Annotated in this window: 47 protein-coding genes and 1 pseudogene (2 of these 48 cut by a window edge); 11 read left to right on the top strand and 37 right to left on the bottom strand. The window is 70.8% G+C overall.

The annotated features are described in order from the left end of the window. The 7 genes from mycP (ABD932_RS30790) to eccB all read right to left on the bottom strand — a co-directional run. Positions 1-369: the start of a type VII secretion-associated serine protease mycosin gene (mycP, locus tag ABD932_RS30790; RefSeq protein WP_345017635.1), read on the bottom strand. 960 nt of this gene lie to the left of the window's left edge; 369 of the gene's 1,329 nt are visible here — the first part of the coding sequence; its start codon is at positions 367-369; its stop codon lies beyond the left edge, outside the window. A gap of 86 nt (positions 370-455) precedes the next feature. Beyond that, positions 456-1,901: a WXG100 family type VII secretion target gene (locus tag ABD932_RS30795; RefSeq protein WP_345017637.1), complete on the bottom strand. Its 1,446-nt coding sequence runs from the start codon at positions 1,899-1,901 to the stop codon at positions 456-458. 38 nt (positions 1,902-1,939) lie between these two features. Next, positions 1,940-2,254, bottom strand: a complete 315-nt coding sequence (locus ABD932_RS30800) for a WXG100 family type VII secretion target (protein WP_345017639.1) — start codon at positions 2,252-2,254, stop codon at positions 1,940-1,942. Between the two features lie 2 nt (positions 2,255-2,256). Then, positions 2,257-3,498: a type VII secretion-associated serine protease mycosin gene (gene mycP, locus ABD932_RS30805; protein ID WP_425587543.1), complete on the bottom strand. Its 1,242-nt coding sequence runs from the start codon at positions 3,496-3,498 to the stop codon at positions 2,257-2,259. Positions 3,499-3,694: 196 nt separating this feature from the next. Continuing rightward, a complete protein-coding gene (locus ABD932_RS30810; RefSeq protein ID WP_345017643.1) occupies positions 3,695-3,988 on the bottom strand; it encodes a WXG100 family type VII secretion target in 294 nt (97 codons plus the stop codon). Between the two features lie 64 nt (positions 3,989-4,052). Next, positions 4,053-4,373 (bottom strand): WXG100 family type VII secretion target, encoded by a 321-nt coding sequence (locus tag ABD932_RS30815; RefSeq protein WP_093911577.1) that lies wholly within the window; start codon positions 4,371-4,373, stop codon positions 4,053-4,055. A 460-nt stretch (positions 4,374-4,833) separates the two neighbouring features. Continuing rightward, positions 4,834-6,426, bottom strand: a complete 1,593-nt coding sequence (gene eccB / locus ABD932_RS30820; RefSeq protein ID WP_345017646.1) for a type VII secretion protein EccB — start codon at positions 6,424-6,426, stop codon at positions 4,834-4,836. Positions 6,427-6,621: 195 nt separating this feature from the next. Between eccB and eccE the strand changes: the two genes are divergently transcribed. From eccE to ABD932_RS30840, 4 genes are all read left to right on the top strand, one after another. Continuing rightward, the gene (gene eccE, locus ABD932_RS30825) at positions 6,622-7,950 is read left to right on the top strand and encodes a type VII secretion protein EccE (RefSeq protein ID WP_345017648.1); all 1,329 of its coding nucleotides are present in this window, start codon (positions 6,622-6,624) and stop codon (positions 7,948-7,950) included. Further along, complete coding sequence (locus ABD932_RS30830; RefSeq protein ID WP_345017650.1) at positions 7,950-8,777, top strand: hypothetical protein; 828 nt, start codon at positions 7,950-7,952, stop codon at positions 8,775-8,777. The genes eccE and ABD932_RS30830 overlap by 1 nt, the downstream gene beginning before the upstream one ends. A gap of 317 nt (positions 8,778-9,094) precedes the next feature. After that, entirely contained in the window at positions 9,095-9,412 is a 318-nt protein-coding gene (locus ABD932_RS30835) for a DUF397 domain-containing protein (RefSeq protein ID WP_126395451.1), read from the top strand. 222 nt (positions 9,413-9,634) lie between these two features. Then, positions 9,635-12,586: an SCO5717 family growth-regulating ATPase gene (locus ABD932_RS30840; protein WP_345017652.1), complete on the top strand. Its 2,952-nt coding sequence runs from the start codon at positions 9,635-9,637 to the stop codon at positions 12,584-12,586. Between the two features lie 76 nt (positions 12,587-12,662). On the opposite strand, the gene ABD932_RS30845 is transcribed toward ABD932_RS30840, so the two are convergent. From ABD932_RS30845 to rimP, 9 genes are all read right to left on the bottom strand, one after another. Beyond that, positions 12,663-13,619: a bifunctional riboflavin kinase/FAD synthetase gene (locus ABD932_RS30845; RefSeq protein ID WP_345017654.1), complete on the bottom strand. Its 957-nt coding sequence runs from the start codon at positions 13,617-13,619 to the stop codon at positions 12,663-12,665. 145 nt (positions 13,620-13,764) lie between these two features. After that, positions 13,765-17,778: a trypsin-like peptidase domain-containing protein gene (locus ABD932_RS30850; RefSeq protein WP_345017655.1), complete on the bottom strand. Its 4,014-nt coding sequence runs from the start codon at positions 17,776-17,778 to the stop codon at positions 13,765-13,767. Between the two features lie 287 nt (positions 17,779-18,065). Further along, the gene (gene truB, locus ABD932_RS30855; RefSeq protein WP_345017656.1) at positions 18,066-18,971 is read right to left on the bottom strand and encodes a tRNA pseudouridine(55) synthase TruB; all 906 of its coding nucleotides are present in this window, start codon (positions 18,969-18,971) and stop codon (positions 18,066-18,068) included. After that, entirely contained in the window at positions 18,968-19,423 is a 456-nt protein-coding gene (gene rbfA / locus ABD932_RS30860; protein WP_345017658.1) for a 30S ribosome-binding factor RbfA, read from the bottom strand. Before rbfA ends, truB begins: the two co-directional genes overlap by 4 nt. A gap of 48 nt (positions 19,424-19,471) precedes the next feature. After that, a complete protein-coding gene (locus ABD932_RS30865; protein WP_345017660.1) occupies positions 19,472-19,768 on the bottom strand; it encodes a DUF503 domain-containing protein in 297 nt (98 codons plus the stop codon). Positions 19,769-19,976: 208 nt separating this feature from the next. Continuing rightward, complete coding sequence (gene infB, locus ABD932_RS30870) at positions 19,977-23,090, bottom strand: translation initiation factor IF-2 (protein ID WP_345017662.1); 3,114 nt, start codon at positions 23,088-23,090, stop codon at positions 19,977-19,979. Between the two features lie 147 nt (positions 23,091-23,237). Beyond that, positions 23,238-23,534 (bottom strand): YlxR family protein, encoded by a 297-nt coding sequence (locus tag ABD932_RS30875; protein ID WP_345017664.1) that lies wholly within the window; start codon positions 23,532-23,534, stop codon positions 23,238-23,240. A gap of 102 nt (positions 23,535-23,636) precedes the next feature. Next, a complete protein-coding gene (gene nusA / locus ABD932_RS30880) occupies positions 23,637-24,623 on the bottom strand; it encodes a transcription termination factor NusA (protein ID WP_030054478.1) in 987 nt (328 codons plus the stop codon). 2 nt (positions 24,624-24,625) lie between these two features. Beyond that, positions 24,626-25,123 (bottom strand): ribosome maturation factor RimP, encoded by a 498-nt coding sequence (gene rimP, locus ABD932_RS30885; RefSeq protein ID WP_126395443.1) that lies wholly within the window; start codon positions 25,121-25,123, stop codon positions 24,626-24,628. 232 nt (positions 25,124-25,355) lie between these two features. Between rimP and ABD932_RS30890 the strand changes: the two genes are divergently transcribed. The 3 genes from ABD932_RS30890 to ABD932_RS30900 are packed head-to-tail and all read left to right on the top strand — an operon-like array spanning position 25,356 to position 27,342. After that, the gene (locus ABD932_RS30890; RefSeq protein ID WP_345017667.1) at positions 25,356-25,928 is read left to right on the top strand and encodes a hypothetical protein; all 573 of its coding nucleotides are present in this window, start codon (positions 25,356-25,358) and stop codon (positions 25,926-25,928) included. Then, positions 25,925-26,392, top strand: coding sequence for a ferritin-like domain-containing protein (locus tag ABD932_RS30895; protein ID WP_345017669.1), 468 nt, complete (start codon positions 25,925-25,927; stop codon positions 26,390-26,392). Before ABD932_RS30890 ends, ABD932_RS30895 begins: the two co-directional genes overlap by 4 nt. Positions 26,393-26,442: 50 nt before the next feature. Continuing rightward, a complete protein-coding gene (locus ABD932_RS30900) occupies positions 26,443-27,342 on the top strand; it encodes an aminoglycoside phosphotransferase family protein (protein ID WP_345017671.1) in 900 nt (299 codons plus the stop codon). Between the two features lie 83 nt (positions 27,343-27,425). Here ABD932_RS30900 and ABD932_RS30905 read toward each other — a convergent pair whose 3' ends face one another. The 14 genes and pseudogenes from ABD932_RS30905 to ABD932_RS30970 form a co-directional block, all read right to left on the bottom strand. Continuing rightward, positions 27,426-27,635, bottom strand: coding sequence for a ferredoxin (locus tag ABD932_RS30905; RefSeq protein WP_345017673.1), 210 nt, complete (start codon positions 27,633-27,635; stop codon positions 27,426-27,428). A gap of 1 nt (position 27,636) precedes the next feature. Further along, on the bottom strand, positions 27,637-28,851 hold the full coding sequence (locus ABD932_RS30910) for an NADH-ubiquinone oxidoreductase-F iron-sulfur binding region domain-containing protein (RefSeq protein WP_345017675.1): 1,215 nt from the start codon (positions 28,849-28,851) through the stop codon (positions 27,637-27,639). Continuing rightward, positions 28,848-29,288, bottom strand: a complete 441-nt coding sequence (locus ABD932_RS30915; protein ID WP_345017677.1) for a ferric reductase — start codon at positions 29,286-29,288, stop codon at positions 28,848-28,850. The genes ABD932_RS30910 and ABD932_RS30915 overlap by 4 nt, the downstream gene beginning before the upstream one ends. After that, positions 29,285-30,253, bottom strand: coding sequence for an FAD:protein FMN transferase (locus tag ABD932_RS30920; RefSeq protein ID WP_345017679.1), 969 nt, complete (start codon positions 30,251-30,253; stop codon positions 29,285-29,287). Before ABD932_RS30920 ends, ABD932_RS30915 begins: the two co-directional genes overlap by 4 nt. After that, a complete protein-coding gene (locus tag ABD932_RS30925) occupies positions 30,253-30,594 on the bottom strand; it encodes a hypothetical protein (RefSeq protein WP_345017681.1) in 342 nt (113 codons plus the stop codon). Before ABD932_RS30925 ends, ABD932_RS30920 begins: the two co-directional genes overlap by 1 nt. Before the next feature lie 66 nt (positions 30,595-30,660). Beyond that, the gene (locus ABD932_RS30930; RefSeq protein ID WP_345017683.1) at positions 30,661-32,364 is read right to left on the bottom strand and encodes a proline--tRNA ligase; all 1,704 of its coding nucleotides are present in this window, start codon (positions 32,362-32,364) and stop codon (positions 30,661-30,663) included. 71 nt (positions 32,365-32,435) lie between these two features. Further along, on the bottom strand, positions 32,436-33,002 hold the full coding sequence (locus ABD932_RS30935; protein ID WP_345017685.1) for a GNAT family N-acetyltransferase: 567 nt from the start codon (positions 33,000-33,002) through the stop codon (positions 32,436-32,438). 113 nt (positions 33,003-33,115) lie between these two features. Then, positions 33,116-33,964: a GNAT family N-acetyltransferase gene (locus ABD932_RS30940; protein ID WP_126395433.1), complete on the bottom strand. Its 849-nt coding sequence runs from the start codon at positions 33,962-33,964 to the stop codon at positions 33,116-33,118. Positions 33,965-34,126: 162 nt separating this feature from the next. Further along, entirely contained in the window at positions 34,127-35,284 is a 1,158-nt protein-coding gene (ispG, locus tag ABD932_RS30945) for a flavodoxin-dependent (E)-4-hydroxy-3-methylbut-2-enyl-diphosphate synthase (RefSeq protein ID WP_062702019.1), read from the bottom strand. 169 nt (positions 35,285-35,453) lie between these two features. Next, entirely contained in the window at positions 35,454-36,746 is a 1,293-nt protein-coding gene (locus ABD932_RS30950; protein WP_345018080.1) for a M50 family metallopeptidase, read from the bottom strand. 8 nt (positions 36,747-36,754) lie between these two features. After that, complete coding sequence (gene dxr / locus ABD932_RS30955) at positions 36,755-38,011, bottom strand: 1-deoxy-D-xylulose-5-phosphate reductoisomerase (protein ID WP_345017688.1); 1,257 nt, start codon at positions 38,009-38,011, stop codon at positions 36,755-36,757. Between the two features lie 169 nt (positions 38,012-38,180). Next, positions 38,181-38,285, bottom strand: a pseudogene (locus tag ABD932_RS30960) (carbonic anhydrase family protein); the annotation flags it as partial. 98 nt (positions 38,286-38,383) lie between these two features. Beyond that, positions 38,384-40,318: an acyl-CoA dehydrogenase family protein gene (locus ABD932_RS30965; RefSeq protein WP_345017690.1), complete on the bottom strand. Its 1,935-nt coding sequence runs from the start codon at positions 40,316-40,318 to the stop codon at positions 38,384-38,386. 110 nt (positions 40,319-40,428) lie between these two features. After that, on the bottom strand, positions 40,429-40,803 hold the full coding sequence (locus ABD932_RS30970; RefSeq protein WP_345017692.1) for a GH12 family glycosyl hydrolase domain-containing protein: 375 nt from the start codon (positions 40,801-40,803) through the stop codon (positions 40,429-40,431). Positions 40,804-41,243: 440 nt separating this feature from the next. Between ABD932_RS30970 and ABD932_RS30975 the strand changes: the two genes are divergently transcribed. The 3 genes from ABD932_RS30975 (at position 41,244) to ABD932_RS30985 (ending at position 45,694) form a co-directional block, all read left to right on the top strand. Then, positions 41,244-42,260, top strand: a complete 1,017-nt coding sequence (locus ABD932_RS30975; protein ID WP_126395428.1) for a LacI family DNA-binding transcriptional regulator — start codon at positions 41,244-41,246, stop codon at positions 42,258-42,260. A 91-nt stretch (positions 42,261-42,351) separates the two neighbouring features. After that, on the top strand, positions 42,352-44,403 hold the full coding sequence (locus ABD932_RS30980) for a glycoside hydrolase family 31 protein (protein WP_345017694.1): 2,052 nt from the start codon (positions 42,352-42,354) through the stop codon (positions 44,401-44,403). A gap of 103 nt (positions 44,404-44,506) precedes the next feature. Next, positions 44,507-45,694, top strand: coding sequence for a sulfotransferase family protein (locus ABD932_RS30985; protein WP_345017696.1), 1,188 nt, complete (start codon positions 44,507-44,509; stop codon positions 45,692-45,694). Between the two features lie 36 nt (positions 45,695-45,730). On the opposite strand, the gene ABD932_RS30990 is transcribed toward ABD932_RS30985, so the two are convergent. The 7 genes from ABD932_RS30990 to ABD932_RS31020 form a co-directional block, all read right to left on the bottom strand. After that, complete coding sequence (locus ABD932_RS30990) at positions 45,731-46,447, bottom strand: glycoside hydrolase family 12 protein (RefSeq protein WP_345017699.1); 717 nt, start codon at positions 46,445-46,447, stop codon at positions 45,731-45,733. A 49-nt stretch (positions 46,448-46,496) separates the two neighbouring features. Continuing rightward, a complete protein-coding gene (locus ABD932_RS30995; RefSeq protein WP_345017701.1) occupies positions 46,497-48,716 on the bottom strand; it encodes a glycosyl hydrolase family 95 catalytic domain-containing protein in 2,220 nt (739 codons plus the stop codon). Continuing rightward, positions 48,713-50,707: a beta-galactosidase gene (locus tag ABD932_RS31000; protein WP_345017703.1), complete on the bottom strand. Its 1,995-nt coding sequence runs from the start codon at positions 50,705-50,707 to the stop codon at positions 48,713-48,715. The genes ABD932_RS30995 and ABD932_RS31000 overlap by 4 nt, the downstream gene beginning before the upstream one ends. Further along, positions 50,707-52,938, bottom strand: a complete 2,232-nt coding sequence (locus ABD932_RS31005; RefSeq protein WP_345017705.1) for a WD40/YVTN/BNR-like repeat-containing protein — start codon at positions 52,936-52,938, stop codon at positions 50,707-50,709. The genes ABD932_RS31000 and ABD932_RS31005 overlap by 1 nt, the downstream gene beginning before the upstream one ends. A 159-nt stretch (positions 52,939-53,097) precedes the next feature. Continuing rightward, positions 53,098-54,033: a carbohydrate ABC transporter permease gene (locus ABD932_RS31010; protein WP_345017707.1), complete on the bottom strand. Its 936-nt coding sequence runs from the start codon at positions 54,031-54,033 to the stop codon at positions 53,098-53,100. Beyond that, entirely contained in the window at positions 54,030-55,064 is a 1,035-nt protein-coding gene (locus tag ABD932_RS31015) for an ABC transporter permease (protein ID WP_345017709.1), read from the bottom strand. Before ABD932_RS31015 ends, ABD932_RS31010 begins: the two co-directional genes overlap by 4 nt. A gap of 27 nt (positions 55,065-55,091) precedes the next feature. Then, a complete protein-coding gene (locus ABD932_RS31020; protein ID WP_345017712.1) occupies positions 55,092-56,783 on the bottom strand; it encodes an extracellular solute-binding protein in 1,692 nt (563 codons plus the stop codon). 372 nt (positions 56,784-57,155) lie between these two features. Between ABD932_RS31020 and ABD932_RS31025 the strand changes: the two genes are divergently transcribed. Then, positions 57,156-57,671, top strand: partial view of a glycoside hydrolase family 3 C-terminal domain-containing protein gene (locus ABD932_RS31025; RefSeq protein ID WP_345017714.1) — the 5' portion only. It continues 2,322 nt past the right edge of the window; the window shows 516 of its 2,838 coding nt (coding positions 1-516); its start codon is at positions 57,156-57,158; its stop codon lies off the right edge, out of view.

The raw sequence follows: 57,671 nt of genomic DNA on the forward strand, positions 1-57,671 counted from the left end.
TGGAGCAAGTCCAATGACGCCGTCGGAGGCTCCCGCTCCGTGCCCGTGCGCGGCAATCAGGGATGCCATGGCTGTGCCATGGTCATCCCCAGATACAGGTGACGGATCGTTGTCGCTATCCCAAAAGTCCTTACCTTTGAGCACGTTTCCACTAAGGTCCTGATGCTCAGCATTGACGCCGTCATCAATGACCGCGACGGTGACGCCCTTACCTTTGGAGAGTTTCCATGCGGACTCGGCCTGCAGTGCTTGAAGCGCCCATTGGTCACGTCTGGTCTGGTCGGCGGAAGCAGCAGGAGCCGCCGCCAGGATCAGCGCACCCGTCAATGTTGTGGCGCCCAGAGCACGCACTGTTCGCGTGAAGGCCATTCCGTCTTCCTCTCCCATACCGAACGTGGGCGTGACCCGGAGGCCACGCCCACGCATCCTGTCACGTGCCGGTGAACGCCAACCGGTTACTCGATGACGCGAGGCGCCGCATTGGTCTGCGGTGCCCAGGTCTCCTCGTCCTCGACCAGGTAGTCGGGACGCTCGCCCTCGCGCTGTTCCTCATCGTTGGGGCGACCAGTCCGTGCACCGGGGGCACCTACCATGCCGCCCCTGCGAACGGCACCTGCTCCCCCTCCTGCAGCACCCCGGCTGCGGAGCAGGCCGGAACCACCTGCAGTACCCCTGCCCGCACCCGCACCGCCCTTGGGCGTGCCACCAACTACGCCACCGCTCTGGCGAGCCATGCCTCCGGTACGGGCGGCGGCACCGCCCTTGGCAGCACCTGCGCCAGCGGCACCACCCATACCACCAGCACCAGCGCGACCCGCCATGCCCGCAGCACCGGCCCGACCGGCCATGCCGCCGCGAGCGGCACCGGCTCCAGCCGCTCCGCCAACGGCACCACCGACGACACCACCGCCGCCGCCGCCATTGACCGTACCGCCGGGGCTGGCAGATCCGCCCCCGACCGGTGAAACGCCACCACCCGCTGGTGCCACGGTACGGCCGCCGGAGACGCCGTCAATCGCGGTGCCGACCTGGGGCTGTGGCGCGACCGGCTTGTGCGCTCCGCCCGTGATGCCCGAGGGCGGCGCCACAGGCTTCGACGGACTGATCGTGCCGACCTGGGCGCCGCGAGCGGTACCCGAAGTCGCGTTCTGCGGGCTTCGAGGAGCGCTCCCCGTCGGCACCACTACAGCAGCAGGCGGAATGCCACCGGGATCACCCGGATAATCTTCCCTATCGTCATACTTGTCGGGTCCGGGTGGCTTCGGCTTCGCCTTCCACGACCCCATCTCCGCAGCCCGGCTGTTATAAGCCGCCCCCAGAATCTCCATCTGCGCAGCCATCTTGAGCTGCCGTTCCTTACCCTCCGACAAGCTACCCGCGTTGTCGTCGAGGGCTTGCTGCGAGCTGGCCCCGCCCCGGATGGCGTTGTCCGCAGCCGGACCGCCATCCCGGTCGCCCAGGTTGCCTACAAAGTCCGCCCCGCTGGCGAGCTTGCCCGGCTTCTCCATCGCCATGATCGTGGGCTTGACATCCTCGAGGACCGCAGCAGCGCCCTTGAGGGACCGAGCCGTGTTGTCGGCGTACTTCGAACTGTCGGTGACCTTCTGGCTGATGACCTGCGCCCGCTGGCGGAACAGGTCCGCGCTCTTCCCCTCCCAGTGGGCGAGGACGTGCTGGACGGCGGTGTCGAGGGACTCCTTGATTCCGCCGGCCCCTACGAGGTCCTTGCTGAGGGCTTCCCAAGCCTCAGCCACCCTCTTCACGGCCACCGGGTCGGCGTCCTGGACCATGGCTTTCATCTGGTCCATGTCGTAATCCACACCGAATGGAGTGGAGTGCTTTTCCGCGAAGCACTGCTGCGGGTCGACGTACTCGTAGTTGTCGGTGTTATTGTCGCCCATGGCTACTGCCCCCTCATCTCCATGTAGCAGAACATCCGTCACTTCCCATTGAAAGCGGCGTAGTTCTGAGCCTCAGCGTCAGCGAAGGCGTCATGGGTTTTCTTCGTCTTCTGCCCGAAGTCGTCCAGCACGTCTTCCAGATGCTGGACGATCTCGTAGAGGCGTTCCTTCATCGACTCGTGAGCGCTGTACAGCGCCTGAGCCTCACCGAAACCAGTCCCAAGCGCGCCCTGCGGCAGGTACGTCTTGCCCATGCAGCTCGACTTGGACGTCGTCATGTCCTTGATGACACGATTGAGCTTCGCAATCGTGCCCTCGATCTCACTCAGATCGACCTTGTACTGCTCAGCCATCCTCAGCTCCCCGTTGACTCCACGTTGTTACCCATGCCCTGCTTGCGTCGCCAGTCGTTCAAGACCCGACCACCCCCGAACAGAAGAAGCACCACGGCGAACCCGGCCGCCAGCACGTACAGCGCGTACCGCTCCGTCCGCTCCTGAGGAGACTCGCCGAGGACCAGGGTCGCGGCCTCGACGTCGGCGGAGTTGCCCCCGGCGCCGATCTGGTCGGGCTTCGGGCCGTCCTCGGAGGGTGCCGTCGTGTCGTCGTTGACCGCGGCGGCCGGGTCGACGACGCCCCAGCCTACGAAGTCGTCGCGGCCCGACTTCGTGCGGTCCGCGGTCTGCTCGATCTGGGTGATGATCTGCTTGTAGGACCACTTGGGGTGCTTGGCGCGGATCAGGGCCGCGACGCCCGAGACGTACGGGGCCGCGAAGCTCGTGCCCTGGTCCACACAGTGGCCACCCACGGGGACCGTCGAGACCATGTCGATGCCGGGTGCCGCGACGCCCACGAACTTGCCGGACTGGGAGAAGGGGGCGCGGGCGTTGTTGCGGTCGGAGGCCGCGACCGCCAAAACGCCTTCGTACGCCGCCGGGTACGTCTCCTTGATCTTGCCGTCCGCGCCGTTGTTGCCGGCCGCGGCGACGATCAGGGCGTTCTTCCCCTGCGCGTATTCGACCGCCGCCCGGAACTCGTTGTCGACGAGCGGGGGCATCTTCGAGGCGGTGTCCTGCGAGATGTTGATGATGTCGGCGCCGGCATCGGCGGCGTACCTGATGGCCTTGATCATCGTGCCGACATTGCCGCTGCCCTGGTCGTCGTTCTGCCGGATCGGGATGATCGTCGCTTCCGGGGCCAGGCCGACAAAGCCGGTGCCGTCGATCGGACGGGCGGCGATGATGCCCGCCACCTTCGTACCGTGGCCCACCTGGTCGGTCTTGCCGGTTCCGCCCTTCGACAAGTAGTCCTTGCCGTTGGCGACGGCGCCACCCTTCAACTGCCCGTTGACGGTGTTGACGCCCGTGTCGATGACCGCGACCTTGACGCCCTTGCCCTTGGTGTCCTGCCACAGCTGGTCGAGGACGATGCGCTGCAGGGACCAGGGGGTTCCCTTGATGGGGTCGGACGGGAACGAGCAGCTGGTGTCGTCGATCTGGAACCGCACGTCGTCGTCGGCCAAGGTGGTTCGCACGTGTTCCGCGGCGGCGGCAGGTGCGGCGCCCGCGAAGGGCAGCCCACAGGCGAGGACCGCCAGAGCGGCGGTGCCTGCAGCGCTCCGACGCGCCACGCGCGATGCCCCGGATCCCACTGTCTTACGTCCTCCCGTTTCGTTCCTGTACAGGCCGCACGGGCCGTGCGGATCGGCTACCGGCCGATGAACCCGCACGTCCCGTCAACCGCCAATGGGGGCGAGCACGCTGTCGCGCACCCGCCCCCATCAAGCGATCACGTCAGGCGCCCCAGATCTGGGCGTTCTTCGACTCGGTGGCCTGGTAGTTCTGCGCGGCGCTGTCGAGGGCCTTGGCGATGGCCTCCAGCGTCTGCTGCATGGAAGCCGCGCGCTGGTCCCACTCGGTCTGCTTGGCGCGGTAGGCCTCCTGCGCCGAACCTTCCCAGCTGACCGCGATCTTCTTCACGCCGGCCTCGAGCTCGTCCAGCTGACGGCGGATGTTGTTCGCCGTCGAGCGGACGTCCTGGGAGGCCTGGGAGATCGTGGCGAAATTGACAAGGATCTGCCCGGACATGTCTATGTCTCCTCAGATGTGTGGATAGTCGGTCACGGACGTGCACCGAGGCGCACGGGGCCGATCATCCGAACGGGGACGAGGCCGCGATGTTCTGGATGGAAGCGCGCTGCTCCTCTTCCGAGGCCGCGTAGCTCTTGGTGCTCTGGTCGATCGCTTCCTTGATGTCGTTCAAGATCTGGTTGATCTTGTTCGCATCCTGGTTCACCTGCGACTGCAGGTTGTTGTACGCGGTGGCCGCCGAGCCCTTCCAGCCGCCCGTGATGGTGTCGATCACGGTCTGCAGCCGGCGAATCTCGCCCTGAATCGAGGAGTTGACCGAGGAGATCTTGCCGCTGAACGCGACCATCTCCTCCTCGGTCATGGTGAACTGCTGTCCAGCCATGTTGTGTCCCCCATGAGACGTAGGAGTTCTAGGTAGATCCACACTCGTACGCCATCGCCTCGCGACGACAGGCGTATCCAGTCTGGTCTGGCTCCACTCTAGTCGCATCCGCCGACAGAACGAACATCAGATGGGTTCTGTAGCAAGATCGCGATGAACTCAACTCACCTTTTTCACAAGTTGTTTGTCGAGTGGAAGTGGCACTGCACCGGCTTCGCACAAGAACCTCGTCCCCTCCGGAGGAGAGGACGAGACGGAGAGGCGTGACCCGTCGCGCCAGCCATCCTGCACACAGGCTCTTCACCAGGAATTGCCACCGCGAACACACACGCACACGCCCGACTCACCGAGCCGAGGCACGGCGTCCGATCTATCCGCCTGCCCGCTCAATGCCGCACGGGCGCCCTCCCGGCAAGAAGCCCTGGAGGGCGCCCACTTGGCGTCGATCGTCCAGCCTCGCCTACGACCCCTGCGCCTGCTCCGCGTTGCCGCTGCTCAGCTCCGGCCCCGCGGCGAGCAGGTCCGCCCAGGCCGCCGGCACCGAGACCGGGCGGATCTTGCCGTACCCGAGCCGGACCTGCGCGGTGTTGGTCTGCTGCTGGCCGTCGGCCTTCTCGCCGCCGGTCACCGCGCTGTCGTTACGCGCGGGGACCGAGTAGCGCAGTCCGGTGTCGGTCACCAGGAAGGTGCTACCGCCACCGCCGCTGGCCCCCGTGAGCTTCGTGAACAGCAGGCCGCTGCCCGGCGAGACGTACGTGCTGGAACCGCTCTGAGCGATGTCCTTCGGGTACTGCGGACCGGTCCAGACCGTCATCTGCTGCAGGCCGGTGTACTGGTCCTTCTTGCCGTGCCAGATGCTGCACGAGACCCTGTTGCCGCCGTTCTCCCACCACTTGGTGTTGGCCGGGTCCACGACCTCCTTGGGCCAGTTCTTCTCCGACATCCACTCGCCGTCCGACGGCCGGATGTCGTTGTACTTGACGTCCACCGGTTCCGGGTTCTGAGCGCCGTACACCCTGCTGATGAATTCACTGCGCAGCCACATCTGCGCCGCGAAGTCGGACACGGGCTGAACCTTGTCCTTCAGCACGATGTACTTGTCCCTGCCACCGCCCGAGTCGGCCTCGAGGATCATGCCGACCTTGGAGTAGCGGGGATCGAGGCCAGGGATGTTCGCCGCCGTGCCCGCGTCCGCAAGCTCGGGGAAGTCGAGGGCTCCCACGACGTTCAGCGTCTTGATGAACTCGACGCTGACCGGCTGCGGCTCCACGCCGTCACCGAGCACCGCGCGCTCCAGGTTGTTCAGCGCCGACTCGGTCAACGTCCTCCACAACTGGCCGCCGATCAGGTAAGCCCGCCCGTCCCCGGTGACCATGAACCGCGGCCCGAACCCGCTGACCGAGCTGGGATCCTTCGGGCCCTCGATGTACAGCACCTGGCGCTGGTTCAGCTCCTTGTTGCCCTTGTGGAGCAGGCTGTTGTAGTCGCCCTGGTCCAGCACGTACGTGGCCCTGACGGGCTTACCGTCCTTGACGGGCTGCCCGTCCTCGTCCTGGCCCGGCGCCTCGCACAGTGCCCACACCTTGGCCTTCTCCGCGTCGTCGGGAGAAGGAAGCCGGTCCGGCGCGAACGGAATCCCGACGGTGGCGCCCATCGGGTACTTGCTCTCGTCGAGCACCGATTCCTTGATCTTGATGACCTGCGGGTTCTCGCCGTTCAGCAGCAGCTTGGCGGACGCGAGGTTGAGGACCGGGTGCAGGCTGAGCTTGTTCTCGCCCTTGGTCTTCACCAGCACGTAACGCGTCGTCGACTCGCTGCCGACGAGGATGTTCTTGCCCTGGTCGTCCCAGCCCTTCGGGGCGGTCGGGCTGAGCATGCCCCATGCCCCGAATACGACGAGCACCAGCACCGCCACGCCCAGACTCGGCAGGACGGTCTTGAGGGGGCGCGGCGCGGCCTCCTCCGAACCGTGCGGGGACGGCTGCAAGAACGCCGCCACCGTGCGCCTGCGCGCGAAGGAGTAGGCGTTCAGCTCATCCCGACGTGTCGCCATCGATGGGTCAACTCCCCGTTTTTTCGCTTTGTTTCCGTATGCGGAATTCCCCAGGGCCGCCCGGTACTCCGTGGCGTTTGCTCCTGCAGGGACCTCTACTATGCCGTGTGACGATCGCACCGTACGGTACGGGGTACGGTGGTGCGCCGCCAGCTCAAGTAGCGGCCAGAGAATGCAAAGGGGTTGTAGCGGGGGATGAGCACTGCGACCAGGTCCCGGCGCCGTAACGGCAGCCGTCGCACGCAGGAGAACCAAGGGCCGGAACCCGCACAGCGGTCCGCACCCCCCGGTCGCCCGAGCCCGGCCGCGCCGGCGCTCGCCAGGCGACCCGGCAGTATCGGCCCCATCCGGGTCCAGCAGTTGGTTGGCTTCGAGCTGGCCGCCGCCGTGCTGTTGATCGGCTGGCTGCTGCGCCCCATCGGTCTCACCGTCGGAATCGTCCTGGCCGTGCCGCTGGTGCTGGCCGGGCTGCTCCGCCGGCGCGGCCGCCCGCTGGCCGAGGGGCTCGCCATCTCTCGTGCGCTGCGGGACCGCCGCAAGCGCAACGCCGAGCCCGTGCCGCCCGGCACCGACCCCGGCTTCGCCCCGGCCGTCGAGTGCGACCCGGCGCTGCGCACCTACGCCTTCCAGGACCGTGAGCAGCGCGAGATCGGCATGGTCGGCGACGGTACGTTCCTCACCGCTCTCGTACAGGTGCAGGCCGCGGACATCCCGCTGCGCCCGACGCAGGGCACCCGGGACATTCCGCTGGATCTGATCCAGGGCCTGCTCGAGGTGGACGACATCCGGCTCGCCTCCGTCCAGGTCGTCCAGCACACCCAGCCCGCGCCGGCGACGCACCTGCCTCCGCAGGCCATGGCGGTCCGCTCCTACGGGCCGCTGCAGGCGCAGAGCATGACTCCGGGTCTGCGGCTCACGTGGGTCGCGCTGAAGCTCGACCCGGAGCTGTGCCCGGAGGCCGTGGAGGCCCGCGGCGGCGGTATGCAGGGTGCCCGGCGGGCACTGCTGCGGGTCGCCGACCAGCTGGCCAGCCGTCTCATGGGCGCCGGCCTGCAGGCCAAGGTGCTGACCGAGTCGGAGATCGTCGCGGCCATCGCCACGTCCAGCTGCGTCAACCCGCTGGCCACCACCGGCGGTGCCGCGCTCGACGGCAGCCGCTCCAACCGCCGTACGGCCGAGAGCACCCGTGCCTGGCGCTGCGACGACCGTTGGCACACCACGTACTGGATCTCCAAGTGGCCGCAGCTCGGCGCCGGTACGCCTCCTCTTTCCCAGCTGGTCGGCGCGGTGACCTCGTCGCCCGCACTCGCCAGCACCTTCTCGCTCACGATCAGCAAGAGGCGGGGCAACTCCCTGGCGCTGTCCGGGCACGTACGGGTCACCGGTCGCGGTGAGAACGAACTGGCGCAGGCGACCCAGCACTTGGAGCGGTCCGCGTCCGCTTTCAAGATCGGTCTGCTGCGGCTCGACCGTGAGCAGCTGCCCGGAGTTCTGGCCACCCTGCCGCTGGGAGGTACTCGCTGATGTCCGCACCCACCGTTCCCGCCTCCGGCCGCCCCGGCTTCGGATCCGCGGCACCGGGCGTGCCCGGGCAGCGTCCCGGCCATCTGCCCCGCAACGCCGAACCCGCCCGGCTCGGCCCTGAGCGACGCCTGCGCTCGGCCTTCGGTCTGCTCGGCCCCCGGCGTGAGCGCCACATCGTGGACGCCGATCTGCTGGCGCAGCTGGCGCTGCCCGTCGGGGACGACGGTCTGATCCTCGGGGTCGACCCCAACAACCAGCCGGCGATCCTGGGACTGTGCCGGCCCACCCGGCTCGACATCCTGCTGGTGGGCGGCACCTGGCTGGCCCAGGTCGTCGCCCTGCGCGCCGCGGCGATCGGCGCTCGCGTGGCCGTGGAGACGGCGCGTCCCCAGCTGTGGTCGCCGATGGCGCAGGCGGCCGGTGGCGGCCAGCAGTGTGTGACCGTGCACCAGGTGGGGCGGATTGCTCCCCAGGGCCCGTCCCCCGCCAGCCCGGTGCTCATCATCCGCGACCTGGGCATCCGCCCGCCGAGGAGCCGCCTCAGCCCGGCGCCCTGGCAGTCGGTGCTGACCCTGCTGCCCTACCTCGGCCCCACCGCGCCGCGACTGCTGGCCAACGCCGACGTCGTCGGTCTGCAGCGGATCTCCCCCCAGGAGGCCGACGTCGTGGGCAAGGTGATGCGGCTGGGCCGTGACGACATAGCGTCGCTGCCCACGCTGGCCGACAGTGTTGCCCTGTGGTCCACGCAGAAGCACCAGCAGTACGTGATGACGCAGCCCACCGACGCGGAGACCGGTCTCCTCGGAGCCGCGCGCCGTATGGACTGAGTTCGCGGCGAGAGAGCCTCGGTCATGAGGCTCTCGTTCCACGACGGGCGGGATTCCGGTTTCGTACGGAACATGCAAGTCATGGCGGGGAGTTCGACGTACGTGACGTCACCATCCGCCCGTAACGGCACATTCGCGAAGGAAAGCGACTGCTGCCGCTGGGCGGGAGGGCGTGCCGTGAACGGAAAGGCTCGCGCAACTCGAACACCTCGACGCCTGGCTGCAATTCGTGACCAGATCGTTGCGCCGTGCGAGCCCGCGGAGTCTGAGTAAGGTGATCCTGCACGTCGTTCGCCCACCAGAAAGGGCCTTTGACCATGGCTGACGCACGCGACAGCGCCGCGGGGACGCAGGACGAGGACGTCAGGGCACGCAAGGAACGGGAGCGGGACGAGCTGTACGCCCTGGACATCTCCGATGTCGAGTGGCACAGCGCACCCGGCACCGAAGAGCACGAGGAGCGCGTCGAGATCGCCTATCTCCCGGCCGGCGCGGTGGCGATGCGCTCCTCCCTGGACCCGGACACCGTGCTGCGCTACACCGAGGCGGAGTGGCAGGCTTTCGTACTCGGCGCGCGTGACGGCGAGTTCGACCTGGAGCCCGCACCGCACAACGGAGGGCTCGCAGCGGAGTAGCCCGGGGAACGCAGCAGGGCTGCGGGCGCAAGCGCACACAGGACGGGCCTGCCCTGCCGACACCTGTGGCGTTTACGCTTGATGCGGGTGCGACGACGGAACCCCCGGGTGGGTTGTTCGCGTCCAGGGGAAACCAGCGGATCGGACAACAGGAACGGTCGCCCCAGCCCGGCACATGAGTGCCCCAGGGCACGAGGGTGCTCGACCACACCAGGAGGAATTGTGCAGAGCGATCGGGACGGGCTGCGGGCGGGCTGGACCACGCCCAGCGATGACCAGTCCGACGCGGAGTCCGCCGTCGAGATGACGGGTGAGTTCACCATCGACTACGCCGCGCCTGCCTGGTACACCCAGGGCGCTGCACCCGCCGAGGAGGCGGCTGCTCCGGCACCCACTCCGCCCGCGCCTCCCGCCGCCCCTGCTCCGCCTGCCGCGCCTGTTCCTCCGGCTGCCCCGGTCCCTCCGGCCGCGCCTGTTCCTCCGGCCGCCCCTGCTCCTCAGGCCCCCGCACCCCATCCCGGTTACGGCGACACGTCGGCGGGTGCGGCCGGTGTGACGCCGCCCGCTCCGTGGGCAGCGAATCCCAACACGGCCCCGAACCAGTACGCGGCTCCCGATCAGAACGTGGCCCCGAACCAGTACGCGGCCCCGAACCAGCCCACGCCGACCGCCCCTCCGCCGGCGGCCCCCGAGGTTCCGGGACCGTCCGCTGCGCACCCCGGCAGCCCCGCCCCTGCCGCGCCCGTCGTCGGCGCCGCGGACTCCGGCAGCACGGAGGCGGAGGACCGTACCGACGCCCCGTCCGCGAGTGACGTCCCGGAGCCCGCCGCCGCGTCGGCCGCCCCGGCGACCAACGAGGCTTCCACAGGGCACGACACCGGCGCCGCGTCAGCGGCCCCCGCCGACGGCGCCCAGGTGGCGACGGGAGCTGCGGGCGACGCCGGCGAGGACGGCACGGCCGGGCAGAGCGCGGCTGACGGTGGCGGGGCGGCAGATGCCCCTCAAGGGCCGGGCGCCGCCCACGACATGACCGCGGAGGGCACGGACGGCGTCGCAGGTACGGCCGGCGATGCCGAAGCAGGCCCCGCCGAGCCGCAGGCCGCCGGGCCCGCGGGAAGTGACCCGACCCCACCGAACGGCGTACAGCAGCAGGCCGCGGCCCCTCCTGCCGCTCCTCAGGCCCCGGCTCCTCCGACCGCTCCTCAGGCCCCGGCTCCTCCCCAGCAGGACGCGGCCCCTCAGGCTGCTCCTCAGCAGGACGCGTCGGCCGGCTGGACTCCGCCGCCGGCTCCGCAAGGGACCGTTCCCCCGCTGCCGCCCGAGTTCCCGTCGGCGGCCACGGGCGGCGCGGCACCGGCCTCCGCGCCGGAGTGGTCGGCGGCGCCCGGGCAGCAGCACCCCGCCGCCCCGCCCGCGTCCGCCCAGCCGCCGGCAGCCCCGGCTCAGCCCCCGGCACCGCAGGCCACGCCGCCCGGCTGGCCGGCCGCCGCGCAGCAGCCCCCGGCCCAGGCCCCGGCTGCCAACGCGGCCCCGCAGGGCGACGGCTTCCCGCAACACGCCGCCGGGCAGAACCCGCAGGGCGCGTACGGCTACCCGCAACAGCCCGCTCCCCAGCCGCCGCAGGGCGCCTACGGCTACCCGCAGCAAGCGGCACCTCAGCCGCCCCAGGGCGCGTACGGCTACCCCCAGCAGCCCGCACCGCAGAACCCGCAGGGCGCGTACGGCTACCCGCAACAGCCCGCACCGCAGCCGCCGCAGGGCGCCTACGGCTACCCCCAGCAGCCTGCCCCCGCACACCCCCAGCAGCACCCGCAGGCGCAGCAGGGTCACCCGGCTCCCGCCCCCCAGGCACCGGCCCAGCCGCAGGGGCAGGGTCAGCCGGGACAGCCGCCGCAGGCCCAGCAGCCCTACGCGCAGGCTCCCGGCCAGCCCGGAGTGGACCCCCGCACCGGTGCCGCCTGGCCGCAGAGCGTGCAGCACGACCAGCGCAGCCAGGTCGGCCCGGGCGCGCCGCTCGGCTACAACGCGGCCGTCGAGCTGACCTCGGACCGGCTGGTCAACAGCCGCAAGCAGAAGGCCAAGAGCAGCCGTCCCGCTCCCGGCGGGTCGAAGTTCAAGCTCGGCGGGAAGAAGGAGGAGCAGGAGAGGCAGCGCAAGCTCGACCTCATCCGTACGCCGGTGCTCTCCTGCTACCGGATCGCGGTGATCAGCCTCAAGGGCGGCGTGGGCAAGACGACCACGACCACCGCCCTCGGCTCCACGCTCGCCACCGAGCGGCAGGACAAGATCCTCGCCATCGACGCCAACCCGGACGCCGGCACGCTCGGCCGCCGGGTGCGCCGGGAGACCGGCGCGACCATCCGTGACCTCGTCCAGGCGATCCCGTACCTCAACTCGTACATGGACATCCGCCGCTTCACGTCGCAGGCGCCGTCCGGCCTCGAGATCATCGCCAACGACGTGGACCCGGCCGTCTCGACGACGTTCAACGACGAGGACTACCGGCGCGCGATCGACATACTGGGCAGGCAGTACCCGATCATCCTCACCGACTCGGGTACCGGTCTCCTCTACAGCGCCATGCGCGGTGTGCTCGACCTCGCCGACCAGCTCATCATCATCTCGACGCCGTCCGTGGACGGTGCGAGCAGCGCCAGTACGACGCTCGACTGGCTGTCGGCGCACGGGTACGCGGCCCTGGTCTCGCGGTCCATCACGGTGATCTCCGGGGTCCGCGAAACCGGCAAGATGATCAAGGTCGAGGACATCGTCAACCACTTCGAGCAGCGCTGCCGGGGTGTGATCGTCGTGCCGTTCGACGAGCACCTGGCGGCCGGTGCCGAGGTCGACCTCGACATGATGCGGCCGAAGGTACGGGAGGCGTACTTCGACCTGGCCACGATGGTGGCCGAGGACTTCGTACGGGCTCAGCAGGAACAGGGTCTGTGGACGGGGGACGGAAACAATCCGCCGCCGACCATGGCGCCCCCGATGCCCGGGCACCAGGCCCCCGGCGGACAGCAGTTCCAGGGCCCTCCCGGCGTCCAGCCCGGCCAGCCCTGGCAGTCCGGCCCGCCTCAACAGCCCGGGTTCACCCAGCAGCCGTACGACCAGACCGGCGGAGGGCAGCCGCATCCGGGGTTCCCTCCGGGACAGATGCCGCCCCAGCAGTAGCGGATCGTCCGAAACGGCGAGAGGGCCGGCACCGTCACGGTGCCGGCCCTCCGGCGTTCAGGTACGACAGTCGGCGTCAGGTACGGCCGTCGGCCGCCGCGATCAGCTCCCGGCAGCGCTTGACGTCCTCGGCCATCTGCTCCAGCAGGGCCTCCAGCGACTCGAACTTCGCCTGGCCGCGGACGAAGGCGAGGAAGTCGACGGCGACGTGCAGCCCGTACAGGTCCAGCCCCACGCGGTCGATCGCGTACGCCTCCACCGTCCGCTCCGTACCGTCGAACTGCGGGTTCGTGCCGACGGAGATCGCGGCCGGCATCGCCTCGCCCTGGGCGTGCAGCCAGCCGGCGTAGACGCCGTCGGCGGGGATGGCGGTGTGCGGCAGGGTCTCGACGTTGGCGGTCGGGAAACCGAGTTCGCGGCCCCGCTGAGCTCCTCGTACGACGACGCCCTCCACGCGGTGCGGGCGGCCCAGGATCTCGGCCGCGCCCTCGACGTCGCCCTCGCCCACCAGGCGCCGGGTCAGGGTCGAGGAGAAGGGCTCGCCGCCGCCCGCCTCACCGGTCACGTACAGGTCGACGACCTCGACCTCGAAGTCGTAGACCTTGCCCTGCTCGGCGAGGAACTCGACGTTGCCCGCGGCGCGGTGTCCGAAGCGGAAGTTGGGGCCCTCGACGACCGCCTTGGCGTGCAGCTTGTCGACCAGGACCTTGACCACGAAGTCGGCCGGCGACAGCTTCGAGAACTCGGTCGTGAACGGCAGGATCAGCACCGCGTCCACGCCCAGTTCGGCCATGAGGTCGGCGCGGCGATGGTGCGGGGCGAGCAGGGGCGGGTGGCTGCCGGGGCGGACGACCTCGCTGGGGTGCGGGTCGAAGGTGACGACGACGGCGGGAACGCCCAGCTCACGGGCGCGGTCCACGGCGTGCCGGATGATCAGCTGGTGTCCGCGGTGCACCCCGTCGTAGGAGCCGATGGTGACGACGCTGCGCCCCCAGTCCTCGGGGATGTCCTCCAAGCCACGCCAGCGCTGCACTGTGCCTGCTCCTTGTCGCAAACTCGTCGAACCCGTGTCCGTCTGTGCCTCAGACGCTCTTACGCAGGTCTAAGGGTGCCATGCCGGGCGCCCGGGGCCCGCATCGGCATCGGGCTGTGACCGGGTACACCTACGGACGCGCCGGTCAGGCCGGGACTCGTGCGCCGGCCAGGTTCTCGATCATCCGGCGTGAGCTCGGCCCGACCACCGCCGCCCACTCCTGCGGGGCGTCGGTGAGCCAGCCGGCGACCCGTGCGGCGAACCCCGGGACGCGGCGGCCCAGGTCGACCAGGCCCCGGTCGAAACGGGCCGCGCCGTCCGGGGTGCGGACGAGGAGCAGGCCGGTGTGATGGACCAGCCCGCGGAGGTCGTCGTCGACCCGGTCGCCGCCCCGCTGGACGGTGGCGTGCAGGAAGGCGTCCAGGACGGCGGGGGCGCGTTCATGGTCCAGGAGGAACTCGCGGAACTCGCGGCGCAGCGGGCGGGACTCCGGGGTGCCGGACGTGGCGAGTACGGCGGCCAGCGCGGCCCGCACCTGTTCCGTACCGCCGTCCAGCAGGCCGGTGACCAGCGGGAAGAGTACGGCTCGGGCGGTGGCGCCCTGGTCGAGGCGCCGGTCGACGTACGCGGCCACGTCGGCGGCGATCCCGGGCTGCCGCTGGACCGCCTCCCGTACCAGGGCGGCCGCGCGCAGGGCCAGGCCGGGCGTGGTGACGTCGGCGAGGGTGCGCAGTGCGTGCCCGGGGTCCGGGTGCTTCAGGCGTTCGCGGAAGGCGTCCAGGACCGGTTCGGGGTGGGTGGTCAGGGCGGCGACCAGGGCGCTGGGCGGGAAGTGCGGGTCGGCCTCCGCGAAGAGCGCCAGCGCCTGTGGGAGATGGCGGGCACGGGTGTGCGGGTCCCGGACGAGGAGAGCGAGCGCACCGCCGTGCAGTGTGCAGTCGCCCGGGCGGGCGAGCAGGGCGAGGGCGGCGTAGCGGAGGAGTTCGCGGTCGGCCTCGGTGTGGACGTGGGGCGCCGCGCGCAGTCCGTACGCCACGGCCGCGACGCGCCGCGCCGGACGCTCGTCGTGCGCCCACCGGTCGACTGCCCGGCAGATGACGGACGGTTCCTCCTCGGCCAGCACCGCGAGGAGTTCGTCGGCCCTGCGGTGCGCGCTGTCGACGAGCGTCTCGGTCAGGTCGTCCAGGGCGCGGTTGCGGTGGGCGTAGAGCAGGGCCTGGGCCGCGCGGGCGACGGTCGCGTGGGGGGTGGCGGGGAGTGGACGGTCGTCGTCGAACCAGCGGGTGAGGTGGGGTTGTACGGCGCTGGGGGCGGCGGCGAGGAGGTGGGCTGTGGCGTCGAGGTAGCGGGGCGTGCCGGAGGAGGGCGAGAAGGGGGGATGGATGAAGGTGGTCGGCTCCGGTGCGCGGCCGACTGTGGTGCGCGGGCGGTCGTCGCCCGGGTCGGTGTCCGTTTCGTGCGGGGGCCCGTCGGCGCGGACGAGGTCGCGGAGGAGGTCGAAGCGGTCGCTGTCCGGGAGGCGGAGGGCGGTCCAGAAGGTGGGGTGGAAGTCCCGGGGCGCGGGGTGTCCCCGGTGCCGCCGGGCCACGATGCGGTCGGCGAGCAGGCGCAGTACGTGCAGATACGGCGTCGCGTCCGGGACCCGCAGCAGGGTCTCGGCGAGGAGACGGGCGGCCCACCAGGAGTGCGGGTCGGCGTCGACGGCGTGCGTCAACTCCTCCATTCGGCAGGCGAGTCGGTCGGTGCCGTGCTGGCGGGCCAGGAGGAGCAGGGCCTGCACGACGGGGCCGATGCGGTGGTGCGGTACGGGGAGGGGGTGATCGGCGTCGGGATGGGTGCGCCGCCGGTGGACCAGGGCCTGGAGGGCCTCGTCCAGGTCGAGGTGCATGCCCTGGAGCCAGTCGGCGAGTTCCTCATGGGCGAAGCGGTAGCCGTTGCCGGCGGGGACGAGGAGGCCCTCGGTGAGGACGGCGGACGCCCAGCCGGTACCGCCGCCGAGCCTCGCGGGCGCGGGACCCCACGGGAACACGGCCTCGAAGGACGTACGGTCCAGCTCTCCCTGACCCGGGCCGAGGCTGCGCCGGGCGGCCTCGTGGACCTGGCCGGAGACCTTGGCGGCGAGGCGGCGTACGGCGGTGCCGCGCAGGCCGTTCTCGGCGGCGAGGCGGACGGCGACGCGGAGACACATGAGGTCGAGGTGGGCGGAGAGGACGTCGTCGCGGTCGAGTCGGGGGTGGGGGGTGTCGGGGAGGGCTGCGCGGACCTCGGCGAGGAGGCGGAGGGTGAGGGGGTGGCGGGCGTCGGGGGCGGCCAGGGCGGCTTCCGGGATGCCGTAGCGGACGCGGGCCTGGTGGGCCTCGGAGGGGGTGAGGTCGCCGAGCGGTACGCAGGGCGGGAAGCGCCGGGAGCCCTTCTCGCCCTCGCCGCCCCTGCCCGTCACGTCCCCAGGGGCTCCGCCCCCTGGACCCCCATCGGCCTCAACGGCCTCGTCCTCGAACTCCCCCAGCGGGGGGACCCCCGGACGGGCCGGATTGCCGTACAGCAGCCCCTCCGGGAAGCCCTCCCCCGCCCCCTCCCAGTACTCCGCCCGGCACGCCACCACCAGCCGCGCCCCCGTCTCCCGCAGCCACCCCGCCGTGCCCTTCGTCCAGTCCGTGAGGCGGTGGGCCAGGAGCGGGGGCATCTCCTCGGGGCCGTCGAGGAGGAGCAGGAGGGGGCGGCCGGCGGTGCGGGAGTGGTGGGCCATGTGTTCGGGGGTGGTGTCGCTCAGGGCGGTGGGGTCGGACGAGGTCGACGCCGCCACGATGCGGGCCGCCCGGGTCAGCGCCCGGCGGGCGGCGTCGGCCACGGAGTCGTCGTCGTCCTTCAGGTCGGCGCCGCGCAGCCACAGCGTGGGAGCCGGTGCGGGTCCGCGGTGGCGGCGGGCGGCCAGGGCGGCGAGTTCCGTCGTACGACCGCTGCCCGGTGGCCCGACCAGGCCCAGTACCGCCGCCCCGCTCTCGGTGAAGGCGTCGAACTCCCTTGCCACAGCGGCTCGTTCGACCGGGGCCACCGCCCCGACCGCCGCCACTCCCCCGGCTTCGACCCGGCCCACACAGCCCGCCAGCGTCCCCGGCGGACCGTCCTGTCCGACCGACGTGGCCGTCAGTTCCAGCACGCCCGCCAGGTTCAGGTCGGCGCCGTACGCCGGCACCGTCGCCGCGTTCTCGGCGAGCAGGTCGGCCAGCGGCCCGCCGGCCGACGGGAGCAGCGGCACCGCGAACCCGGCATCGCGCCCACCGGACTGCAGGGCCGTGCCGAGGACGCCCACCACCGCGCCGGTCCCGGCGTCGAGCACGGGTCCCCCGGCCGCCCCTCCGCCCAGGCGCAACGCGTCCCGGCCGGCCGTACCGATGGCCAGCTCCATGGCACCGTCGAGGAGATGGAAGCGGTCCGTCGCCGTGTACGTCACCGACGCCGTGCCCAGCACCCGCGCCTCCCGCCACCCGCCGGCCGCGATCCGTACGTACGCCCCGGTCTCGATCCGCTCCCGCGCGGTCACCGGCAACGGGTCCACGCCCAGGCCCTCCGTGCGTACGAGGGCCAGGTCCAGCGCGGGCAGCGGCGTCACCGCGGTCGCGGCCACCACACAGCTCCGGTCGCTCCCGGCGGCGTGCAGCACCAGCCGGGGCAGGCCGTCGACGGCCTCGTGGCTGGTGACGACCGTGCCGTGATGGTCGGCCACGAAGCCGAGACCACGGGGCCGCCCGGCCAGGTCGTGGATGCGGACCAGGGCGTCGTCACGGGTGGAGACATGGGCGCCGTCGTGAACACGGGCCTGGGAGCCGTCGCGAGTGCGGGCCCGGGCGTCCCCGCCCTCCCATTCCGGGCGCTCGCCGCGGGACTCCTCCGCGTGGCCAGGACAGTCACGGTCAGGGCAGTCGCGACCGCCACTCTGCCGCTCCTCCCCGCCACCGTGCCGGCGCCCGCGCGCGTGACGAGCCCGGTCGTCGTCGTGGGACTGGGAACGGCGTGAGTGCCGTACACAGGCGTCCTTCTCGGACCGCCCGATGTCCTTCGGCGTATCCCCTACCGCTCCGGCCGCCCCGGCGTCCCCGGCCGCTCCGGCCACTCCCGGCATCCGGCGGTCGCCGTCCGCCCGCGGGCCCCGTCCCGCCATCGTCGAACCTCCCCGCCGTACCGCCACACGCCCATACGCTCGCGCCCTGCGTTTTCGACGGTAGGTGCGATGTGATCAGCGGGACAGATCGCTCGGCGAACGCGCCCCCTTCCGCTCCCTCGGTTCACTCCGAGCGCCTGCACGGACGGGTGAACAGACGGGGGTCGCTGGATACACCCTAGGGGTGGGGGAACCGAGGGGGGACCGTGGAGCGGCGGGCAGAGGACGACCCCGTGACCGCCGCTCCACGGGCAGGCACCTTGAAGAGGCACCCGGGGCCCGGCGTCTCAGCCGAACACGGCCAGGCTCTTCGCCTTGCCCTTGTGCTGCTCCACGAGCGCGAGGAAGCGGCCCTCGGGGTCGAAGACGCCGACGGGACCGGCACCGGCGTACTCGTCGGGCATGTCGAGGCGGACCCCGTTGAGGAGCAACCGGGCGCGCTTGGTGTCCACGTTCCAGCGTGGGAACGCGGCCGTGGCGGCCTCGGCGATCGGCAGCACGCTCAGCTCCTGCTGAAGCTGGTCCAGCGTCTTCGCGGAGTCCAGCTTGTACGGGCCGACGCGGGTGCGGCGCAGCGCGGTGAGGTGGCCGCCGACGCCGAGGTCGGCGCCGAGGTCACGGGCCAGGGCCCGGATGTAGGTACCGGAGGAGCAGACCACCGACACGACCAGGTCCAGGACCGCGGTGCCGTCGTCGGCCACGGCGTCCCGGACGTCGTACACCGCGAAGGAGGAGACGGTGACCGGCCGAGCCGGAATCTCGAACTCCTCGCCTTCCCTCGCCCGCTTGTAGGAGCGCACGCCGTCGATCTTGATGGCGCTGACCTTGGACGGCACCTGCATGATGTCGCCGGTCAGCTTGGCGACACCGGCGTCTATGGCGTCGCGGGTGACCTTCGAGGCCTCGGTGGACCCCGTGATCTCGCCCTCGGCGTCATCGGTGACGGTGGTCTGGCCCAGGCGGATCGTGCCCAGGTACTCCTTCTCGGTCAGGGCCAGATGACCGAGGAGCTTGGTCGCCTTCTCGACGCCGAGGACGAGGACACCCGTCGCCATCGGGTCGAGGGTGCCGGCGTGCCCGACGCGGCGGGTGCGCGCGATGCCGCGCATCTTGGCGACCACGTCGTGCGAAGTGAAGCCCGACGGCTTGTCGACGATGACAAGGCCGTCGGGCGTGGTGTGCTTCTGCGTCATTCCGCGGTGTCGCCGTCCGTCTCGTCCTCGGAGCCCGGCTTGCGGTACGGGTCCGCCTCACCGGCGTACTTCGCGCCCGCGGACGCCTCGCGCACCTTCTCGTCGGACTGGCGCGCCTTGTCGAGGAGGTCGTCGATGGTGCGTGCCGTGTCCGGCAGGGCATCGGCGACGAAGGCGAGGGTCGGTGTGAACTTCACGCCCGCGGCCGCCCCGACGGCCGACCTGAGCACGCCCTTGGCGCTCTCCAGTCCGGCGGCCGCGGCTGCCCGCTCCTCGTCGTCCCCGTACACCGTGTAGAAGACGGTCGCCTCCCGCAGGTCACCCGTGACCCGGGTGTCCGTGATGGTGACGTGCGAGCCGAGCCGCGGGTCCTTGATCCCGCGCTGCAGCTTCTGGGCCACCACCTCTCGGATGAGGTCCGCCAGCCTTTTCGCCCGCGCGTTGTCGGCCACTGGTCCGTCTCCCGTTCTTTCTTCTTCTTCGTTCTTGGCTGTTGGTCGTCAGTCGTCGTGATCGCCGTGGAAGCGCCGCCGTACCGACAGCAGTTCCACTTCGGGACGGCCGGCGACCAGCCGTTCGCACCGGTCCAGTACGTCGGTGAGGTGACCGGCCTCGCCGGACACCATGGCGATGCCGATCCCGGCCCGCCGATAGAGGTCCATGTGATCCACCTCGGCCGCGCTCACCGCGTACTTGCGCTGAAGCTCGGCGACGATCGGGCGGACGACGGATCGCTTCTCCTTCAGCGACCGTACGTCGCCGAGGAGGAGGTCGAAGGACAGCGTCCCCACGTACATGTGTGTATCCGGTTCACCCGCCGGTACGGGATCGATGGCCCCGCCGTCCGTGTGGGGCGGGGACATCAGAACCGTACAACGAAGGGGCCGGGACGATCGACGGATATTACGCTCCGTAGACCTGGCCACGGGCTCACGCGAACCAGTGGGCAAACGGCGCGCTGGCCGACGGGACCGAAGTCCCGCCGGCCAGCACAGACCGTCGGCTTTACGCCCGCGGCTTCTCGCGCATCTCGTACGTCGCGATGACGTCGTCGACCTTGATGTCGTTGAAGTTGCCGAGGTTGATACCGCCCTCGAACCCTTCGCGGATCTCGGTGACGTCGTCCTTGAAGCGACGCAGACCCTCGATGTTGAGGTTCTCCGCGATGACCTTGCCATCGCGGACGAGGCGCGCCTTGGTGTTGCGCTTGACCTCGCCGGAGCGGATGAGAACACCCGCGATGTTGCCCAGCTTGGACGACTTGAAGACCTCGCGGATCTCCGCCGTACCGAGCTCGACCTCTTCGTACTCCGGCTTGAGCATGCCCTTGAGGGCCGCCTCGATCTCCTCGATCGCCTGGTAGATGACCGAGTAGTACCGGACGTCCACGCCCTCGCGCTCGGCCATCTGCTGCGCACGCCCGGCGGCGCGCACGTTGAAGCCGATCACGATGGCGTCGGAGCCCATCGCCAGGTCGATGTCGGACTCCGTGACCGCACCGACGCCGCGGTGCAGGACGCGGATGTCGACCTCTTCGCCGACGTCCAGCTGGAGCAGCGAGGACTCGAGGGCCTCGACGGAACCAGAAGCGTCACCCTTGATGATGAGGTTGAGCTGCTGGACCTCGCCGGCCTTGAGCACCTTGTCCAGGTCCTCGAGCGAGACGCGGCGCGTGCGCTTGGCGAACGCGGCGTTGCGCTCACGGGCGGCACGCTTCTCGGCGATCTGACGGGCCGTACGGTCCTCGTCCACCACCAGGAAGTTGTCGCCCGCACCCGGGACGTTGGTCAGACCCAGGACCTGGACCGGCGTCGACGGGCCCGCCTCGGCGACGTTGTTGCCGTTGTCGTCGAGCATGGCGCGCACGCGACCGTAGGCGTCGCCCACGACCATCGTGTCGCCGACCCGCAGGGTGCCTCGCTGGACGAGGACCGTCGCCACGGCACCGCGGCCGCGGTCGAGCCGGGACTCGATGGAAATACCCTGCGCGTCCTGGTTCGGGTTGGCCCGCAGGTCGAGCGAGGCGTCGGCCGTGAGGATCACGGCCTCCAGCAGCGAGTCGATGTGCAGACCCTGCTTGGCGGAGATGTCGACGAACATCGTGTCGCCGCCGTACTCCTCGGCCACCAGGCCGTACTCGGTCAGCTGACCGCGCACCTTGGTCGGGTCGGCGCCCTCGACGTCGATCTTGTTGACCGCGACGACGATCGGGACGTCGGCCGCCTTGGCGTGGTTGAGCGCCTCGACCGTCTGCGGCATGACGCCGTCGTTGGCCGCGACGACCAGGATCGCGATGTCCGTCGACCGGGCACCACGGGCACGCATGGCGGTGAACGCCTCGTGACCCGGGGTGTCGATGAAGGTGATCGCGCGGTCCTCGTCGTTGACCTGGGTCGAGACCTGGTAGGCACCGATGTGCTGGGTGATGCCGCCGGCCTCGCCCGCGATGACGTTCGTCTTGCGGATGGCGTCGAGGAGTCGGGTCTTACCGTGGTCGACGTGACCCATGACGGTGACGACCGGCGGACGGACCACCAGGTCTTCCTCGTCGCCCTCGTCCTCGCCGAACTCGATGTCGAAGGACTCGAGCAGCTCGCGGTCCTCCTCCTCGGGGCTGACGATCTGAACCTCGTAGTTCATCTCGCCGGCGAGGAGCTGCAGCGTCTCGTCGGAGACGGACTGCGTGGCCGTGACCATCTCGCCGAGGTTCATCATGACCGCGACGAGCGACGCCGGGTTGGCGTTGATCTTCTCCGCGAAGTCGGTGAGCGACGCACCGCGCGACAGGCGAATGGACTCGCCGTTGCCGCGAGGCAGCATCACGCCGCCGACCGACGGGGCCTGCATGGCCTCGTACTCCTGGCGCCTCTGCCGCTTCGACTTGCGACCACGACGCGCGGGACCGCCGGGACGACCGAAGGCACCCTGCGTGCCACCACGGCCACCGGGACCGCCGGGACGACCACCGAAGCCGGGACGGCCACCGCCGCCACCGCCGGGACCACCCGGACGGCCGGCGAAACCGCCACCGCCACCGCCGCCACCGGGACCGCCGGGACGGCCGGCGAAGCCGCCACCGCCACCACCGGGACGACCGGCGAAGCCGCCGCCGCCACCCGGGCGACCGCCGCCACCGGGACGACCGCCGCCACCGGGACCACGGCCACCGGGGCCACCGCCGCCGGGACGCGGGCCGGCAGCAGGACGCTGCGGCATCATGCCGGGGTTCGGACGCGGACCACCGGGGCCGCCGCCGGGACGCGGGCCGCCGCCCTGCGGACGGGGCATGCCGCCCGGAGTGGGACGCGCGCCGCCCGGAGCCTGCGGACGGGGACCGCCGGCCGCGCCCTGGGGACGGGGACCGCCCTGGCCCTGCGGACGCGGAGCGCCGCCGGGAGCGCCGGGGCCACCGGGGCCGCCCGGACGCGGGGCACCGCCCGGACGGGGCGCCTGCGGGCGCGCCATGCCGGTGGAGCCACCAGAGGTGAACGGGTTGTTGCCCGGACGGGGACCGGCCGGACGGGCACCGGGACGCGGGGCGCCACCCTGACGCGGAGCGCCGGGACGGTCACCGCGGTCACCACGGCCCTGGCCGCCCTGCCCGGGACCACCCGGACGCGGCGCGCCGGGACGCGGCGCCTGGCCGGCCGGACGCGGGGCGCCCGGACGCGGACCGGAGCCCTGGGAGGCGGCGGGCGCGGCGGGAGCCGCCGGGGGTGCCGTGAACTCGGGCGTGGTCGGAGCCGGGGACGCCGGGGCGGGCCGCGGCGCGGGCTTCGGGCCCGGAGTGGGACGGGGGCCGGAAGAGGCCGGGGCGGCCGGGGCCGCGGGCTTCTCGGCGGCTGCCGGCTTGGGGGCCGGCGGACGCGGCGGCGCCGGACGGGCAGCCTGCGCCGGGGAGGGGGCTGCCGGCTTCGCCGGGGCAGCCTTGCGGGCGGGGGCGGGCTTGCCGCCACCGTTGCCCTGCTGGAGGGCGTCCGTCAGTTTGCGGACAACGGGCGCTTCGATGGTCGAAGACGCCGAACGGACGAATTCACCGAGTTCCTGGAGCTTGGCCATGACGACCTTGCTCTCCACACCGAACTCCTTGGCGAGTTCGTATACCCGGACCTTAGCCACTTCGCTCCTTTTAGGTCCGGGTTGCGTCCGGACCGTCGCTACTTCATGGGCGTACTCATCGCGTGCTCATCGAGTGCTCATCGCAATCTCGACCTACTTCCAACTCGCGGGGTACCTGGGCCGCACGGCGGTTCCGCACGACGCTTCTTACGGTGTTGCCTGCTCAGCAACTGTTGTCTGCTCGACGTACCGGCGCAACGCCTTTATGTCGAGCGCTCCCGGGGCGCGCAACGCCCGCGTGAACGCCCGGCGGCGCACCGCCTGGTCGAGACAGACCAGTGCGGGGTGTACGTACGCACCCCGGCCGGGCAGCGTACCGCTTGGATCAGGGACGCATTCGTCCTTGATCGCCACGATGCGCAGCAGATCAGCCTTGGCCGCTCGCTCCCGGCACCCCACACAGGTGCGTTCAGGGCATGCGCGGACGCGTGTCCGGCCAGACACAGCTAAGTCTACCTCCCCGTACCGACCTCACCCCTTTGGGGCAGGATTCGAACAGTTGCCGGGCGATAACCTGACGTGATCTAAGCGACCGGCGGCTTGGATCTATTCCCCGGCCTGCTCGGTGTCCGGGCGGATGTCGATCCGCCAGCCGGTGAGCCGGGCGGCAAGCCGGGCGTTCTGCCCTTCCTTGCCGATCGCCAGTGACAGCTGGTAGTCGGGCACGGTCACGCGCGCCGAGCGGGCCGCCATGTCCACGACCTCCACCTTGGAGACCCGGGCGGGCGACAGCGCGTTCGCCACCATCTCGGCCGGGTCGTCCGACCAGTCGACGATGTCGATCTTCTCGCCGTTCAGCTCGCCCATGACATTGCGCACCCGGCCGCCCATGGGGCCGATGCAGGCGCCCTTGGCATTCAGGCCGGAGCGGGTGGACCGTACGGCGATCTTGGTGCGGTGACCGGCCTCGCGGGCGATGGCCGCGATCTCCACCGAACCGTCGGCGATCTCCGGCACCTCCAGGGCGAAGAGCTTCTTCACCAGGTTCGGGTGGGTGCGGGACAGGGTCACGGACGGCCCGCGCACGCCCTTCGCCACCCGGACGACGTACGACCTAAGCCGCATGCCGTGCGGATACGTCTCGCCCGGGACCTGCTCCTGCACCGGCAGGATGGCCTCCAGCTTGCCGATGTCCACGAGCACGTTCTTCGGGTCGCGGCCCTGCTGGACCACGCCGGTGACGATGTCGCCCTCGCGGCCGGCGTACTCGCCGAGCGTCGCGTCGTCCTCGGCGTCGCGCAGCCGCTGCAGGATGACCTGCTTGGCGGTGGTGGCGGCGATACGGCCGAAGCCGGACGGGGTGTCGTCGAACTCGCGGGCCTCCTGGCCCTCCTCGAGGTCCTCGGGGTCCTCCTTCGCCCACACGGTCACATGGCCGGTCTCCCGGTTCAGCTCCACGCGCGCGTGGCGGCGGCTTCCCTCGGTGCGGTGGTAGGCGATGAGGAGGGCCGACTCGATCGCCTCGACCAGGAGGGGAAAGGAGATCTCCTTCTCCCGTACCAAGCCCCGCAGGGCACTCATGTCGATGTCCACGGCTACGCCTCCTCTTCCTTCTTGTCCTTGCGGCTGAACTCGACCTGCACGCGCGCCTTGTCGATCTCCGGGAAGCCGAGTCTGCGGCTGGTGGCCTTGCGGCCCTTCACTCCGGGCACTTCGAGGTCGAGGCCTTCGTCGTCGACCTTCATGATTCGGGCCACCAGCTCGCCGCCCTCGGCCAGCTGGAACTTCACCAGCCGGTCGACGGCGCGCACGTAGTGCCGGTGCTCCTTGAGGAGGCGTTCCGCGCCCGGGGTGCCGACCTCGAGGGTGTACTCGCCCTCGCCCATCGCGTCCGTCTCGTCGAGCTTCGCCGAGAGCACACGGCTCACATCGGCGACCTTGTCCAGGTCCGCCCCGGTGTCGGAGTCGACGACGACGCGCAGCACGCGCTTGCGTCCGACGGAGTCCACGGCGATCTCTTCGAGATCCAGACCCTGGGAGCTGACGAGCGGTTCCAGAAGTTCTCGCAGCCTCTCGCTCTGGGTGGTGCTCATCCGGGTGACTCCTCGGCCGCGTGTGCTGTTGTGGGATGGGTCGCGTGTCTGGTCAAAGGGTATCGGGTCGCAGGGTGTGTTGCCGTCCACCTGCACGCGAACGGCGCCGATGAGTGGTGCCGTCCGTTTGCGCGGGTACCGTGATCACGGGCCTGAGGCCCGTTGATTGCGCAACTGCTTCCGCAACTGCTTCCGTAACTGCTTTCGTACGAGTTCCCCGAGGACGTCTGCCGTGCCGTACCCCTCGCCGCCGCGCTCCCCCTCGGGGCCGCGCAGAAGGACCCTGCTCGTCTCGGCCGCCGGGGCCGCCCTGCTGGTGGGCTGCTCCTCCGGACCCGAGGACTCGAACGGCGCCACGAGCGGCAGCCCGTCGCTCACCGAGCGGGCACGCGCGCGTGCGGCCCGGGAGAGCGAGGGACTGGTCGAACGGTACGACGCGCTGCTCGCCGCCCATCCGGTGCTGGCGGGGCTGGTGGGGCCGTTGCGGGCGGAGGCCGTACGGCATGCGGAGGCGTTCGGCGGCGGAGCTTCCGGGTCCGCCGGAACCTCCGGGCCGTCGGCGGGCTCTTCCACGACGTCCGGGGCGCCGCAGGCCGGGAAGGCGTCGCCGTCGGCTTCCCCGTCGGCCGCCGTGCCGGCGAACGAGAAGGACGCCCTCGCCGAACTCGCCGCGGCCGAGCGTGAGCTGGCGGACCGGCGGGCGAAGGCGCTCCTCGAAGTGCCGGGCGAGCTGGCACGGCTGCTGGCCTCCGTGGCGGCGGCCGGGGCGGCGCACGCGTATCTGCTGACGGAGGGGGCCAAGTGAGCGAGACGGGCAAGAAGCAGCAGGTGAAGGCTCTCCAGGCGGCGCTCGCCGCCGAGCACGCGGCCGTGTACGGGTACGGGGTCGTCGGCGGCCGTATTCAGGAGGGGCAGCGCTCGGAAGCACGCGCGGCCTACGACGCGCACCGGGCGCGGCGGGACGCGCTGGCGCGCGAGGTGCGCGACCTGGGCGCCGAACCGGTGGCCGCGAGCGCCGCGTACGCGCTGCCGTTCCCGGTGCCGGACTCGGCCGCGGCCGTCCGGCTCGCCGCCGAGTTGGAGGACCGGGTGGCCGGGGTGTACTCGGACCTGGTGCGGGCAGCCGGGGGTGAGTTGCGGGGCACGGCGGCCGAGGCGTTGCGGGAGGCGGCGGTGCGGGCGGTGCGCTGGCGGGGCGAGAGCGTAGCCTTCCCTGGGCTCGCCGAGCGGTCGGGCACCACCTCGGCATCGGCGGCGCCCAGCGCGTGACGCGGGCCGCAGAGCACGTACGGGCAGTACGGGAAGGGAACGACTCGCGCATGGCTTTCGAACCGCCGCAGCGTCTGGTCAGGGCGCTCGGTGAGACGGCACCGGACGGTGACGACTGGTTGCAGAAGCTGCCGGAGGCGGCCCGCCAGGCCGTCGCGCTACGCGAGTTGACCGTTGAGCGGGTGCAGATGCCGGGTGGGCGCAGCAGTCTGGTGGTGCTGGTGCGGCGCGCCGACGGGACCCCGGCCGTGCTGAAGCTGGCCCCGCCCCGGGCCCGCCCGGAGAGCGAGCGGGCGGCGCTGGCGCACTGGGGTGGGGCGGGCGCCGTACAGTTGCTCGACGAGCCCCCTGTCGAGGGTGTGCTGTTGCTGGAGCGGCTTCACCCGGATGTGTCGGTGCGGTCGTTGCCCGAGGCGAAGGCGTTGCTGGAGGCGGCGGGGACGTTGCGGCGGCTGTGGGTCGAGCCGCCCGGCGAGCACCGTTTCGAGACCGTTGCCGAGCGGACGGGTCGGCAGGCCGAGGCGATGCGGGCGACCGTGTCGGGCGACGCCGGGGTTGCGGCGCTTGTGGACGCCGCGCTCGCCGCGCGGGAGGAGTTGCTGGCCGCGCCGCCCGAGCGGCGGTTGCTGCACGGGACGTTTCGGCAGAGCAAGGTGCTGGCCGGGGAGCGGATGCCGTGGTTGGCGGTGGGGCCGGATCCGGTGGTCGGTGAGTGTGCGTTCGATCTGGCGCGGTTGGTGCGGGATCGGGTGGAGGATCTGATCGCCTCACCGTCGGGGGCGGCGACTACACGGCGGCGGGTGAAGCGGTTGGCCGAGTCGCTGGATGTGGATCAGGAGCGGCTTCGGGGGTGGACGCTGTTTCGGGCGGTGGAGTCCGGAGTGCGTGCGCTGAGGGTGGGACGACCCAAGGATGCGGAGCTGTTGCTGGAGTTTGCCGGGTGGCTTTAGGGGTTTGCAGTCCGTCTGCGGGTGCGTGGGGGCTGGTCGCGCCCGCGCGGCGGTAGCCGCATATCGATACAGCCCCGTGCCCCTTAAGTCGGCCGCCTCGCCGTCAGTTTGAGGGCTAGGACGGGACAGTCCGACGCTGCTCTGCGAGCCCGTTTGACCGTGTGGGCCGGGACCGGGGTGCCGTCGAACAGCGGGTAACCCCACTCGTCCAGCGTGATGTGGTCCGGTAGGAGTTCCGCGCAAAGCTCATGGCCCTCGCAGGACGTCCAGTCGATGGCTATGTGCTGGTCCATGTCAGCTCTCCTGGGGTACCGGCAGCAAAGGCGTGCCGTCCGTCGCCGTGCAGAATCCGTTTGCGTGGGCGTCGAGTTCGGCCGCGAACGTGGTCAGGGCGCTGCGTACCAGGCGGACCGTGCCGTCGGGGTGGTGGCAGGCGCCGCGGCCCTCGACCAGGCCGGACCAGCGGGCCACGTCGGCTCGGGTGCCGCCCTGGGGGCCGGGGGTGGCCAGGGTGGCGAAGGCGGCGGCGATGCGGGGCAGGCCGTTGAGGCAGGGGCCGCACTGGCCGGCCGACTGCAGGGCCAAGTAGCGCAGTACGCGGGCGGTTTCCGCCGGGCCGCAGCGGTCGGCGGGGAGGGCCGCGAGGAATCCCGCGCCCAAGTCGGCTGAGTCCAGGGTGAGTTGTGCGGCCTCGACTGCGGGGAGCCAGGTGCCGTGGTAGCCGCCCAGCAGGACCGCGGACATGCCGTCCAGGGGCAGCAGCCGGTGCAACGGCATCCCGAAGGGGGCCTCCACGACCCGCGGTTCGCGTCCCGCCACATGCACCGTGCAGAGGGCGCTGCCGGACTGGGCCGGGGTGCCGGCGGAGCGGAACCAGTCGGGGCCGTAGCGGGCGATCAGGGCGAGGTGGGCCAGGGTCTCGACGTTCTGGACGAGGGTGGGGGTCCGGTGGACGCCGCGTTCACGGACCGGCGGGTTCTGGTACCTGGGCAGCGCGGCGCCTCCCGAGACGTACTGGACCAGGGCCGATGACTCGCCCGACAGGAACCGCTTCGGGAGCCGTACGACCCGGACGGGCACCGGGTCGTGGCGTTGGCCGAGGGCCGACTCCAGGTAGGACGCGCCGTCCTCCACCGCCAGGTGCGCCTCTTCCGCGCCGACCGCTGCGGCGGCCAACTGCAGTCCGTCCAGGACGAGATGGGGCGAGAGACGAAGGAGCGTCCTGTCCTTGCGGCTCGCCGGCTCGCCCTCCGCGCCGTTGGCCACGACGACCGGAGTACGGCCCGTGCGCCGGGCCGCCTCGGCCACCGACAGCAGCTTGCGGTACATCGGGAACGCCGCTCCCCCGCGACCGGTGAGGCCCGATTCGGCGACGGTCCGCAGGAGCGCGGTGGGATCGCCGTACGACAGGGAGCCGTACCGCTGCTCGTGGGTGCGGAAGTCGGTCGGTGTGCCGTCGGGGGCGAGCAGTCGTGGGGACATGGGGACGTCGGTGAAGGTCAGGGTCACGGTCGGGCTCCTTCGGCCGCGCGGAGCAGGGCGGCGGGGGTGCGGCGGGCGGCTCGGGCGGAGTGGGCGACGCGGATGCCTCCGGCGGTGAGGACGGCGGCCACGCAGGTGATCGTCAGCCAGGTCATCCAGTCGGTGCCGGTGTCCGTGCCCAGGCCGAGCCACAGGGGCTGGTACTCGGAGACGAAGGGGACGAGAACGTCGGCGACCGTGATGTCGACGTAGCTGTCGACGATCGCGGTGGTGATGTGGAGCACCAGGAAGACGAGGGCGCAGAGGGAGAGGGTGCGGTGGAGGGTGACCGTGCCGAATCTGGGCAGGCCGGGGATCCGGGCGCGCAGCCGTACGGCGATGCCGAGCAGGACGACGACCGTGAAGAGGACCAGGCAGACGGCGCCGGTGGCGCGGTTGGCGTACCAGAGGGTTTCGGAGGTCATGCGACTGCCTCCGCAGCGGGAGCGAGGGAGGTCGGCCAGCCCGGCGTCGTGACCACGGTCCCGTCCTGCGCGACCAGCCGTGCCGGAAGTCCCAGCCGCGCCAGCCAGCCTTCCGCGCTCGCCCCCTTCACCACCGCCGCCGTACTGGCCGCGTTGGCGTCGGCGCAGCTGCGCGCCGCCACCGAGACCGTGCGCCAGGGCGAGCGGACGGGCAGGCCGGTGCGGGGGTCGACGATGTGGTGGAGGGTGTGGCCGTCACGGTGCCAGGTGCGGGCCGCCGTGCCCGAGGTCGCGAGGCCTCCGCCGTGCAGGCCCACCGTGGCGTACGGCCCTTGCGCGGGCGTCTCGTCGACCGGGCCGGTGACGTCCTGGACGCGGATCTGCCAGCCGCCCACCGGGGGTTGGCCCGCGACGGCCGTGTCGCCGCCGAGGCTCACCAGGACGCCGCAACCGGCCGTTTCCGCGAGCATCGCGGCGGCCTTGTCGGCGGCCCACGCCTTTGCCGTGGCGCCCAGGTCCAGGCGGACGCCGGCCGGGACGGTGACCGTGCCGCGTTCGCGGTCCATCGTCACCTGACGCCGGCCCGGAGCGCGCCGCACCCTCAGCCGGACGGGGCGGTCGTCCTCGCGGACCAGGGTGAAGTCACGGTCGTAGCCGATGGCCTCCATCGCCGAGCCGACCGTCGGGTCGACGGCGCCGTCCGTCGCCTCGGCCGCGCGCAGGGCGACCGCCAGTGCCTCGGCGAGCAGCGGGCTGACCCGGACCGGGCGGCCCTTCGCGGCGTCGAGGGCGGCGAGTGCGGAGTCCGTACGGAAGCGGCTGCAGGCCGCGTCGACCTCGGCCAGGTGCCGGGCGAGGAGCAGGTTGCAGGAGTCCAGCAGCACCGGATCGGTGACGACGAGCCGGACGCTCGTGCCGAGCGCACGCCAGTCGGCGGCGGCGGTCGTGCGCGGGGCCGTGCTCATCACGACGCCCCCGACGTGGAGTCGGTGGAGCCGCCGGAGGAGGACGTGAGGCTGTCGGACGAGGACTGCGGGGAGGAGTCGGTGCCCGTGCTGTCCGTGGTGCTCGACGACGTGCTGTCGGAGGCCGAACTGTCCGAGGAATCGGAGGCCGAGCTGTCCGTGGATGTGGAACTGCTTGTCTGCGCGCCGTTGCTCGCCGTCGTGTCGGCGTCCGCCTGCATCGTGCCGATCAGCGCGAACACCGCGGCACAAGCCGCGAGCGTGATCGCCGCCGTGGCGGCCGCCGTGCGCCGCGCCCCTCTTCGGACCGCTGCCGCGGCCCCACGTTCCCTGGTTCGCAAGACCGTTCCCCTCCGTAGTGACGCTGTGTCACGTCCTACGGTCGGGGAACGGCCCTACCCGGTCGTTTACGCCGTCAGGCGGGCGATCGCCTCGTCCACCGTCAGCTCCTCGCGCTCACCGGTCCTGCGGTCCTTGAGCTCGACGACGCCCTCGGCCGCGCGCCGCCCGGCGACCAGGATCTGCGGGACGCCGATCAGCTCGGAGTCGGTGAACTTCACGCCCGGCGAGACGCCCGCCCGGTCGTCGCACAGGACGCGCAGGCCGGCCGTGGCCAGCTTCTCGGAGACGTCGAGGGCGAGTTCGGTCTGCAGCGCCTTGCCCGCGGCGACCACGTGCACGTCGGCCGGGGCGACCTCGGCGGGCCAGCACAGGCCCTTGTCGTCGGCGGTCTGCTCGGCGAGGGCCGCGACCGCGCGGGAGACGCCGATGCCGTAGGAACCCATCGTGACGCGGACCGGCTTGCCGTTCTGGCCGAGGACGTCGAGCTTCAGCGCGTCCGCGTACTTGCGGCCCAGCTGGAAGATGTGGCCGATCTCGATGGCACGGTCCAGCTTGAGGCCGGTGCCGCAGTTCGGGCAGGGGTCGCCGTCCTGGACGACCACGACGTCGACGTACGCGTCGACCTCGAAGTCACGGCCCGCGACGACGTTCTTGGCGTGCGTGCCCTCCTTGTTGGCGCCGGTGATCCAGGCCGTGCCGGGAGCCACGCGCGGGTCGGCGAGGTACTTCACCTTCTCGCCCAGGCCCTGCGGACCGACGTAGCCGCGCACCAGGTCGGGGCGGCCCGCGAAGTCCGCCTCGGTGACCATCTCGACGACGGCCGGGGCGAAGTGGGCCTCGACCTTGTCCATGTCGACCTCGCGGTCGCCGGGGACGCCGACGGCGACGATCTCGCCGTCGACCTTGACCAGGAGGTTCTTCAGGGTGGCGGAGGCCGGGACGCCGAGGTGGGCGGCGAGGGTCTCGATGGTCGGGGTGTCCGGGGTGGGGATCTCCTCGAGCGCGGCCACGCCGTCGGCGTCCACCGGCTTCAGCTCGTACGTGATCGCCTCGGTGTTGGCCGCGAAGTCGCAGTTCGGGCAGTCCGCGAAGGTGTCCTCGCCGGCGCCGGCCGGGGCGAGGAACTCCTCCGACTTGGAGCCGCCCATCGCGCCGGCGGTCGCGGCGCAGATGCGGTAGTCGAGGCCGAGGCGCTCGAAGACGCGCTGGTAGGCCTGGCGGTGCAGGGCGTAGGACTGGGCCAGGCCCTCGTCCTCGGTGTCGAAGGAGTAGGAGTCCTTCATCAGGAACTCACGGCCACGCAGGATGCCGGCCCGCGGGCGGGCCTCGTCACGGTACTTGTGCTGGATCTGGTAGAGGATGACCGGCAGGTCCTTGTAGGAGGACGCCTGGTCTTTCACCAGCAGGGTGAAGATCTCCTCGTGGGTCGGGCCGAGGAGGTAGTCGCCGCCCTTGCGGTCCTTGAGGCGGAACAGCTCCTGGCCGTACTCGTCCCAGCGGCCCGTGGCGTCGTACGGCTCACGCGGCAGCAGCGCGGGGAGCAGCACCTCCTGGGCGCCGATGGCGTCCATCTCCTCGCGGACGATGCGCTCCACGTTGGCGAGGACCCGCTTGCCGAGGGGCAGCCACGACCAGATACCGGCCGCCGTGCGGCGGACGTAGCCGGCCCGGACGAGCAGCTTGTGGCTGAGTACCTCGGCGTCCGCCGGGTCGTCGCGCAGCGTCTTCGCCATCAACTGGGACATGCGCTGGACCGGTGCGTTCGCCATGGTTCTCGTACTCCTGCTGGTTTGGGTTATGGCAGGAGGTTAGCCGGGGGGCAGGGGGCGGTGGAAATCGGTTAGCGGCGGCGCAGCGGGAGGGGGGCGCCCATGACGGCGTACGGCTTCGGGGCGCTGGGGAAGAGGACCTGGCGGGCGAGGTCCGTGTAGCCGAGGGAGTGGTAGAGCCCGCGGGCCGGGCTGTCGACGTCGATCGCCGAGAGGATCGAGCGGGGTTCGGTGGCGCCGTCCGTGATCGTGGTGATCAGGGAACGGCCGATGCCGCGGTTCTGGTAGCGGGGGTGAACGTGGAGTTCCGTGATGACGAAGGAGTCGTCGAGCCAGGCGTCGTGGCCCTGGGCCCGGAGGTAGGGCTCCACGACGGTGGACCACCAGTGGGTGCGGTCGTTGGGCATGCCGTAGACGAACCCGACGAGGTTGCCTCCGGCGGTTGCGCCGAGGGCCCTTGCTCCTGGGTAGGTCATGTGGCGCAGGACGATCTGGCGGCGTACGGCTACTTCGTCGGGGCCCAGGCCGAAGGCCACGGCTTGGACTGCCAGAGCCTCGTCCACGTGGGCCGAGAGGTCCAGCGGGCCGATCACGATGTCGTCTGGTTGGCGGCGGTGTGCGTGACCGGGAAGGCGCATGTGGGGAGGGTACAGGGGACGACAGGTTGCGGTTCGACCACGGGTTGTGGGGGCTGAACACGCCCACGCCGCGCTAGCCGCACATCGACAGAGCCCCGCGCCCCTTGCGCGTTTCAGAACAGAACGCTCATGAACGCGCCGACCTCCTGGAAGCCCACCCGCTGATACGTCCGCCTCGCCGCCGTGTTGAAGTCGTTCACGTACAGGCTGACCACCGGGGCGACGTCGGCGAGGGCGTAGCGCAGGACCGCCGCCATACCGGGGGCCGCCAAGCCCTGGCCCCGGTACTCGGGGGCCACCCACACCCCCTGGATCTGGCAGGCCCGGTCCGTCGCCGCCCCGATCTCCGCCTTGAAGACGACCTTGCCGTTCTGGTCGAGGCGGGCGAAGGAGCGGCCGGAGCCGACGAGTTCGGCGACCCGGGCCTGGTAAAGGAGGCCGCCGTCGCCGGCCAGCGGCGATACGCCGACCTCCTCGGTGAACATCGCCACGCAGGCCGGCATGATCGTTTCCATCTCGTCCTTGCGGATGCGGCGGACGTACGGATCCGGGGTGATGTCGGTCGGCATGCGGTCGGTGATCATGAGCGGCTGGTGGGCACGGACCTCGCGGGCCGGGCCCCAGCCGGGTTCCAGCAGGCGCCACAGTTGGCCGGTGGATTCGGCGGGGCCGACGATGGAGGAGCAGCGGCGGCCCGCACGCCGGGCCCGGTCGGCGAAGGCCCGTACCGCTCGCGGGGTCGCGCAGATCGGGACGAGGTTGGCACCCGCGTAGCACAGGGACGTCAGCATGCCGCCCTCGTACCAGCCCCACATCTCGCCGCCGAGGCGCCACGGGTCGAGGCCGGCGATCTGGACGCGGGAGGTCACGAAGGCGTTCGCGACCGGCTCGCGGTCGAGGACGGCGAGCGCGGCGTCCAGGTCACTCGGATCGAGCACCCGTGAGGTGGTCTGGGTCAACACGTGCGGGGCCTCACGCTGGGATTCTGCTGGTCCCCGCACTGTACCTGCGGAAGCTTTGCCATGCCGCCCAGTGGAGGTTGCCGTACGTTTGCCGGTGACCGCAGGCCAGCTGAGATGGCCTGGACCGGCGCCGAGCAGTAGCCCCGGCAGAACACCAACCCGTCAGCCCGCCACCGCAACCGACGGCTCGCCCGACTCCACCCCGTCCGCCTCCATCTGCTCGGCCAGCTTCATGGCCTCCTCGATGAGGGTCTCGACGATCTTGGACTCGGGGACGGTCTTGATGACCTCGCCCTTGACGAAGATCTGGCCCTTGCCGTTGCCGGAGGCGACGCCGAGGTCGGCCTCGCGGGCCTCGCCGGGGCCGTTGACGACGCAGCCCATGACCGCGACGCGGAGGGGGACCTCCATGCCGGTGAGGCCGGCGGTGACCTCTTCGGCCAGCTTGTAGACGTCGACCTGGGCGCGGCCGCAGGACGGGCAGGAGACGATCTCCAGGCCGCGCTGCTTGAGGTTCAGGGACTCCAGGATCTGGATGCCGACCTTGACCTCCTCGGCGGGGGGCGCGGAGAGCGAGACGCGGATCGTGTCGCCGATGCCCTGGCTGAGCAGCGCGCCGAACGCCACCGCCGACTTGATCGTGCCCTGGAACGCCGGGCCCGCCTCGGTCACACCGAGGTGGAGGGGGTAGTCGCACTGCGCCGCGAGCTGCTTGTACGCCTCGATCATGATGACCGGGTCGTTGTGCTTGACCGAGATCTTGATGTCCCGGAAGTCGTGCTCCTCGAAGAGCGACGCCTCCCACAGGGCCGACTCGACCAGGGCCTCGGGCGTCGCCTTGCCGTACTTCTGCAGCAGGCGTCGGTCGAGCGAGCCGGCGTTGACGCCGATGCGGATCGGGGTGCCGTGGTCCTTGGCGGCCCGCGCGATCTCCTTGACCTTGTCGTCGAACTGCTTGATGTTGCCGGGGTTCACGCGGACCGCGGCGCAGCCGGCCTCGATGGCGGCGAAGACGTACTTCGGCTGGAAGTGGATGTCCGCGATCACCGGGATCTGGGACTTGCGGGCGATCGTCGCGAGGGCGTCCGCGTCGTCCTGCGTCGGGCAGGCCACGCGCACGATCTGGCAGCCGGAGGCGGTGAGCTCGGCGATCTGCTGGAGGGTGGCGCCGATGTCCGACGTACGGGTCGTCGTCATCGACTGGACCGAGACCGGTGCGTCCCCGCCGACCGCCACGGAGCCGACCTGGATCTGCCTGCTCTGGCGGCGCTCGGCAACCCTGGTCGGAACGGACGGCATGCCGAGAGAAATCGCAGTCATCTGCTGTGCAACCCCAAGTCGTGGATCAAGGTCCGGTCCCGTCAGCAGCGGGCTCCAGGCTTCGAGATTACGGCACCGCGGCAGGCCCGAGCACATCACGGTCCGTAAACCCACCCAATGGAAGGCGGCCCGGGACATACGATCCCGGGCCGCCGCGAACTCCGTATGACTAGGAGATTCTGACCGGGTTAACCACGTCCGCGACGAGTACGAGCAGCGTGAAGCAGATGAAGATTCCGGCGACCACGTACGCCACCGGCATCAGCTTCGCCACGTCGAACGGGCCCGGGTCGGGGCGGCGCAGCACCTTCGCCGTGTTCCGGCGCAGCGACTCCCACAGGGCGCCCGCGATGTGGCCGCCGTCGAGCGGCAGCAGCGGGAGCATGTTGAAGAGGAACAGGGAGAGGTTGAATCCGGCCAGGAGGAAGACGAACGTGGCCAGCTGTTGTGAGGCGGGGATGTCGAGCGTCGCGATCTCGCCGCTCACCCTCGCCGCGCCGACGATGCCCATCGGGGAGTCCGGCTCGCGCGGGCCGTCACCGAAGGCGGCGTCCCACAGGGCGGGGATCTTGGACGGCAGGGCCACGAGGGAGTCGACCGCGTCGCCGACCCGGTCGCCCATCCACGTCACCGAGTCGCCGAAGTCCTGTTTGACGACGCCGGTGGCCGAGCTGAAGCCGAGGAAGCCGGCCTTGACGTACTCGCCCTCGACGTAGGCCCCGGCGGCGTCCTTCTTCACGACCCGGTTGGTGGCGATCTTCGCCTCCAGGGTCACCTGCTCACCCTTGCGGTCGACGACGATCGGCACCTCCTTGCCGGCGCTGTCGCGGATGAGGTCGGAAAGGGTGTTCCAGTCGTCGGTCCTGACCCCGGCGAAGGAGACGATCTTGTCGCCGGCCTTCATGCCCGCGGCCGCGGCCGGGGACTCGGGGTCGGACGCCTTGCACTCGTCCCGCTTCTCGGTCTGAGCGATGACGCACGGGGAGACCGAGCTCACGGTGGTGGTCTGCTGCTGGATGCCGAAGCCCATCAGCACGGTGAGGAACAGGCCGAAGGCGAGGACCAGGTTCATGAACGGGCCCGCGAACATCACGATGACCCGCTTCCACGGCTTGCGCGTGTAGAAGAGGCGGGTCTCGTCGCCCGGCTTGAGCTCCTCGAAGGCGGCCGAGCGGGCGTCCTCGATCATGCCGCGCCACGGGGATGTGGAGCGTGCCTCCAGGCGGCCGTCCGGTCCCGGCGGGAACATGCCGATCATGCGGATGTAGCCGCCGAACGGGATCGCCTTGATGCCGTACTCGGTGTCGCCCTTCTTCCGCGACCAGAGGGTCGGGCCGAAGCCGACCATGTACTGCGGCACTCGGATGCCGAACAGCTTGGCCGTGGACAGGTGGCCCAGCTCGTGCCATGCGATCGAGAAGAGCAGCCCGACCGCGAACAGCACTATGCCGAGGATGAACATCAGGGTCGTCATGCACGGGCCTCCGCCGTGTGTGCCGCCAGTTCCCGGGCCCGCCTGCGCGCCCAGGTCTCCGCTTCGAGGACGTCCGCGACGGTGAGAGAAGTTCCCGCACTCGGGGTGCCGTGCTCCTCCACCACCCGCGTCACGGTCTCCATGATCCCGTTGAACGGCAGCGCGCCGGCCCGGAAGGCCTCCACGCACTCCTCGTTGGCCGCATTGAACACCGCGGGTGCCGTGCCCGCGAGCCCACCCACGTGGCGCGCGAGGTTCACCGACGGGAACGCGTCGTTGTCGAGCGGGAAGAACTCCCACGTCGACGCCTTGCTCCAGTCGAAGGTGGGCGCGGCGTCGGGGACGCGCTCCGGCCAGCCGAGGCCGATGGCAATCGGCCCGCGCATGTCGGGGGGCGTCGCCTGGGCGATCGTGGATCCGTCCGTGAACTCAACCATCGAGTGAACATACGACTGGGGATGTACGACGACCTCAATGCGGTCGAAGGAAATGTCGTAGAGCAGGTGCGCCTCGATGACCTCCAGACCCTTGTTGACGAGGGTCGCGGAGTTGATCGTGATGACCGGGCCCATCGCCCAGGTGGGGTGGGCGAGGGCGTCCTCGACCGTCACGTTCGCGAGCTCCGCCTTCGTACGGCCGCGGAAGGGGCCGCCGGACGCCGTGACCACGAGTTTGCGTACGTCGGCGCGTGAGCCGGACGCCAGCGCCTGGAACAGGGCGGCGTGCTCGGAGTCGACCGGGATGATCTGCCCGGGCTTGGCGAGCGCCTTGACCAGGGGGCCGCCGACGATCAGGGACTCCTTGTTGGCGAGCGCGAGGGTGCGGCCCGCCTCCAGGGCGGCGAGGGTCGGGGCGAGGCCGATGGAGCCGGTGATGCCATTGAGGACGGTGTGGCAGTCGGAGGCGGCGACCTGGGTGGCCGCGTCCGGGCCGGCGAGGATCTCGGGGAGCGGCTCCCCCGTGCCGTACTGGGCCCGGAGGGCTTCGCGCAGCGCCGGTACTACGTCCTCGCGGGCGACCGCGACGGTCCGCGCCTTCAGCCGGTACGCCTGCTCGGCGAGGAGGGCGACCCGGCCGCCGTTCGCGGAGAGGGCGGTGACCCGGAACCGGTCGGGGTTGCGCAGCACGAGGTCGATCGCCTGGGTGCCGATCGAGCCGGTGGAGCCGAGGATCACCACGTCCTTGGGGCCGTCGCCCGCCACGGGGTCGTAGACGAGATGCGGGTCGGCGAGAGGGGCTGGACTGTCGGTCATGACCCCCATTGTGTCGGGTCGAGGTCGCGGCCGGGGACACACGTCCGACCCTCCCCGGACGTGTGTCCCCTCGCCCCCGCGGGAGGCGGTCCGGTGTGTCGGTTGTGTCAGTTGTCGACGTGGCCGACCTCACGGTGACGTTCACCTCGTTCTCCAGGACGGTCCACCTGACGCCCTCGGTGCAGGGCGGTGTGGTCAGCGAGCCCTCGTAGCGGTACTGGTCACGGTCGCCGGGCAGGAACCGGGTCAGGTCCAGGGACGTGGTGATCTTCACCTCCTGGCCCTCCTCGGAAGTGGAACTGCTTCAGCTCGTACGTGGTGCCGGCGAAAAGGGGGACCGGGCTCAGCCCGGTCCCCCTTCGGTCCCGTCCCTCAGCGGATCGGCCGGTGTACGTTCTCCCGTTCGCTCGGGCCGGGCGTCGCGTCGGCGATCCACACGCCGCCGTCGTCCGACGGGTCGACGATGCCCTGCTCCAGCCACTCGTACGTGCCCGCCATCACGCCCTTGACGACCTTGCGGTCGAGGTCGTCGGTGTTGGACCACAGCCGGCCGAAGAGCTCCTCGATCCGCAGCCGGGACTGCCGGCAGAAGGCGTCGGCGAGCTGGTACGCCTCACGGCCGTGCTCGCCCTGGGCGCGCAGGTGCTCGGCGCGCACACAGACCGCGCTCATGGCGAACAACTCGGCGCCGATGTCGACGACACGGCCCAGGAAGCCCTGCTTGGTCTCCATGCGGCCCTGCCAGCGGGACATGCCGTAGAAGGTGGAGCGGGCGAGCTTGCGGGACGTGCGTTCGACGTAGCGCAGGTGCGGCGAGAGGTCGACGCCGCGCTTGAACTCGCCGTACGAATACGGCAGTTGCCCTTGGCCCGCGACCAGCTTCGGCAGCCACTTGGCGTAGAAGACGCCGGCGTTCGCGCCCGCCTTCGCCTTGTCCTGGAGGGACTTGTCGGGGTCGATGAGGTCGCCGGCGACCGACAGGTGGGCGTCGACGGCCTCGCGGGCGATGAGGAGGTGCATGATCTCCGTCGAGCCCTCGAAGATGCGGTTGATGCGCAGGTCGCGAAGGACCTGCTCGGCGGGGACGCCGCGCTCGCCGCGCGCCCGGAGCGAGTCGGCCGTCTCGAAGCCGCGGCCGCCGCGGATCTGGACGAGTTCGTCGGCGATGAGCCAGGCCATCTCGGAGGCGTACAGCTTGGCGAGGGCGCCTTCGATGCGGATGTCGTTGCGGTCCTCGTCGGCCATCTGGGAGGCGAGGTCGGTGACGGCCTCCAGGGCGAAGGTGGTGGCCGCGATGAAGGAGATCTTCGAGCCGACGGCCTCGTGGTGGGCGAGCGGCTTGCCCCACTGCTCGCGCGCCGCCGACCACTCGCGGGCGATCTTCAGGCACCACTTGCCGGCGGCGACGCAGGACGCGGGGAGGGAGAGCCGCCCGGTGTTCAGCGTGGTGAGCGCGATCTTCAGGCCGGCACCCTCGGGGCCGATGCGGTTGGCGGCGGGGACGCGGACCTGGTGGAAGCGGGTGACGCCGTTCTCGATGCCGCGCAGGCCCATGAAGGCGTTGCGGTTCTCGACGGTGATGCCGGGCGAGTTGGTCTCGACGACGAAGGCGGTGATGCCGCCCTTGTGGTCCTCGGACTTGGGGACGCGTGCCATGACGACCAGGAGGTCGGCGACGACGCCGTTGGTCGTCCACAGCTTGACCCCGTCGAGGACGTAGTCGTCCCCGTCCGGTACGGCGGAGGTGGCCAGGCGCGCCGGGTCGGAGCCGACGTCCGGCTCGGTCAGCAGGAAGGCGCTGATGTCGGTGCGGGCGCAGCGCGGCAGGAACCGTTCCTTCTGCTCGGGGGTGCCGAACAACTTGAGCGGCTGCGGTACGCCGATCGACTGATGGGCGGAGAGCAGCACGCCGATCGCGGGGGACGCCGAGCCGGCCAGGGCGAGGGCCTTGTTGTAGTAGACCTGGCCGAGGCCGAGACCGCCGTACTTGGTGTCGATCTTCATGCCGAAGGCGCCGAGCTCCTTGAGCCCGTCGATCACGTCGTCGGGGATCCGGGACTCGCGTTCGATCAGGGCGCCGTCGACCTTCGTCTCGACGAAGTCGCGCAGCTTGGCGAGGAACTCCTCGCCGCGCTGGGCCGCCTCGTCGGTCGGCATCGGGTGGGGGTGGATGAGGTCGAGGCGGAAGCGGCCGAGGAACAGTTCCTTGGCGAAGCTGGGCTTGCGCCACTCCTGCTGCCGGGCCGCCTCCGCCACCTGGCGTGCCTCACGCTCAGTGACAGTAGGCTTCGTGGGTGCTGCGGACATGAGGCTCACCTCGCCGCGAATCGGGATCTTGGGCCGTTTGGTTACCGACGGGTGCTACCCGATCGTATGTACCCGATTCCGGGCGCCCCCACCACCCCGCGCGCAGCCGTTCAGCCGATGTTGACGGAGTACGCCTTGGTGTCCAGTCGCCCCGTGCCCTTGAAGACCTCGGTGCCGGACTCGATGCCGGAGACGTACTTGTCGTTGCTCAGCAGGTTGCGCCGGACGAGTGCCTGGGTGAAGTCGTCCAGGTTGAGGGTGGCCTTGGTGGTGTTGGCGCGGCGGACGAAGGAGTGGACCTTCCAGCCGATGTCGCCCTCGTAGATGTCCCACATCGCGCCGCCGAGGCTGACGCTGCCGTACTTGGTGCCCAGCGGGCCCGCGCCGCCCTGGCGGTTGAGCCAGATCATGATCTCGTCGGTGGGCTGGTCCTGCCAGTCCGCGGTGTTCTTGGTGTGCAGCCACAGGTCGTAGGCGACGTTCATGGTGCCGGGGTTGGAGCTGGCCGGTGTACTTCCCCTCGTTCCACAGGTTGTTGTTGACGTAGTACTTGCCGAGCGTGATCGTGTCGAAGGCCGCGCACTTCTTGTTCGACTCGTCCGCCTGGGCGACGGTGACGCCGGCGGCGGCTGCGAGGGCGACCGTGGAGGCGAGCAGGGTCTTCCGCTTCTTGGACAGGCGCGGTCGGCGGTGTTGCATCGGGGGTCCTTCCGGGGGACGGTTCCTGTACGACCTCTCAGTGGCCGCCGACCCGCCGGGAGGTTGCCCCCCACGGCGCCGACGGTCTCGTACGAGAAAAGCTGTCGAAGCGCTTCGACAACCTATGGACACCCACGCGTGCCGGGGCTAGTGTCGAACCACCCTCACACCTACCCCTGTACATTGCGCACACTGTCGAAGCGCTTCACAAAGCTTGGAGAGCTGGATGGTCACCCTCGCCGAGGTCGCCCAGCACGCCGGAGTCTCGGCGAGCACGGTGAGCTATGTCCTCAGCGGCAAGCGGTCCATCTCCGGGGCCACCCGGCAGCGGGTGGAGCAGAGCATCCGCGAGCTGGGCTACCACCCGAACGCGGGCGCCCGCGCCCTGGCCAGCAGCAGGTCGAACATCATCGCGCTGATGATCCCGCTGCGCACCGACATGTACGTGCCGGTGATGATGGAGATCGCCATCGCGGTGGCCACCACGGCCCGCACCCACGGCTACGACGTCCTGCTGCTGACCGGCGAGGAGGGCCCCGACGCCGTCCGCCGGGTCACCGGCAGCGGGCTCGCCGACGCGATGATCCTGATGGACGTCCAGCTGGACGACGAGCGGCTGCCGCTGCTGCGCGGCACCGACCAGCCGTCCGTACTGATCGGCCTGCCCGCCGACACCACCGGGCTGACCTGCGTCGACCTCGACTTCAAGGCGACCGGCGCGCTGTGCGTGGAGCATCTGGCGATGCTGGGGCACCGCGACATCGCTGTCATAGGCGAGGCCCCGGCCGTCTATGAACGGCACACCGGCTTCGCCGAGCGCACCCTCGACGGACTCCGGGCGCGTTCCCAGGAGTTGGGGATGCGGCTGCTGCACCGGCCGTGCGAGGGCGGGTACGACGCGATGGCCGTGACCCTTGCCCGCATCCTCGACGAGCGCCCGAGCACCACCGGGTTCGTCGTGCAGAACGAGTCGGCGGTCGAGCCGCTGCTCGCCCTGCTGCGCCAGCAGGGCCGTGCCGTGCCCGAGGACGTGTCGGTGGTCGGCATCTGCCCCGACCAGGTGGCCACCCAGGCCTCGGTGCGGCTGACGTCCGTCTCCATCCCCGCGCAGGAGATGGGCCGGCATGCCGTGGAGCAGCTGGTCGCCAAGCTCGACGGGCGCGGGAGCGACGAAGTCCTGCTGATCGCACCCGAGTTGACGGTGCGGACGAGCACGGGCCCGGCGCCGTCCGCCACGCACTGACCCCACCTCACCCACCGCGCCCTTCCGGGCACCCCCCTGTCCGCACCGCTGTCGCCGTCCTCACCCAGCCGCCCTCTTCAGGAGCGCCCTCGTGAATCAGTCTGCCGAAAACCAGCCCGTGCCAGGCACGGTCAGCCTCGCGCAGTCGTCCCCGACCGTCGGCACGTTCCGTGAGCGGGACGGCGCGCTGGAGTGGAGCGGCCGTCAGGAGACCGTGCGCGTAGAGCCGTGGGGGCCGGACGCGGTCCGGGTGAGGGCCCGGCTCGGCGGGCCGGTACTCGACGGGTTGCCCGGCGCGCTCCTGGAGTCCGCGCCGGCGACCGAGTCGACCGTCAAGATCGAGGACGGGCTGGGCGTGCTGACCGTCGGCGCGCTGACCGTCCAGGTCGACGCCGAGGGCCTGATCCGCTTCCTGCGCACCGAGGACGGCACGGAGGTGCTCGCCGAGGAGCGCGCCCACTTCTGGTGGCCGGGCCCGCGTCTCTACACGGCCGTCGGCAACGGCCACCACCGCCTGGAGCAGCGGTTCGCCGCGTACGACGACGAGAAGCTGTACGGCCTCGGCCAGCACCAGCACGGCCGGTTCGACCAGAAGGGCCTGGTCCTCGACCTGGTCCAGCGCAACGCCGAGGTCGGCATCCCGGTGCTGTCCTCCAGTCGCGGCTACACCCTGCTGTGGAACAACCCGGCGATCGGCCGCGTGGAGCTGGCCGGCAACGGCACGCGCTGGGTCGCCGACTCGGCCCGGCAGATCGACTACTGGATCACCGCGGGCACCCCGGCCGACGGCCAGCGCCGCTACAGCGCGGTGACGGGCCGTACGCCGATGCTGCCCGAGTGGGCGGCGGGCTTCTGGCAGTGCAAGCTGCGCTACCGCACCCAGGACGAACTCCTCGCCGTGGCACGGGAGTACAAGCGCCGGGGCCTGCCCATCTCCGCGATCGTCTGCGACTTCTTCCACTGGACGCACCTCGGCGAGTGGAAGTTCGACCCGAAGGAGTGGCCGGACCCGGCGGCGATGGTGCGTGAGCTGGACGAGCTCGGCATCAAGCTCGTGGTGTCCGTCTGGCCGTCCGTCTCCCCGCTCTCCGAGAACCACCCGGTCATGGAGCAGCGCGGCTACTTCATCGGCACCCAGTACGGCCCGATGGCGCACGCCGACTGGCCCGACAAGGAGGTGGCCGCCACGGTCCAGGTGGCGTTCTACGACGCCACCAACCCGGACGCCCGCCAGTTCGTGTGGTCGAAGGTCAAGCAGAACTACCTCGACCCGTACGGCATCACGGCCTTCTGGCTGGACGCCTGCGAGCCCGAGCTGAAGCCCGGCTTCCAGGAGAACCTGCGCTACTGGACGGGCCCCGGCCTGGAGGTCGGCAACATCTACCCGGCCGAGAACTCCCGCACGTTCTACGAGGGCCTGCTCGCGTCCGGCGAGGACGAGGTCGTCACCCTCAACCGCTCGGCCTGGGCGGGCAGCCAGCGCTACGGCGCCGCCCTGTGGTCCGGCGACATCGGCACCGACTTCCCGACCCTGCGCCGCCAGATCGCGGCCGGCCTCAACACCGCGCTGTCGGGCATCCCCTGGTGGAACACGGACATCGGCGGCTTCCACGGCGGCGACCCGGACGACCCGGCGTACCGCGAGGTGATGGTCCGCTGGTTCCAGTTCGGCGCCCTGTCCCCGCTGATGCGCCTGCACGGCTTCCGCGACCCGGGCATGCCGCTCGGCCCGGCGATGACCGGCGGCCCGAACGAGGTGTGGTCGTACGGCGAGGAGGCCGGCGCGATCCTGGAGAAGTACCTGCGGCTGCGCGAGCGCCTCAAGCCGTACGTCCTCGACGTCATGCGCGAGGCCCACGAGGAGGGCCTGCCGGTGATGCGGCCGCTGTTCCTGGAGTTCCCCGAGGACCGGGCCGCCTGGTCGGTCGACGACGCCTACCTGTTCGGCCGTGACCTGCTGGTCGCGCCGGTGCTGACGGCGGACGCGACGACGTGGACGACGTATCTCCCGGCGGACGCGCGCTGGACGGACGCGTGGACGGGTGAGACGTACGAGGGCGGTACGACCGTGACGGTCGACGCCCCGCTGGACCGCATCCCGCTGTTCCTGCGGGACGGGGCGCGGCTGCCTGTAGCGGAGTAGCCGTGTCGAAGAGGGCGGCCGGACGATGGAGGTCTTCCGGCCGCCCTCTCGCATGTCCAACTTACATACGCACAACGCCAGTTGGGCGCGATAGGGTCCCTCCGTGCCCACGCCTCCCCTCACCCTCGCCCTGGCCGATCAGCTGCTGCGGCCGGCCTTCGGCTCCCGCCGCAACCCCGACCGCGTCTTCGACCGGATCGCCGTGGAAGCGGGAGAGGCGAAGGGGGACCGGCAGTTCGTCGACGACTTCCGGTCGCTGCTGGGCTGGTGGGCGAAGGCCGAGAACCTCACGCCGGTCGGCTGGCAGTCGGCGCAGGTGTTCGTCCGCAGGCACCTCGCCAACCGGGCGCGGGTGCGGAGGCTGATCGCCGAGCGTCCCGAGATCGAGCGGGAGCCCATCGACAAGCCGGTGTTCGTGGTGGGCCTGCCGCGCACCGCGACGACGGTCACCCACGCCGTACTGTCACTGTCGGAGGAGCACCGCAGCCCTCTCCTGTGGGAACTGCTCGCACCCGACCTGGAGTTGCCGCCCCGCCAGCGCCGCAAGGCGGTCACGGCGGGCCGCCGTATGGTCCAGGGCACCAACCTCTTCGCGCCGCGCTTCCGCGACATCCACCCGATGGCCGCAGAGGGCCCGGAGGAGTGCACCTTCGCCCTCCCCCACGCGCTGATGCCGATGTCCCAGGCCCTGATCCCCGAGTACGTGGCGTGGTACCGCGAGCGCGACTTCGTCGACGACTACCGGTATCTGAAGCAGGTCTTCCAGGTCCTCCAGTACGGCCGTCCGCGCCGCCGCTGGATCCTCAAGTCACCCCTGCACCTGGGCAACCTGGACGCCCTGCACACGGTGTTCCCGGACGCCACGATCGTGTGGTGCCACCGCGACCCGGTCACCGCGGTGGCCTCGTTCTGCAGCCTGATCGAGCACGGCATGGCCGTCAGCACCCGTCCCCTGGACCTGCACGGCATCGGGGCGACCTGGTTCGCCCTGCTGAGCCGGGCGATGGAACGCGGCCTGCGGGCCCGTGCCGCCCTGCCCCGGGAGGCACTGGTCGACGCCCCGTACTCCTGGCTCGCCGCCGAGCCCGCCACGGGCGCCCCCAAGCTCTACGCCGCGGTCGGCGCCCGCTGGGGCGACGCCGAGGCGGCCCGGCTCGCCGGGGCCGTGGCCCGCCCGAAGGGCACCCGCCCGCACCGCTACGACCTGGCCCGCTACGGCCTGACCCGCGCCGAGGTCGAGGCCGCGTTCGCGGAGTACAACGCGCTGCGGGCCGAGGTCGACCGCGCCTGAGGCAGGACGCGGACCGACCCCGGCCCCGATGTGGCGTCAGCTGCTGCTGACGGTCAGGTTGTTGGTGACGAAGTCGAGCCCGCCGGACGACGAGGTGACCTCGTAGCCGAACTGCACGTCACCGATGGTCTCATTGCTGGACATCCAGCCCTTGGTGCCCGAGATCCAGGTCAGGATCGGCTTGATGTTCACGGTGCCGGAGCTGGAGTCGGAGGTCCGCAGGAACGAGAACACCTCGTTCGCCCCGTTGCTGCCCTTGTAGACGGTCCAGGTGTGGCCGCCGAGCGTGACGTTGCCCTGCGAGGTGCCGAGCGGGCCGACGGCTCCGTTGTAGTTGACCCAGAGCATGATCTCGTAGTCGTAGTCGGTGTCCCAGATGTCGTACGACGTGTTGTACGCGCCGGACGACGGGACGGTGACGTTGTAGCTGCTGGTGAGCGAGCCGAGGGAGGCGATCGTCTTGTTGATCACCTTCTTGGAGTTGGGGTAGGACTTGATGCCGCCGGTGTTGGGGTGGTTGGCCCAGACACCCCAGTTGGTACCGGAGTTGGCCCATATGCACTGGCTGCCGGCGCCGGAGCCCCAGATGTTGTTGTAGAGCGTGTAGCCGTTGAGGCTGGTGTTGCCCCACTGGTCGCAGGAGTTCCAGACCGCGGCCGAGGCGGGGGCGGAGGCGAGGCCGACGGTGGCGCCGAGGGCCATCGCCGGGGCCAGCACAGCCATGGTGATCTTGCGCAGTGCGCTCTTTGCCATGGTGTCCCTTTCCATGGGTGGGGGGAAATGCGGGGGGAATTGCGGAGTGCTACCACGCCCCCAGGCTGAGGACGTGGTCTTCTCCGGCGACGAGGTCGAGCGGTCGCGGGGCACCGTCGCCGGGGGAAGTCCGAAGTTCGATGCGGTGGGAGCGGGTCGGTTTCAGGACGGCCGTGGCTCCCTCGGGCGTCCAGGTCAGGTCGACCTCCGCGCCGAACCGGGTGCGGACGCCCCGGAGCCGGCCCACGGGGAGGGAGGGCGGCGGCGCGGGCAGCAGGACCAGCCGGTCCGGGGTCGACTGCACGAGCATCTCGATCAGTACGGCGGGCAGGGTGTGCGCGGCGTCCGCGTTGTAGACGTCGCGGTTCGGGTAGTGGGCGCTCATCAGGGAGGCGTGGAAGAAGTCGCCGCCGAGGACCTGGTCGAGGGCGTGCGCGACCCGGTCGCCGTCCCTGAGGCGGGCCGCGATCAGGGCGTGGTGGAGGTGGCCGTGCGCGGAGTCGTTCTCGGCGCCCCGCAGTTCCAGGGCGCGGTGGGCGGCCGCCGCGAGGTCGGGGGTGTCGTACGGGGTGATCTCCTCCAGCGGCCAGACGCCGTAGAGGTGGCTGAGGTGCCGGTGGTCGTAGGTGTCCGCCAGGCCGGGCCAGGCCCATTCGGCGAGGGCGCCGTCGGCGTTGATCCGGTGCGGGGGAAGGCGGTCGGCAAGCGCGCGCCAGCGGGCGGCTTCCGGGGTCTGCGGGTGGTAGTCGGCCGCCGTGAGCAGGGCGTGCCGGGCGGCCGAGAGGTCCATGGCCGCGTTGATCGTGCCCCAGCTCGCGTTCGCCGGGCGGTTCTCGGGTGAATAGGAGGGGACGACGACCAGGTTGCCTTCGTCGTCGGTGCGGGTGAGGAAGTCCTCGTAGAACCGGGCGACTTCGGCCAGGGCGGCGGCGGTGCGCGGGTCGCGGTCGCCGCGTGTCTCGTCGTGGTCGACGAGGGGCTTGAGGAGCCAGTCGGCGCCGGCGGTCCACAGCTGATGGGGGTACTCGCGGGCGAAGTGGTACGAGTGGCCGGACTCGCCGTCGGTGTGCGTGGGGGCGACGACGCCCCGGGCGCCGAAGATCACGCGGGCGTTCTCGCGCCAGTCGGGCAGCTGGCGCTGAACCAGAGCAGCGTGCGCTTCGGTGACTTCGGGGAGCGCGGCGGTCGACGCTGACGCGGTCTGGAGGTTGAGGTTGGCGTTGGTGGTGAACGCGCCCGACCACGCCGTGTTCCAGTCGCCGGTCCACAGGCCGGTCAGCCGGGGCGGCAGCATGCCGGCGGCGGAGAGCAGGTGGTAGCGGCCAGCGGCGAAGAGGCGTTCCAGGAGGGCGGGGCTCTTCGGGCGGGTCAACAACTCCGAGCCCGGGAGGGCCCTTTCGCTGTCGTCGGCGCCGAGGTCCAGGCCGACGCGGAGGTAGGCAGGGCGGTGCAGGGCGGTGTGGCGGGCGAGGAGACGGTCGTACGGGTCCTCGTCGCCGTCGGGAAGCAGGGCGCGCAGTGCGTGTGCCTCGGCGAGGGCGTCGAGCTCGCCGGTGTGGCGCTGGACCCGGGTGAGGAGGAGCAGTGAGCGGGCGCCCTCGACGCGCATGCCGGGCAGGGAGGTGCGGGTGCTGCCGCCGGTGACGACGGCGAGGGTGATGCCGGTGTACGCGCGGTCGCTGCCGGGGTAGCGGACGCGGAGGGTGAGGAGTGCGCCCTCGGGGGTGAGGACTGCGCTGTGTCCGACCGCCAGGTTGTAGGGGGCGCCGGGCAGTTGGTGGTCCAGGGTCACGTCGGCGGTGAGTCCGGGTTCGGTGACGTACTGGACGATGACGTCGTCCGCGCGGGAGACGAAGACCTGGCTCCGCCAGCCGCCGCGAGTGGCTGTGCAGGCGCCGGTGGTGAAGTCGACCTCGCGGCGGTAGTCGTCGACTTCCCCTTCGGCTGCCGACCGGCGCAGCCGTATCCGGAAAGCGGGATGGAAGGGCTGCACCCACTGCAGCTCCCGTCCGTCGGTGAAGCCCTCGGCCGCTGTGACGTCTCCGCCGAGCAACCGGTCCTGAAGCTGCGGGAGTTCGGCGGCGAGGGCGGGTGGACGGGCGTGTTCGCTGCCGTTGGGGCGGACCAGGGTGTGGTGGTTGACGATGATCCGGTCGCCGTTCGGATCTCCGAACGCCATGATGCCGTGTCGGCCGTTGCCGCTCAGGAAGGCGTCCTCCCAGCGGGCGGCGGGTGCCGGTTCCCAGGTGCCGTGTACCGGCCCGCTCATGAGGCGGCCTCCAGCACGGCCACGTCGTACCGGCCCAGCTCCACCGCGTCGGTGACATCCGCGCCGGTCAGCAGGGAGCGGTGGCGTCCGGGCACCGGCACGGTGACGCCGTCGCGCCCGTGGTTGAGCAGGAACAGCAGCCCGCCCCGGCGGACCGCCTCCACCCCGGCCGGGAGCCCGGTGAGGGTCGGTCGTACGCCCGCGTCGGCGGCGATGTCGGCGAGCAGTGTGCGCAGCGTGTGCGGCTCGGGAAGGGTGGAGACGTACCAGGCGCGGCCCCTGCGCAGGACCGCGGGGAGCCCGTCCAACTCGCCGCCCTTGTAGGGGATCACGGCGTCCACGTCGTCCGCCGCCTCGATCTCCTCGGACCACAGGGTGCCGTGGAAGCCCTCGACTTCGGCCTTCTCCCCCGCGTCCAGCGGCCACCACTCGTGCAGGACGCGGATGCCGAAGAGGTCACGAAGACGGGCGTCCATGCCGCCCGCCCGCACCCGGTCGTCCTCGTCGGCGACGCCGGTCTGGAAGCCGGCGACGAGGGTGCCGCCGCCCTCGACGTAGGCGACGAGGTTGTCGATGGCCGCGTCCGTCATCAGATACAGCTGCGGGACGACGACCAGCCTGTACGCGGACAGGTCGTGCTCGGGGTGAGCGAAGTCGGCGACGGTGTGCGCCTCCCACAGGGCGCGATGCCAGGCACGGACCACCTGCGGGTGGTCGACCTCGGAGGACAGCCGCCCGTCCTGCTGGCTCGCCCACCACGCGTTCCAGTCGAGGAGTACGGCGACCTCGGCGGCCTCGACCCGGGCGTCGGCCACCTTCTCACTCAGCAGGGCGAGTTCGGCGCCGATCCGCTTGACCTCCTGGAAGGTACGGCCGTGCTCCCCCGCGTGGCTGACCATCCCGGAGTGGAACTTCTCCGCGCCTTGCCGGGACTGCCGCCACTGGAAGTAGCAGACGGCGTCGGCGCCGCGGGCCACGGCCTGCAGGGACCACAGGCGGTTGAGGCCGGCCGGCTTGGGGTGGTTGACCCCGCGCCAGTTGACCGGCCCTGCGGCCTGCTCCATGACCATCCAGGGGCCGCCGCGCGCCTGCGAACGCGTCATGTCGTGCACCAGCGCCCCGTACTGCCCGCCGAACGGATCACGTGGATCCGGATAGATGTCGACGGAGACGACGTCCTCCCGCTCGGCCCAGACCCACGCGTCCTGCCCCTGCCAGAACGGCATGAAGTTGGTCGTCACCGGGATGTGCGGGGTGTGCCGGGCGACGATGTCGCGCTCGGCGAGGTAGCACTCCAGCAGCGCGTCGGACGTGAACCGCTTGAAGTCGAGCACCTGGCCGGGGTTCTTCATGTAGTGGGCCCGGCGCGGCGGCAGGACCTCGTTCCAGTCGCCGTAACCCTGGCTCCAGAAGGCCGTTCCCCAGGCCTCGTTGAGGGCGTCGAGGGTGCCGTACTTCTCCTGCAGCCAGCGGCGGAAGGCGGCTTCGGCCTCGTCGCCCCAGTCGTAGGTGCAGTACTCGTTGTTGATGTGCCACATCCGCAGGGCCGGGTGGCTGCCGTAGCGGGCGGCGAGGTCCTCGGTGATGGCGGCGGCGTAACGCCGGTAGGTGGCGCTGGAGTGCGAGAAGTGCTGGCGGGAGCCCCACCATTCGGTCCGGCCGTCCTCGTCGCGCGGGAGCGTCTCGGGGTGCAGCCGGCCCATCCAGGGCGGGGGCGAGGAGGTGGGGGTGGCGAGGACGACACCGATGCCGTTGTCGTGCATCAGGTCCATCAGCCGGTCCAGCCAGCCGAACTCCCGTGCCCCGGGGCGGGGTTCGAGCTTCGCCCAGGAGAAGACGCCGAGGGTGACCGAGTTGACCCCGGCGTCCTTCATCAGCCGGACGTCCTCGTGCCAGGTCTCCTCGGGCCACTGCTCGGGGTTGTAGTCGCCGCCGAAGAGGATGCGGCCACGGGTGGCGTCGGCGAGGCTCGGCCGCTGTTGCTCCGGCATCACACCAGGTCCCCGTACTGGACGCCGCGCCCGTTGGTGGCGACGTAGACGCGGCCGTGGATCCGCGGGTCGCCGGTGATCGTCTCACCGATCCAGCCCCACTGGTGCTGGTCGTCGTTGATCCGCACCCAGGTCTTCGCCCCGTCGTCGGAACGGTGCACGGCGGTGATCGTCTCGGTGGAGCCGACCATGTAGATCGCCGGGTAGTCGGCGCCGTCGGCGGCCTTGCCGAAGCCGAGAGTGTACGAGGCCCAGCAGCTGGCGACCTTGGCGAAGGTCGCGCCGCCGTCGGTGGACCGGTGGAGCCCGTTCCCCTTGGTGGAGAGCCACAGATCACCGCTCCGCCCGGGCGCCGCGACCAGCTCGAACTGGCTGTCCCCGGAGGGCAGTCCGCTCGCCCGGGCGGTGAAGGTACGGCCACTGTCGGTGCTGGCGAGCAGCGTTCCTGTGTCGGTGTCGTACGCGTAGAAGAGCGTCGGGTCGGCCGGGTCGGCGACCGGCGTGGCGCCCTTCGGGAAGGAGGAGACGTCGGACCAGGTGGCGCCGTTGTCCGCCGAGCGGTAGGCGGGGTGCTTCGTGCCGTCCCAGTGCACGAAGACCCAGAGCAGCACACTGCCGTCGGCGTTGGTGGCGATCGGCCCCGGTGCGTCCTTGGCGATGGAGGGCTGGGCCTCGAAGGGTGCCCAGGTCTGCCCGCCGTCGTTCGAGTAGGCGCCGTTGCCGTGGTCGCCCCAGCCGGTACGGACGACATACGCCGGCTTGGCCGCGGCCTGGGCGAGCCCCGTCGCCGACCCGAACACGGGGTTCGAGGCCATGCCGCGCGAGGGGGACGCCGTGAGCGACTCGTGGTACATCACGCCGATGTCCCCGTTGCCGCTGATCAGATGCGCCGCTCCGACCGGCGGCGAGATCAGCTGGCGCACGGACGTCTCCTCCAGGCCGCGGATCTGCGGGGCCCAGTTCTTCAGGTCCCGCGTGCCGTAGAGGGTCGCGCCGGTGCCGTAGACGATGTGCCGGGAGTCGTACGGGTCGAGGGCGAGGGCCTGGATCCACCAGCCGAACTTGGGCTTGTCCTGGCCCCACTTGAGGAAGGGGGTCTCGGAGACGTCGAGGACGGCCGTGTCCTTCAGGGAGGTCCAGGTGCGGCCGCCGTCGGTGCTGCGGAAGACCGTGTCGACCGCCGCCCAGCGGTTGTTGGTGGAGACGACGAGGGTGCCGGGCCGGCGGGCGTCGACGGCGACACCGCCGTACCCGAAGGTGTCGGCCGACCCGTCGCCCGTGGTGCCGCCCGGCTTCACGGGCGTGACGTCGGTCCACTTGCCGTTGAGGGTGCACAGCTTGTGCACGCTGCCGTCGGACTGGCCGTTGGGGCCGGGTGCGTTGGCGTACGTCACGTACAGGTGGCTGGTGCTCCGGTCGTACGCGGCGCGGATCGGGACCTTGGCGGCGGTGCCGGAGGGTTGGCCGGGGACGGCTTCCCAGGTGGTGCCGTCGCCGGTCCGGTACAGGTTCTTCGTCCCCGACGTGCCGTCGCCGTCGCCCCACCCGGCGTAGAGGGTGCGCCCGGCGGCGACGAGGAGGGTGACGCCCTGGCCGCTCGCGCTCGGGGTGCCCGGGAAGCCGGAGGCAGGGGCCCAAGTGGCTCCTCGGTCGGTCGACTTCAGCAGCCCGTCGTGCCGGGTGCCCAGCCACAGCGTGTCGCTGTCCCTCGGATCGACGAGAAGCCGCTCTCCCGCACCCCGGCCGTCCTCATTGCCGCCGAGCTTCACGGTGAGGTCGGTGCGGGACCAGGTGGCGCCGCGGTCGTCGGAGCGCAGGACGGCGCCGTTGCCGGCCCAGGACTGGGCGTAGGTGCCGAGGGCGAGGTAGACGCGGTCGGGGTGGGCGGGGTCGACGGCGATGGCCTCGACGCCGAGGAGGTTCCAGTCGTCCCAGCCGAGGTGGTCGGTCAGCGGCGTCCAGCGGGCGGCGCGGTCGTCCCAGCGGTAGGCGCCGCCGATGTCGGTACGGGCGTAGGCGAGCCCTCGCACGGAGGGGTGGAAGAGCACGCCGGTGACGAATCCGGTGCCGCCCATGACGGCGGTGCGCCAGCGGTATGCCTGGCCGGCGGCAGCAGCGGGCTCGGGCTCGGCTGCGGAGGCGTGCCCTGTGAGGGACGGCAGGGTGGTGAGCGCGGCGGCGGCCGCGGTGCCGGCGAGGACGGTTCGTCTGCTAGGTCGGGACGCGTACATGACACATACCTCGTGGTTCTGAAAGAAGGGGGGGGAGTGGAGCGCCCCGTAAGGGGCGCGGGACCTTGTCGATATGCGGCTCCGCCGCGTGGGCGCGACCAGCCACATACGAACCCGCAGCCGCCGTACGACCGAAGCACCCCATCTAATGGGCGCCATTCAGCCCTTGACGGCCCCGGTGAGCATGCCCTTCTTGAAATGCCTCTGGACGAAGGGCGAAAGCACGGCCACCGGCAGCAAAGCCATCACCATGACCGCCATCTGCACAGCCAGCCCCGAAAGCTGCCCCGTCTTGATGGCCTGCCCCAGCCCGACGGGGGCCTCCTGCTTCTGCACCAGCTGGATCATGACGTTCTGCAGCGGCATCATGTCCTGGTCGTTCAGATACAGCGACGCGTTGAACCAGGCACTCCAGTACCCGACCGCGTAGAACAGCGTGATCACCGCGATGACGGCGCGCGAGAGCGGCATGACGATCTGCCAGAGGATCCGGAAGTCCCCGGCCCCGTCGATCCGCGCACTGTCGGTCAGCTCCGGCGAGATCCCCATGAAGAATCCGCGCAGCACCAGAATGTTGAAGACACTGATCGCGCTCGGCAGGATCAGCGCGAGATAGCTGTCCGTCAGCCCGAGCGTCTGCACCAGCAGATACGTCGGGATGAGACCGGCGCTGAAGAACATCGTCGCGAGCAGGGTCATCAGAATCCAGCGATGCGCCAGCGACCCGGTCCGGGACAGCCCGTACGCGCACAGCACGGACACGGTCATGGAGAAGGCCGTACCGACCAGGGTGACCAGGACGCTGATGATCGCCGCGCGGGTGACCTGACCGCCGCTCAGCAGCTCCTGGTAGGCGATGAAGGTGATGCCCTTGGGCACCATCACCAGACCGCCGGCCTCGTCGATGGTCTTGCGCGTGGAGAGGCTGGTGACGACGACGATCCACAGGGGGAAGAGGATCGCGAGGCAGGCGAGGCCAAGGACGAGACCCTTGGTCGCCAGACCCACCTGGGTGGGCCGCTCCTCCCATACGGGCCGGGGCGGCGCGCCCCACCGGCCGGGCTTGGGTACAGGCTTGTCGATCACGGCGGTCATTTCTTGTACACCCCCTGCTCGCCCATCAGATGGGCCACCTTGTTCGCGGCCAGGACGAGACCGATGCTGATGACGCCCTTGACGAGTCCGGCGGCGGCCGCGTAGCCGAAGTCCTGGTTGCGGACGCCGTTCCACCACACGAAGGTGTCGAGCACTTCCGCCGCGCCCGGTCCCACGGCATCCCGTTGCAGCAGGATCTGTTCGAAGCCGACCGTGAGGGCATCGCCCACGCGCAGGACCAGCAGCAGCGCGATCACCGGCCGCAGCGCGGGCAGGGTGACGTGCCACATACGACGCCAGCGTCCGGCGCCGTCCATCGCGGCGGCCTCGTACAGGTCGGGGCTGACAGCGGCCAGCGCGGCGAGGAAGACGATGATCCCCCAGCCCGCGTCCTTCCACACCGCCTGCGCGGTGACCAGGAACTTGAAGGTACTCGGGTCGGTCATGATGTCGAGGCCGTCGTAGCCGTGGTCACGCAGCAGCTGCGAAAGCAGCCCGGCGCCGCCGAGCAGTTGCTGGAAGACCGCGATCACCAGCACCCACGAGAAGAAGTGCGGCAGATAGAGAACGGCCTGTGCGATGGCCCGCACCCGGGGCCTGACCACGCTGTTGATGAGCAGCGCGAGCAGGATGGGAATCGGGAAGAACAGCACGAGCTGGAGGAAGAACAGCACGAGGGTGTTCTGGACCGCCTGCCAGAAAGCGGAGTCCTCGAAGATCCGCTGGAAGTTCTCCACACCCACCCAGGGGCTGTTCAGCATGGACACGACGCCGTTGTCGCTGATGTAGGGGTCGTAGTCCTGGAACGCCACCACATTGCCGAGGATCGGCACGTAGTTGAAGAGCAGAACCAGGGCGACCGCCGGCAGCGTCATCAGGAGCAGGACGCGGTCGCGTCTGAGCCTGAGCCGCAGACTCAGCTTTCCCGAGGATGGTTTCCTACCGGATCCGGTAGCGCCGCCGGATGCCACCGGGGTCTTCGCCGTCGTGTCGGCCTCGGTCCTGCTCCGAGGCACCGTGCTGTGGGACACGGCCGTTCTCCTTGCCTCGGTACCGGGTCAGCTGGCCGCGGAGCCGTTCTCGTCGAGGATCTGCTTGTACCAGTCGCGCAGCTTGTCGCCGCCCTTGCTCTTCCAGTCGGAGACGGCTTGCTGCATGTCACTGATCTTCTTGCGGCCGCGGACGATGTCGTCCTCCAGCTGCTCGAAGTCGTTCGAGAGGTTGGTGTAGCGGTTCGGCTCGGTGATCTGCATGCCCCAGAAGGTGGACTTCTTGGTGAAGGCGCCCATCCGCTGCTGCCATTCGACCTGCCCCTTGGCGACATCGGGGAAGTCTGGGTGCGCGATGGTCGGGGCGGGGCCGTCCACCATGACGTAGGCGTTCATCACCTCCAGGTTGCCCTGGTCGGTCTTGGTGGGGACGCCGTCCTTGACGGTGTAGTGGGTGCCCTCCACACCGTAGTTGGTCATCATGTACTCCTTGGTGCCGTAAGGCGCCGCGGTGACGTTGGCGACGGCCAGCACGTCACGGATGACCGACTCGGAGGCCTTCTTGTTGACGAAGGCGAAGATGCCGGCGGGCTGCTCGGCATAGATGGTGGGGTTGCCTCCGTCGTGGCCCCAGACATCCATGCCCCAGATCTTGAAGTCCGGGTTCTGGGTGGCCTGTTCGGCGGTGCGGCCCCACCACTGGGAGATGTTGTTGGGGTAGATCAGGAACTCACCGGCAGCGAACTTGGGTCCCGCGTCGGGGGCGTTCTTGCCCATCTTGGAGTCGGGGTGAACGACCCCGGCGGCGAAGAGCTTGCGGGACCACTCGATCGCTTCGAGGTACTCGTCGGTCTCGATGCGGTAGAGCAGCTTGCCGTCGACCATGTTCCAACCGAGCGGCTTCTCGCTGCCCGAGAACACACCGAAGGCCTGCCAGGCGGTCCACTTCATGTCCAGGCAGGCCCAGCGCTTGGCCTTGGCGTTGGTGATGTCCTTGGCCAGGGCCATGAACTCGTCGCAGGACTTGGGTATTTCGTACCCTTCCTTCTCGAAGATGTCCTGGCGGTACAGGGGCACGATGCTGGGGGCCCACGGCGCCGGCTGCGGCAGGCCGCGCAGCTTGCCGCCGAAGATGGAGCGCTGCCAGGCTTCCGAGGGGATCGCGGCGAGGTTCGGGTACTCCTTCACCGCGTCGCCGGACAGGTAGGGGCCGAGGTCGGCGAACTTGCTGATGATGGCGGTGGGTATCTTGCCGCTCATGTTCCAGCCGGGGACCACCACCACGTCCGGAACGTCGCTGGAGGCCAGCACCGCGCCGAGCTTCTGCTCGTAGGTGTTGCCGTCCTGGTTCTGCCAGGCGACGTCGACGCCGATCAGGTCGTTCATCGCCTTGTAGTAGGCGTTGTCGCTCTTCGGCGGGGACCCCCAGAACGGCGACATGATGGTGACCTCGCCGCCCTTGCCGAGCTTCTTCGGCACCGAGGTCTTGAGGGTGGCCAGGTCCAGCTTGCTGGTGAAGCCGACCGCCGAGCCGTTCTTCGACGGGATGTCCGGCGTCACCACGTTGCTGGCCACAAACGCCGGAAGGATCTTCTTCGCGTCCTTGCCCGACGTCGTGCCGTCGCGCGAACCGCCGTCCGACCCGCCGCAGGCGGAGAGCAACGGCATCCCACCCGCCACCGCTGCGGTGGCGACCGCAGTCGAGGCGAGGAAGCTTCTCCGGCTCGGTCCGGAGGAGGCGGAGGCGGCATTCGGCGTCATTGCGTCAACCCTTCATGGCGCACCTGGACACCCGGCGGTGGGCCGTCGGCTGCGGTGTCTGAGTGGAACTGGCTGAGCTGAAGCGGTTTTCCGACCACTGCCGAGGGCCGCGCACCCCTGAAGCGGGCGGAACTCGTAGTCGAAGCGCTTCGATGTTGCTGCGAGGTTAAGTGAAGGCATGGGGGCGCACAAGGGTCGCTTCCAAGATTCCTGCGAGCCGCACGGCATCCGCCCCACCCTCATGCAGCACTTGAAATAGCGGTCAGGAGTCGGAGTTGTTGCACCGAGGTGTCTTGACACCCACCCCCGAGTCGAATGAGCATCGAAGCGCTTCGAAAGCGCCTCGCCGCTCCATCGCAAGGGGATCCCCACGTGACCGCACAAACGCCGCCTACGCCGCCTTTCCGCGATCAGCGACTGCCGTTCGCGAAGCGCATCGACGACCTTCTGTCCCGGCTCACGCTCGACGAAAAGATCGGATTCCTGCACCAGTTCGCGCCCGCCGTCGAGCGGCTCGGCGTCGCCGAATTCCGCACCGGACAGGAGGCGCTGCACGGGGTGGCCTGGATGGGCCCGGCCACCGTCTTCCCCCAGGCCGTCGGCCTCGGCGCGACCTGGAACACGGACCTCGTACGCCGGGTCGGCGAGGCCGTCTCCAAGGAGACCCGCGCGATGCGCGCCCGCGACGACCGTGTGGGCCTGAACGTCTGGTCCCCCACCGTCAACCTGCTCCGCCACCCCCTGTGGGGGCGCAACGAGGAGGGCTACTCGGAGGACCCGAAGCTCACCTCGGCCATCGCCGTCGCGTACACCCGTGGCCTGCGCGGCGAGCACCCGACGTACTGGCGCACCGCGCCCGTCCTCAAGCACTGGCTGGCCCACAACAAC

It is taken from the genome of Streptomyces shaanxiensis (genome assembly GCF_039537145.1).
Classification (GTDB): Bacteria; Actinomycetota; Actinomycetes; order Streptomycetales; family Streptomycetaceae; genus Streptomyces; species Streptomyces shaanxiensis.

Bases quoted from the DNA above. Each gene is read 5' to 3' on its own strand.
- ABD932_RS30800 (WP_345017639.1), bottom strand. From the start codon at position 2,254: ATGGCTGAGCAGTACAAGGTCGATCTGAGTGAGATCGAGGGCACGATT.
- ABD932_RS30930 (WP_345017683.1), bottom strand. From the start codon at position 32,364: ATGGCGAACGCACCGGTCCAGCGCATGTCCCAGTTGATGGCGAAGACG.
- ABD932_RS30830 (WP_345017650.1), top strand. From the start codon at position 7,950: ATGTCCGCACCCACCGTTCCCGCCTCCGGCCGCCCCGGCTTCGGATCC.
- ABD932_RS30835 (WP_126395451.1), top strand. From the start codon at position 9,095: ATGGCTGACGCACGCGACAGCGCCGCGGGGACGCAGGACGAGGACGTC.
- ABD932_RS30950 (WP_345018080.1), bottom strand. From the start codon at position 36,746: ATGTTCATCCTCGGCATAGTGCTGTTCGCGGTCGGGCTGCTCTTCTCG.
- ABD932_RS30920 (WP_345017679.1), bottom strand. From the start codon at position 30,253: ATGAGCACGGCCCCGCGCACGACCGCCGCCGCCGACTGGCGTGCGCTC.
- ABD932_RS30810 (WP_345017643.1), bottom strand. From the start codon at position 3,988: ATGTCCGGGCAGATCCTTGTCAATTTCGCCACGATCTCCCAGGCCTCC.
- ABD932_RS30935 (WP_345017685.1), bottom strand. From the start codon at position 33,002: ATGCGCCTTCCCGGTCACGCACACCGCCGCCAACCAGACGACATCGTG.
- ABD932_RS30915 (WP_345017677.1), bottom strand. From the start codon at position 29,288: ATGACCTCCGAAACCCTCTGGTACGCCAACCGCGCCACCGGCGCCGTC.
- ABD932_RS30965 (WP_345017690.1), bottom strand. From the start codon at position 40,318: ATGTCCGCAGCACCCACGAAGCCTACTGTCACTGAGCGTGAGGCACGC.
- ABD932_RS31000 (WP_345017703.1), bottom strand. From the start codon at position 50,707: ATGCCGGAGCAACAGCGGCCGAGCCTCGCCGACGCCACCCGTGGCCGC.
- ABD932_RS30850 (WP_345017655.1), bottom strand. From the start codon at position 17,778: ATGGCGGGACGGGGCCCGCGGGCGGACGGCGACCGCCGGATGCCGGGA.
- ABD932_RS30900 (WP_345017671.1), top strand. From the start codon at position 26,443: ATGGCTTTCGAACCGCCGCAGCGTCTGGTCAGGGCGCTCGGTGAGACG.
- truB (WP_345017656.1), bottom strand. From the start codon at position 18,971: ATGACGCAGAAGCACACCACGCCCGACGGCCTTGTCATCGTCGACAAG.
- rimP (WP_126395443.1), bottom strand. From the start codon at position 25,123: ATGAGCACCACCCAGAGCGAGAGGCTGCGAGAACTTCTGGAACCGCTC.
- ABD932_RS30815 (WP_093911577.1), bottom strand. From the start codon at position 4,373: ATGGCTGGACAGCAGTTCACCATGACCGAGGAGGAGATGGTCGCGTTC.
- ABD932_RS31005 (WP_345017705.1), bottom strand. From the start codon at position 52,938: ATGTACGCGTCCCGACCTAGCAGACGAACCGTCCTCGCCGGCACCGCG.
- dxr (WP_345017688.1), bottom strand. From the start codon at position 38,011: ATGACCGACAGTCCAGCCCCTCTCGCCGACCCGCATCTCGTCTACGAC.
- eccE (WP_345017648.1), top strand. From the start codon at position 6,622: ATGAGCACTGCGACCAGGTCCCGGCGCCGTAACGGCAGCCGTCGCACG.
- ABD932_RS30990 (WP_345017699.1), bottom strand. From the start codon at position 46,447: ATGGCAAAGAGCGCACTGCGCAAGATCACCATGGCTGTGCTGGCCCCG.
- ABD932_RS30905 (WP_345017673.1), bottom strand. From the start codon at position 27,635: ATGGACCAGCACATAGCCATCGACTGGACGTCCTGCGAGGGCCATGAG.
- ABD932_RS30795 (WP_345017637.1), bottom strand. From the start codon at position 1,901: ATGGGCGACAATAACACCGACAACTACGAGTACGTCGACCCGCAGCAG.
- ABD932_RS30970 (WP_345017692.1), bottom strand. From the start codon at position 40,803: ATGAACGTCGCCTACGACCTGTGGCTGCACACCAAGAACACCGCGGAC.
- ABD932_RS30995 (WP_345017701.1), bottom strand. From the start codon at position 48,716: ATGAGCGGGCCGGTACACGGCACCTGGGAACCGGCACCCGCCGCCCGC.
- ABD932_RS31020 (WP_345017712.1), bottom strand. From the start codon at position 56,783: ATGACGCCGAATGCCGCCTCCGCCTCCTCCGGACCGAGCCGGAGAAGC.
- ABD932_RS31010 (WP_345017707.1), bottom strand. From the start codon at position 54,033: ATGACCGCCGTGATCGACAAGCCTGTACCCAAGCCCGGCCGGTGGGGC.
- ABD932_RS30975 (WP_126395428.1), top strand. From the start codon at position 41,244: ATGGTCACCCTCGCCGAGGTCGCCCAGCACGCCGGAGTCTCGGCGAGC.
- ABD932_RS30865 (WP_345017660.1), bottom strand. From the start codon at position 19,768: ATGTACGTGGGGACGCTGTCCTTCGACCTCCTCCTCGGCGACGTACGG.
- ispG (WP_062702019.1), bottom strand. From the start codon at position 35,284: ATGACTGCGATTTCTCTCGGCATGCCGTCCGTTCCGACCAGGGTTGCC.
- eccB (WP_345017646.1), bottom strand. From the start codon at position 6,426: ATGGCGACACGTCGGGATGAGCTGAACGCCTACTCCTTCGCGCGCAGG.